The sequence below is a fragment of the Niabella drilacis genome (assembly GCF_900101395.1).
Classification (GTDB): Bacteria; Bacteroidota; Bacteroidia; order Chitinophagales; family Chitinophagaceae; genus Niabella; species Niabella drilacis.
The window spans coordinates 1-57,671 of record NZ_FMZO01000006.1 but is presented as its reverse complement, the minus strand read 5'-3'; the positions used below and the strand labels follow the sequence as shown (position 1 = coordinate 57,671).

At 47.6% G+C, this 57,671-nt stretch carries 47 protein-coding genes (1 of these 47 running past the window's edge); 26 read left to right on the top strand and 21 right to left on the bottom strand.

Going from position 1 to position 57,671, the window contains the following annotated elements; translation table 11 throughout:
• On the bottom strand, nucleotides 1-135 hold the beginning of the coding sequence (locus tag BLS44_RS12265) for a thioredoxin family protein (protein ID WP_143019754.1). Its footprint begins 387 nt before the window's first position; only the first 135 of its 522 coding nucleotides appear in the window; the start codon lies at nucleotides 133-135; the stop codon falls past the left edge of the window.
• A 2-nt stretch (nucleotides 136-137) separates the two neighbouring features.
• Nucleotides 138-2,441 (bottom strand): TonB-dependent receptor, encoded by a 2,304-nt coding sequence (locus BLS44_RS12260; RefSeq protein WP_090390380.1) that lies wholly within the window; start codon nucleotides 2,439-2,441, stop codon nucleotides 138-140.
• 91 nt (nucleotides 2,442-2,532) lie between these two features.
• On the opposite strand from BLS44_RS12260, the gene BLS44_RS12255 reads away from it, so the two are divergent.
• The gene (locus tag BLS44_RS12255; protein ID WP_090390379.1) at nucleotides 2,533-3,195 is read left to right on the top strand and encodes a metal-dependent transcriptional regulator; all 663 of its coding nucleotides are present in this window, start codon (nucleotides 2,533-2,535) and stop codon (nucleotides 3,193-3,195) included.
• Nucleotides 3,196-3,392: 197 nt separating this feature from the next.
• Here BLS44_RS12255 and BLS44_RS12250 read toward each other — a convergent pair whose 3' ends face one another.
• The 7 genes from BLS44_RS12250 to BLS44_RS12215 form a co-directional block, all read right to left on the bottom strand.
• The gene (locus BLS44_RS12250; RefSeq protein WP_090390378.1) at nucleotides 3,393-4,286 is read right to left on the bottom strand and encodes a TIGR01777 family oxidoreductase; all 894 of its coding nucleotides are present in this window, start codon (nucleotides 4,284-4,286) and stop codon (nucleotides 3,393-3,395) included.
• Nucleotides 4,287-4,355: 69 nt separating this feature from the next.
• Nucleotides 4,356-4,754 (bottom strand): hypothetical protein, encoded by a 399-nt coding sequence (locus BLS44_RS12245; RefSeq protein ID WP_090390377.1) that lies wholly within the window; start codon nucleotides 4,752-4,754, stop codon nucleotides 4,356-4,358.
• 13 nt (nucleotides 4,755-4,767) lie between these two features.
• On the bottom strand, nucleotides 4,768-5,124 hold the full coding sequence (locus BLS44_RS12240) for a hypothetical protein (RefSeq protein ID WP_090390376.1): 357 nt from the start codon (nucleotides 5,122-5,124) through the stop codon (nucleotides 4,768-4,770).
• A gap of 9 nt (nucleotides 5,125-5,133) precedes the next feature.
• Nucleotides 5,134-6,096 carry a hypothetical protein gene (locus BLS44_RS12235; protein ID WP_090390375.1) on the bottom strand — a complete coding sequence of 321 codons (963 nt, stop codon included), beginning with the start codon at nucleotides 6,094-6,096 and terminating at the stop codon, nucleotides 5,134-5,136.
• 64 nt (nucleotides 6,097-6,160) lie between these two features.
• Entirely contained in the window at nucleotides 6,161-6,667 is a 507-nt protein-coding gene (locus BLS44_RS12230; RefSeq protein ID WP_090390374.1) for a GbsR/MarR family transcriptional regulator, read from the bottom strand.
• Nucleotides 6,668-6,814: 147 nt separating this feature from the next.
• Nucleotides 6,815-8,212: a pyridoxal phosphate-dependent decarboxylase family protein gene (locus BLS44_RS12225; RefSeq protein ID WP_090390373.1), complete on the bottom strand. Its 1,398-nt coding sequence runs from the start codon at nucleotides 8,210-8,212 to the stop codon at nucleotides 6,815-6,817.
• 467 nt (nucleotides 8,213-8,679) lie between these two features.
• Nucleotides 8,680-9,915, bottom strand: a complete 1,236-nt coding sequence (locus BLS44_RS12215) for an MFS transporter (RefSeq protein WP_090390371.1) — start codon at nucleotides 9,913-9,915, stop codon at nucleotides 8,680-8,682.
• Between the two features lie 412 nt (nucleotides 9,916-10,327).
• Here BLS44_RS12215 and BLS44_RS12210 point away from each other — a divergent pair, with 412 nt between their 5' ends.
• On the top strand, nucleotides 10,328-10,819 hold the full coding sequence (locus tag BLS44_RS12210) for a hypothetical protein (RefSeq protein ID WP_090390370.1): 492 nt from the start codon (nucleotides 10,328-10,330) through the stop codon (nucleotides 10,817-10,819).
• Between the two features lie 37 nt (nucleotides 10,820-10,856).
• On the opposite strand, the gene secA is transcribed toward BLS44_RS12210, so the two are convergent.
• Together secA and BLS44_RS12195 are read right to left on the bottom strand one after the other, a co-directional pair.
• Nucleotides 10,857-14,180, bottom strand: coding sequence for a preprotein translocase subunit SecA (gene secA / locus BLS44_RS12205; protein WP_090390369.1), 3,324 nt, complete (start codon nucleotides 14,178-14,180; stop codon nucleotides 10,857-10,859).
• Nucleotides 14,181-14,841: 661 nt separating this feature from the next.
• Nucleotides 14,842-15,831, bottom strand: a complete 990-nt coding sequence (locus tag BLS44_RS12195) for a sugar phosphate nucleotidyltransferase (RefSeq protein WP_090390367.1) — start codon at nucleotides 15,829-15,831, stop codon at nucleotides 14,842-14,844.
• 155 nt (nucleotides 15,832-15,986) lie between these two features.
• Between BLS44_RS12195 and BLS44_RS12190 the strand changes: the two genes are divergently transcribed.
• The 3 genes from BLS44_RS12190 to BLS44_RS12180 all read left to right on the top strand — a co-directional run bounded on the left by BLS44_RS12190 (nucleotide 15,987) and on the right by BLS44_RS12180 (nucleotide 22,957).
• Nucleotides 15,987-17,258 (top strand): Na+/H+ antiporter, encoded by a 1,272-nt coding sequence (locus BLS44_RS12190; protein WP_090390603.1) that lies wholly within the window; start codon nucleotides 15,987-15,989, stop codon nucleotides 17,256-17,258.
• Nucleotides 17,259-17,951: 693 nt separating this feature from the next.
• The gene (locus BLS44_RS12185) at nucleotides 17,952-20,054 is read left to right on the top strand and encodes an RCC1 domain-containing protein (RefSeq protein ID WP_090390366.1); all 2,103 of its coding nucleotides are present in this window, start codon (nucleotides 17,952-17,954) and stop codon (nucleotides 20,052-20,054) included.
• 146 nt (nucleotides 20,055-20,200) lie between these two features.
• Nucleotides 20,201-22,957, top strand: a complete 2,757-nt coding sequence (locus tag BLS44_RS12180) for a choice-of-anchor D domain-containing protein (RefSeq protein WP_090390365.1) — start codon at nucleotides 20,201-20,203, stop codon at nucleotides 22,955-22,957.
• 283 nt (nucleotides 22,958-23,240) lie between these two features.
• On the opposite strand, the gene BLS44_RS12175 is transcribed toward BLS44_RS12180, so the two are convergent.
• Nucleotides 23,241-23,528 carry a hypothetical protein gene (locus tag BLS44_RS12175; protein WP_090390364.1) on the bottom strand — a complete coding sequence of 96 codons (288 nt, stop codon included), beginning with the start codon at nucleotides 23,526-23,528 and terminating at the stop codon, nucleotides 23,241-23,243.
• Between the two features lie 238 nt (nucleotides 23,529-23,766).
• Here BLS44_RS12175 and BLS44_RS12170 point away from each other — a divergent pair, with 238 nt between their 5' ends.
• Both BLS44_RS12170 and BLS44_RS12165 read left to right on the top strand, forming a co-directional pair.
• Entirely contained in the window at nucleotides 23,767-25,047 is a 1,281-nt protein-coding gene (locus BLS44_RS12170; RefSeq protein ID WP_090390363.1) for a serine hydroxymethyltransferase, read from the top strand.
• Between the two features lie 69 nt (nucleotides 25,048-25,116).
• Nucleotides 25,117-25,533, top strand: coding sequence for a DUF4293 domain-containing protein (locus BLS44_RS12165; RefSeq protein WP_090390362.1), 417 nt, complete (start codon nucleotides 25,117-25,119; stop codon nucleotides 25,531-25,533).
• A gap of 73 nt (nucleotides 25,534-25,606) precedes the next feature.
• On the opposite strand, the gene BLS44_RS12160 is transcribed toward BLS44_RS12165, so the two are convergent.
• The 3 genes from BLS44_RS12160 to BLS44_RS12150 form a co-directional block, all read right to left on the bottom strand.
• Nucleotides 25,607-26,374, bottom strand: coding sequence for a response regulator (locus tag BLS44_RS12160; RefSeq protein ID WP_090390361.1), 768 nt, complete (start codon nucleotides 26,372-26,374; stop codon nucleotides 25,607-25,609).
• Nucleotides 26,375-26,411: 37 nt separating this feature from the next.
• Nucleotides 26,412-28,853 (bottom strand): histidine kinase, encoded by a 2,442-nt coding sequence (locus BLS44_RS12155; RefSeq protein WP_090390360.1) that lies wholly within the window; start codon nucleotides 28,851-28,853, stop codon nucleotides 26,412-26,414.
• Between the two features lie 68 nt (nucleotides 28,854-28,921).
• The gene (locus BLS44_RS12150) at nucleotides 28,922-29,440 is read right to left on the bottom strand and encodes a hypothetical protein (protein WP_090390359.1); all 519 of its coding nucleotides are present in this window, start codon (nucleotides 29,438-29,440) and stop codon (nucleotides 28,922-28,924) included.
• 310 nt (nucleotides 29,441-29,750) lie between these two features.
• On the opposite strand from BLS44_RS12150, the gene BLS44_RS12140 reads away from it, so the two are divergent.
• From BLS44_RS12140 to BLS44_RS12105, 8 genes are all read left to right on the top strand, one after another.
• Nucleotides 29,751-30,224 (top strand): hypothetical protein, encoded by a 474-nt coding sequence (locus tag BLS44_RS12140; protein ID WP_090390357.1) that lies wholly within the window; start codon nucleotides 29,751-29,753, stop codon nucleotides 30,222-30,224.
• Nucleotides 30,225-30,350: 126 nt separating this feature from the next.
• A complete protein-coding gene (locus BLS44_RS12135) occupies nucleotides 30,351-30,572 on the top strand; it encodes a hypothetical protein (RefSeq protein WP_090390356.1) in 222 nt (73 codons plus the stop codon).
• A gap of 54 nt (nucleotides 30,573-30,626) precedes the next feature.
• Nucleotides 30,627-31,223 (top strand): carboxypeptidase-like regulatory domain-containing protein, encoded by a 597-nt coding sequence (locus tag BLS44_RS12130; RefSeq protein ID WP_090390355.1) that lies wholly within the window; start codon nucleotides 30,627-30,629, stop codon nucleotides 31,221-31,223.
• Between the two features lie 42 nt (nucleotides 31,224-31,265).
• Nucleotides 31,266-33,065, top strand: a complete 1,800-nt coding sequence (locus BLS44_RS12125) for an IPT/TIG domain-containing protein (protein ID WP_090390354.1) — start codon at nucleotides 31,266-31,268, stop codon at nucleotides 33,063-33,065.
• A 53-nt stretch (nucleotides 33,066-33,118) separates the two neighbouring features.
• Nucleotides 33,119-34,141, top strand: a complete 1,023-nt coding sequence (locus BLS44_RS12120; protein ID WP_176954404.1) for a M12 family metallopeptidase — start codon at nucleotides 33,119-33,121, stop codon at nucleotides 34,139-34,141.
• 9 nt (nucleotides 34,142-34,150) lie between these two features.
• The gene (locus tag BLS44_RS12115) at nucleotides 34,151-34,912 is read left to right on the top strand and encodes a neutral zinc metallopeptidase (protein ID WP_143019753.1); all 762 of its coding nucleotides are present in this window, start codon (nucleotides 34,151-34,153) and stop codon (nucleotides 34,910-34,912) included.
• Between the two features lie 15 nt (nucleotides 34,913-34,927).
• Nucleotides 34,928-35,647 (top strand): DUF4670 domain-containing protein, encoded by a 720-nt coding sequence (locus BLS44_RS12110; protein ID WP_090390351.1) that lies wholly within the window; start codon nucleotides 34,928-34,930, stop codon nucleotides 35,645-35,647.
• 90 nt (nucleotides 35,648-35,737) lie between these two features.
• The gene (locus BLS44_RS12105; protein WP_090390350.1) at nucleotides 35,738-35,986 is read left to right on the top strand and encodes a hypothetical protein; all 249 of its coding nucleotides are present in this window, start codon (nucleotides 35,738-35,740) and stop codon (nucleotides 35,984-35,986) included.
• Nucleotides 35,987-36,417: 431 nt separating this feature from the next.
• Here the strand turns inward: BLS44_RS12105 and BLS44_RS12095 are convergent, their stop codons facing one another.
• The 4 genes from BLS44_RS12095 to BLS44_RS12080 form a co-directional block, all read right to left on the bottom strand.
• Nucleotides 36,418-36,945, bottom strand: a complete 528-nt coding sequence (locus BLS44_RS12095) for a DUF6169 family protein (RefSeq protein ID WP_090390348.1) — start codon at nucleotides 36,943-36,945, stop codon at nucleotides 36,418-36,420.
• Complete coding sequence (locus tag BLS44_RS12090; RefSeq protein WP_090390347.1) at nucleotides 36,932-37,126, bottom strand: hypothetical protein; 195 nt, start codon at nucleotides 37,124-37,126, stop codon at nucleotides 36,932-36,934. The genes BLS44_RS12095 and BLS44_RS12090 overlap by 14 nt, the downstream gene beginning before the upstream one ends.
• 94 nt (nucleotides 37,127-37,220) lie before the next feature.
• A complete protein-coding gene (locus tag BLS44_RS12085; protein ID WP_176954403.1) occupies nucleotides 37,221-38,453 on the bottom strand; it encodes an S-adenosylmethionine:tRNA ribosyltransferase-isomerase in 1,233 nt (410 codons plus the stop codon).
• Nucleotides 38,454-38,544: 91 nt separating this feature from the next.
• A complete protein-coding gene (locus BLS44_RS12080; RefSeq protein WP_090390345.1) occupies nucleotides 38,545-40,989 on the bottom strand; it encodes a TonB-dependent receptor in 2,445 nt (814 codons plus the stop codon).
• 701 nt (nucleotides 40,990-41,690) lie between these two features.
• On the opposite strand from BLS44_RS12080, the gene BLS44_RS12065 reads away from it, so the two are divergent.
• The 3 genes from BLS44_RS12065 (at nucleotide 41,691) to BLS44_RS12055 (ending at nucleotide 43,028) form a co-directional block, all read left to right on the top strand.
• The gene (locus BLS44_RS12065; protein WP_090390342.1) at nucleotides 41,691-42,014 is read left to right on the top strand and encodes an MmcQ/YjbR family DNA-binding protein; all 324 of its coding nucleotides are present in this window, start codon (nucleotides 41,691-41,693) and stop codon (nucleotides 42,012-42,014) included.
• A 254-nt stretch (nucleotides 42,015-42,268) separates the two neighbouring features.
• A complete protein-coding gene (locus BLS44_RS12060; protein WP_090390341.1) occupies nucleotides 42,269-42,697 on the top strand; it encodes a pyrimidine dimer DNA glycosylase/endonuclease V in 429 nt (142 codons plus the stop codon).
• Nucleotides 42,698-42,818: 121 nt separating this feature from the next.
• Complete coding sequence (locus tag BLS44_RS12055) at nucleotides 42,819-43,028, top strand: tautomerase family protein (protein ID WP_090390340.1); 210 nt, start codon at nucleotides 42,819-42,821, stop codon at nucleotides 43,026-43,028.
• 49 nt (nucleotides 43,029-43,077) lie between these two features.
• Here the strand turns inward: BLS44_RS12055 and abc-f are convergent, their stop codons facing one another.
• Nucleotides 43,078-44,676, bottom strand: coding sequence for a ribosomal protection-like ABC-F family protein (gene abc-f / locus BLS44_RS12050; RefSeq protein WP_090390339.1), 1,599 nt, complete (start codon nucleotides 44,674-44,676; stop codon nucleotides 43,078-43,080).
• A 738-nt stretch (nucleotides 44,677-45,414) separates the two neighbouring features.
• On the opposite strand from abc-f, the gene BLS44_RS12045 reads away from it, so the two are divergent.
• From BLS44_RS12045 to BLS44_RS12030, 4 genes are all read left to right on the top strand, one after another.
• Nucleotides 45,415-46,665 (top strand): dicarboxylate/amino acid:cation symporter, encoded by a 1,251-nt coding sequence (locus tag BLS44_RS12045; RefSeq protein ID WP_090390338.1) that lies wholly within the window; start codon nucleotides 45,415-45,417, stop codon nucleotides 46,663-46,665.
• 194 nt (nucleotides 46,666-46,859) lie between these two features.
• Entirely contained in the window at nucleotides 46,860-47,888 is a 1,029-nt protein-coding gene (locus tag BLS44_RS12040) for a S66 peptidase family protein (RefSeq protein ID WP_090390337.1), read from the top strand.
• Between the two features lie 8 nt (nucleotides 47,889-47,896).
• On the top strand, nucleotides 47,897-48,811 hold the full coding sequence (locus BLS44_RS12035) for a S66 peptidase family protein (protein WP_090390336.1): 915 nt from the start codon (nucleotides 47,897-47,899) through the stop codon (nucleotides 48,809-48,811).
• A 148-nt stretch (nucleotides 48,812-48,959) separates the two neighbouring features.
• Nucleotides 48,960-49,898 (top strand): hydrogen peroxide-inducible genes activator, encoded by a 939-nt coding sequence (locus tag BLS44_RS12030; protein WP_090390335.1) that lies wholly within the window; start codon nucleotides 48,960-48,962, stop codon nucleotides 49,896-49,898.
• 559 nt (nucleotides 49,899-50,457) lie between these two features.
• Here BLS44_RS12030 and BLS44_RS12020 read toward each other — a convergent pair.
• Nucleotides 50,458-52,437 (bottom strand): KUP/HAK/KT family potassium transporter, encoded by a 1,980-nt coding sequence (locus BLS44_RS12020; RefSeq protein WP_449578686.1) that lies wholly within the window; start codon nucleotides 52,435-52,437, stop codon nucleotides 50,458-50,460.
• A gap of 180 nt (nucleotides 52,438-52,617) precedes the next feature.
• Here BLS44_RS12020 and BLS44_RS12015 point away from each other — a divergent pair, with 180 nt between their 5' ends.
• The 4 genes from BLS44_RS12015 (at nucleotide 52,618) to BLS44_RS12000 (ending at nucleotide 57,218) form a co-directional block, all read left to right on the top strand.
• Nucleotides 52,618-54,195, top strand: a complete 1,578-nt coding sequence (locus BLS44_RS12015) for a hypothetical protein (protein WP_090390333.1) — start codon at nucleotides 52,618-52,620, stop codon at nucleotides 54,193-54,195.
• A gap of 89 nt (nucleotides 54,196-54,284) precedes the next feature.
• On the top strand, nucleotides 54,285-55,265 hold the full coding sequence (locus tag BLS44_RS12010) for a hypothetical protein (RefSeq protein ID WP_245729194.1): 981 nt from the start codon (nucleotides 54,285-54,287) through the stop codon (nucleotides 55,263-55,265).
• A gap of 698 nt (nucleotides 55,266-55,963) precedes the next feature.
• Nucleotides 55,964-56,677 (top strand): phosphoribosylformylglycinamidine synthase subunit PurQ, encoded by a 714-nt coding sequence (gene purQ / locus BLS44_RS12005; protein WP_090390331.1) that lies wholly within the window; start codon nucleotides 55,964-55,966, stop codon nucleotides 56,675-56,677.
• 88 nt (nucleotides 56,678-56,765) lie between these two features.
• Entirely contained in the window at nucleotides 56,766-57,218 is a 453-nt protein-coding gene (locus BLS44_RS12000) for a protein-disulfide reductase DsbD domain-containing protein (protein WP_090390330.1), read from the top strand.
• The last annotated feature ends 453 nt before the right edge of the window (nucleotides 57,219-57,671 follow it).

Below are 57,671 nucleotides of genomic sequence, written 5' to 3'. Positions count from 1 at the left end.
CAGCGCCGGTTTGGGGTGTTGACGTATGAGGCTATCAGCTGTTTCCGGTTGTATAACGCGCAATTGCGCGCCTGCCTGTGCTGACATAAACAGCAACAGGATGCAAACGGGGCTTATAGATCGTTGCCGGTGCATGGTTATTGGTTGCTGGTGCGATGGTCAATACGCCAGCGGACGCCGAGGAAGCCGCGGATGCCCTGGTTGGGCGCATATACATAAGTAGGATCAAAGGTGAGCCCATAAGGATTATCCGGGGTAACCAGGGCCCTGCCGCTGTCATCAAACCGTACCTGCTTGTCAAAGGGATCATTGGCCCGCGCTATTAAAAATGGAACGCTTCTGTCCGGCGTAAAGTTGAGCAGGTTCTTAACGCCGCCATAGACCTCAATCCCCAACCCCATTTTTTTGGAGAGCTGAAGGTTTTGTATGCTCCACCACGGTGAAAAGGATGCACGCGGGTCGGTGGCACTTAACAGGGGTAATCGCATGGGGCCGTACACATTGCCGGTATATTCGATACTGCATCCCCATTTGCGCAGCTGGTAGCCCAGGTTCCACACGCCGGTAAATTTTTCTGTAAACAGCTGGCGTGTTTTGATAGAACCTTCGATGCTATAGACGTCCATATATGTTGCACCGGCCAAAACTTTCAGCCCGGAGAGCAGCGCCAGGTCTATATTCAGCGAAACACCCCGGGAAACTGCATGCCCGTTGAGGTTCTGGTAAAGGATCTGGTTGGGATTGTTGTCATAATCGGCGATGATCTTGTTGATAAAATACGTGTAGAATGCGGTGGCGTCCAGGCCGATGAACCGGCTTCGGGACGTGATGATCCTTTTTACAAAATTGATATTGCCGTTCCAGGATGTTTCCGGTTTCAGTGCTTCTTTAAAAACCACGTCCCGTGCACCGGTGAGTGCGGCATGGTCTTCCGTAAAAACCTGTGCCACGCGGTAACCGTTGCCGATGCCGAGCCGTAAAGTGTTGTTCCTGTTGAGCGAATTCCACTTGTAGTTCAGGCGGGGTGTTATAATACCGCCGTGTATAGAGTGATGGTCATATCGCAGACCTGCCAGCAGTTTGCTTCTTTTCCCAAGCAGTAGTTCGTCCTGGATAAACAGGCCGGGGAGCCAGGTGCCTTCGGGCCGGTTCCGTTCCATGCCGTTTTGATAGCGGGTGGTAGCCGGGGTGTTGTCGTCATAGTAGGTATAACGGAGCGTTGCCCCGGTTGTGAGGTCCTGCCGGTGCAGGGTTTTATTCCAGGTGAGCTGGAGGAAACCAATGTATTGCCGGGCATTAAAGGGAATGTTGCCGTAGGCGCTGTTCTGGTAATGCCCGTTGGCGCTGAACCAGAGCAGTATTTTTTCTGGGAGCGGCAGCTCATAGGTTCCAAAGAGTTCCCAGCGCCGTGTGTCAATGCTTTCGCCATAGATGCTGTCGCCCCCCCGGAAGGTCTTGTTCCAGTTCATTTCCCCGCCCCAACGGTCTTCCTGTACGTAACGGGTGGCCATGGAAAGAAGGCGCTGATGACGGCGGCTGACCTCCCATTTGGAGAAGGCCGAAAACCGGTTTTGCAGCGTTACGTCGGTAAACCCGTCGCGGTTGCGGTCTGCCGGAGTACTGTAGTTAAAGTAGTTAACGCCCGCCATACCGCGCGTGTTCTTACCGGCGCTAAAGCTGGATGCAATATCCGCATTGAGCTCCTGCCAGGAAGTGGCAAAAACATCCGCCGCCAGCGCCGGTGTATTGCCGGGCTTATGGGTGATGATATTGACCAGGCCTCCAACGGCTTCGCTTCCATAAAGTGTGGAGGCCGGACCTTTCACGATCTCCACGCGCTCGATCAGTGACTGCGGGATCCCGCTTAAGCCGTAAACGGTCGAAAGGCCGCTTACAATAGGCATCCCGTCGATGAGGACAAGGGTATAAGGTCCTTCCAGGCCATTGATATGGATGTCGCCGGTATTGCAGATATTACAATTCAGCTGCGGGCGTACGCCATTGATGTTTTGCAGGGCATCAAAGAGCGAAGGCGTGGGGTTGGCCCTGAAATATGCGGAGGTATATACTTCCACCGGAACGGGGCTATCCTGGCGGGAGACGGTTTTTAATGTACCGGATACCACTACTTCCGAAACATCGGCTGCGGCACGTTCGAGGTGAATTATGAATGCTGTATCACTGCGGAGTTCAAAAATGAGGTCCTTTTGCTGAAACCCTGCAGCGGAAATGGTCAGGGTCTGCTTCCCGGAAGGCAGATCTGGTAACCGGAAATACCCGTTGGTGTCTGAAAGAACCAATGCTGCCGGCGTGGATGCCCGGACGGTTGCATGTGCAACAGCATGTCCTTCGTAAAAAACGGTTCCGGTTGCCGTAAACCGCGTCTGCGCCGTCAATACACCCGATAGAAATGTTTGCAGCGCCAGGAAAAAAAATCTCATATTGTACTTACTTTTTATTTTCTGTGCGCTAAATTAATAAAGTTAGGTTAGTCTAACTTTATTTTTTCGGTTTTTTTGGTAAATTTGACGGATGTTGTCTAATACTGAAGAAAACTACCTCAAGGCGCTGCTGTATCTCACCGCAGATGAAACCGGGAAAAAGGAGGCGGGAACGAATGACCTGGCGGTGCATCTGGGATTGAAGCCGGCAACCGTCAATGATATGTTGAAGCGGTTAAAGGAAAAGGCGTATGTCAGCTATAAGAAATACGGGAAGATCAGCCTTACGCGAACGGGCCGGGAGATAGCCGTATTTGTGATGCGTAAGCACCGTTTATGGGAAACGTTTTTATGCGAGGTGCTGGAGTTTAGCTGGGATGAGGTGCATGAAGTAGCGGAGCAGCTGGAGCACATCCAGTCGGATAAGCTTACCGAACGGCTGGACCGGTTTCTGAATTACCCGGACTATGATCCGCATGGCGACCCGATCCCGAAGCCTAATGGCAGGATGCCGCCCCGTGCAACGACACTGCTGTCTTCTGTTGCCCTGTACCAATCATGCACCGTGGCCGCAGTAAAGGATACTTCTCCTGTTTTTTTACAGTACCTGGAGCAGTTGTCAATTGGGATCGGCACAAAGATCAAAGTACTGGAAAAGATCTCTTTTGATAGCTCCATGATCCTTCAGGTAGGGAAGGGCAGGATTACCGTTTCTGAAAAGTTTGCTAATAGCCTGCTGGTGGATGGGCAATAGGCAAGGAACTGTTGCATGGAGCGGAACGTATTTCCTGATCTATGTTTGTTCCGGGTTTTCGCGTTCGTCCATCGGGGCCTGTCAGATCGGTTCCTGTCCAATGCTCAATTGGGATGAGGGGGTGGGGTAGCGCTCAACACTCCGCTGCGTACAACCGGAAACCAAGGGCTCAAATCTCATATCCGGATTCTCAGATCTCAATCCCCTGCAAAGATCTCATCCAGTGCTTCACTGATGGTGGGGTATTGAAATATAAAACCTGCCGCCTGCAGCTTTCGGGGAATCACCCAGCGGCTTTTAAGAACGAGCTCTGTTTCTGTCCCGATCAGGTTTGCTCCCAGTTGCAACAGCCATTCCGGGGCAGGGAAGTAGACAAGGGGCCGGATCCTTTTTCGCAGCACCTGCATGAACTGCTCGTTGAGGACCGGGAATGGAGCGGCTGTATTATAAACACCTTCGAGTGTCGCGTGCTCCATTACAAAGCGGGTAATGCGGAACACATCCTCTATATGGATCCAGCTGAATACCTGCCTGCCGCTGCCCTGCGGACCTCCCAGTCCGAAGCGGACAAGGTTGATGTAGGGCTGCATTACCCCGCCGCCTCTTCCCAGTACGATGGCGGTCCGTAATGCTACTTTGCGCGTGCGGGGCGTTGGCCGCTCAAAGAATGCCTGCTCCCAGGCTTTTGCCACGTTAACGGAGAAGCCGGTGCCGATCTCGCCCCGGTCTTCATCCATGGCCTGGTCCTGCGCATGGCGGTAAATAGTGGCCGTGCTGGAGTTGATCCACAGTTTGGGTGGAATACTGCATTGCTCTATAACCGATTGAAGCCGCCTGGTGGTTTGTATCCGGGATTGAAGGATCTCCTGTTTATTGGCTTCCGTGTAGCGGCAATCGACGGACCTGCCGGCCAGGTTGATGAGCACTTCGGCACCTTCAAGTGCCATGCGTATTTTTTCTTCTTCGGCCCAGGTGATACCGGAGGCGTTCCGGGAGATCACCTGCACTGCATCGCTTTCCTCCCGGAAACGTTTTACAAGGTACTGGCCGATGAACCCCGTGCCGCCGGCTATGATTATTTTTTGTTTCATGGGTGTCTTTTATGAATTGAAAATGATCAATCCTGTCTGTTCTTTGGCTGCTTGCAGTTACCCCCTGGCCTATGCACCGGGTGCGTGAGGCTGCACGTTAAATTGGGCGCTGATCCTTTTCTGGCGGGCAACCTTTTTGCCTTTGAAGAACAGGTAAAGGTTGAAGAAAAGCATGATGCCCAGGTAAATGCTAAACCCTCCGATCTTTACACTCAGGGCCTCAATGGCCGCCTGGGTAGTTGTAAGATGGCGGGTGATCTCCAGGATATAAAGCCCGAAACCGAGGTTGAGTAAATAGAAACCGATCTTAAAAAGGGTATTGGTTGCAACGGCTATTTCATCGCGTCCGTTAAAGATATCTTTCATATAGACCAGGCTGTTGCGAAACAGGCTGTGCGCCACATAAAGAGTAAGCAGGATCACTACGGGCAAATAAACCAGGTAGGCTATTACAATCAGATCTTTCATGATGAAATGTTTTTTATGATGAATAATAATGTATCCGTTTTGAAAGGAAGTAAATAAGCGCCATGTTGAAATAGTGGGTTACCGCCAGGATGCCCACCAGCATTCCCGTTTTGCCGGCTATTGAGGCGATCAGGGCCTGCGCGGAAGTTACGGCTTGCCAGTTGCTGAACTGTATAATGGCATAACCGGTATTGAACAGGTAATAAGCGATGAGGATAATATTGTTGGTAGCGTCTGCCTGCCCCGCCTGGTACCGGAAAAGCCGCAGGATAAATATCCTTCCATTTTTATGAAACGACCGGCCTACCCAGTAAATGATGTAGATGGTAATGACCGCATAGATAGTATAGGCAAGGATATTGTAGGCCATGACTGTGTTTTATTGATTTTCGGATCTTAGTTTTTCAATCTGCAGAATATTATTTTGTATATCTTTCATGATCCACTTAGCCCACCAGCCGGCGTAAAAATTGAAGTTGGTGGTTAGCTGAAAGCGGCTGTAAAGGTGCAGCCTGCAGGTGGTGCTATTTAAACGCTCGAGTTCATACGTTCCGTTAAGCACATCAAAATATTTTCCGCCTATTACAACGTGCTCATCCATAGTAGTGGATGGGATTTCGTAAGGGTAGGCTTTAATGGAGAATACCATTTTCTTTTTATCAGTGTATTCAGATACCGTTTCATGAAACACGAGCCCGTTGGTGAACCGGGCTTCTCTTGAAGCACCAACGCCTTCATAGTTGAGGATTGCTTCTACCGGTCTTGGAAGTCCCAGCAGCTTTGTAAGCCATCCTTTATCCTGCTCCTCTTTTATCTTGTATACACTCGTTACATTGCCCCATATTTTTTCGGCCGGCGCCTGTATATCAATATAGGTGATGGCTTCGTAAGTTGCGGGTGTCACGCTGATCATATTTTCGACAGGTGCCATAAGAAAAGGGAAAAACGTAAGTGCCGGTATATACATTTTATTGGCCTTCTTTTTTAGCTTGAAATAGCCGCCGATCAGGCCGCCAACGGAGGCAGCTAAAAGAAAGAGGGGGAGGATCATCAGCCAGCAGGCCCAGCCTTCCAGCCTGGTTAAAAGGGTTATAAGGAAGAAGGAAAAAATGGGCACCCAGGGCGCAAAGAACCGGTAACGGAATCTTCTTACTTTGTCCTCTCCGGAAAAATATACCGTCAGGATACCGGTTATTGTGGGAAGGCAGAAAAGAAAACTGACAGACATAACGCTGAACAGGTCGCTCCATTCTTTTATCCCGAAGAACATTCTTAAAACAAGCGCGTAAAGCGTGGGGATGCCTACAATGATCAATGTCTTTTTTAGTCTGGCTCTTTTCATAACAAAAAGTTGGGTCAATGTTGCGATCAATGTTTTTTAATGCTGCAGCTGTTGGTTGCCCTTTTTACATAACCAGTTTCAGCAGTTTTAACAGCAGCTCTCCCCTGGTAGAACCGGCTACCCGCTCTACCAGGGTGCTGAGCTGATCTGTAAAGGTTTGTATATCATGAATGGTCTGGTGCAGGGCTTTCCCCTCGGCAGATTTATCTTTTTTGGTTGCCGCTTCCAGTTCCGTCAACACGCTGAGCACGGGATCTATTTCCTTTTGCTTGCGCATCAGGGCTATTTTCAGCGCCCATTTCCAGATGTCCTTTTCTGCTACAAAATATTCCTTGCGGTCACCCGCGATCACCTTCTTATAAATAATGCCATAATCCAGCAGCTGACGAAGGCTCATATTGGCATTGCCGCGGGATATAGTGAGCGTTTCCATAATGGCATCGGTGGAAAGCGGGTTGTCTGAAACGAGCAATAAAGCCTGTACCTGCGCCACAGATTTATTGATGCCCCACTCTGTACCCAGGGCGCCCCAGGTGTCGATGAATTTTTGTTTGGATGCTTGCAGTTCCATATTAGTTGTATTGTGGATACAAAGATAATTAAGCTTATTGAATTTTCAAAAAATATTGAAAATTCAATAAGCTATGATTGAGGAGCTATGTCTTGCTGATGCGAACATTTGTTGAACGATACGGCAGGACGGCAGCAGTGCCTGTTCTCAGAGCAGGCTGCCCATCAGCTCCTGTACCAGCTCCACATCCTTTTCCGTGGTCCTGAAATTTACAAAAGCGGCTCTTATACCGGGTTGCCCTTTGTAATGGGTTGGGCTCATGAATATTTTCCCGGTCTTGTTCAATGCAGCAAGAAATGAGGTTACTTTTTTTGCATCATCGGAAGGAGCAGAGAAGGAAAAGCAAACCGTATTCAATCGTACGGGGGCCAGCAGGCTCAGTTCCGGTCTTGATCGGATAAAAGCGCCAAAGTTTTGTGCCTGCCGGATGTTGTTTTCCACTATGTGCCGGTATCCCCGGCGTCCGTATGCATGTAAGGTAAACCAGACCGGGAGGGCTTTTAAGCGTCTTGAGTTTTCGGGTAGCAGGTTCAGGTAGTTGAAATGCTCCAGCGGATCGCCAAGGTAGGGCGCATTCGAATTTTGAAAAGTGGTTACCTGGAGCATCCGGTGCTGTTCTTTCACAAAAAAGACGGCATTTTCGTAAGGTACATTCAGCCATTTATGACAATCGACGGTGATACTGTCTGCCTGTTCCCAATCCTTCAGCAACTGTTTATGGGTATCTGAAAGAATGGCGAAACCGCCAAAGGCGGCATCAATATGCCACCAGAAATGATACTGCTTTCGCAACGCTGCAATGGCGCTGAAGTCGTCAAAGTCAACGGTGTTGACGGTGCCGGCACTTGAGATAAGGATAAAGGGCGCCCCGTTCAGTTGCCGGATCTGAGCCTCCAGGTCATGAAGGTCGATCGCCTCGCGGTTGCCTTCCATCGTTTTTACCTGCAGGATATTGCTGCTGCCCATACCCAACAGCGCCAGCGATTTTATCGAGGACGAATGCGGGGTTGCCGTGAGGATGTTCATTTTTTGCGTGATGCCCTCTTTTGCAATATCGTTCCCGAGCTGCTGCCCCAGCCATTGTCTTGCTACGGCCAGGCAGGTGAAATTCGACATCGTGGCACCGGTTACAAAGCCTCCCAGGAAAGCATCCGGAAGCTCGAGCAGCTCCCGTAACAGCCCAACCGTTTCCAGTTCAATGGCCGCTGATATATCTCCATCGCCCTTTGCGGATTGTGTATTCTGATCATATATTGTAGTCAGCCAGTCGCCCGCTATGGATGCAGGAGTAGTTCCCCCGGTTACAAAACCCCAGTAGCGCGGACCGGAAGCCGCAACCATAGCCGGCTCCCAGCGGTCGTTGAATTTCCTGAGGGTCTCGATGGTTCCGATGCCCTCATACGGCATATGGGCGGGCGCTGCCGGTTCAATGATGGTTGATGCAGGACGTTCGCCTATGTTCTTCAGGTAATCCGATCCCTGCCTGCTGATCAGCTGAAATATTTTTTCCAGGGAAGAAAGATCTTCCTGTAGTTGCCCGTTCATGTATTTACGGTTAATAGTGGATGGTAAACGAGGTGCATAACATTTTTTGTATTCCTTTTTAACGCAAAGGGCGATGGAAACCTGCAATGCCTGTAGTCAGGAGCTGCTGCGGGCCTGGTGGCGCCCTGGTATTCTCCGTGGTTGAAATTTAACCGCGGGAACAGCTTGTCATAAAAATGCCACACACCCTGTAAATATAAGATAAAACCATTTTATATATTTTGTGGTCCCTTAAATGATCACCTGCAATAAAGAATATCGACCCGCCGATGATTTCAGGCGCCGTACCAGGTATGCTATTTTGACGATTGCTGTTTTTATCCGGGTTATTCCGGGGAGGGGTCTTGCTGTGGCCTGCATTTATCTGGCAATAGAGCCGGGGCGTATTTTTCCTGGCTTATTCCATTATGCCGGGGATCAGGCAAAGCGATAGCCCGGCACTTTAAGCATATGTAGCCCCGGGGCGGTTATCCTGCGGTTTCCGTTGCCCCGTCCTGCTGCTCCTTAAACAGCAGCAGGAAGATCAGCATGCATCCTATAGCCATGGCGGCGGGGGATAGCCAAATATAACGCCAATAGACGGTGCCTTCATATGCTTTAAGTGCATCAGAAACAAATCCCGCAACCCAAAAGCCGATCAGCATGCCGATCCCGTACATGGCCACGGTTACCAGGCCCTGGGCGGAAGACCGGTATTGTTTGCCTGCAATGGTATCCGTATAGATCTGTCCTACCACAAACATAAAATCGTAGCAAACCCCATGCAAAAGGATACCTAAGATCAGCATAAAGGCCAGGTCCTGCCCGTTGCCATAAGCAAACAACAGGTAGCGCAGGGCCCAGGCTCCGATACCGATCAGCATCATTTTTTTATACCCGAGCCGTGCAAAGAGAACGGGGACCAGCAGCAGGCACAGGATCTCTGAGAGCTGTCCCAGTGCCATTTTGGCTGTGGGATTGGGCAACCCGGTTGCTACCAGGAAGGGGTTGGCATGCTGGTAATAAAATGAAATGGGAATACAAATAATGATCGCGGTAATAAAGAATACCAGGAAACTTTTTTGTTTTAACAGCTTCAGGGCCTGTAATCCCAGGGCGTCGCCCCAGTAAAATGGCTGATCCTTCTTTAAGGGAGGGGTGGCAGGGAGCAGGAAGCAGAGGAGACCCAGTGCCAGGGAGCAGGCAGCTCCCAGCAGGAACGTATTTTGCAATGCTCCGGAGGCTACTGCTTCCTTTGTATCCCAGTGGAACACATAACTGATAGAAAAGCCGGCTATCATCCACCCGGCCGTGCCAAACAGCCGTATGAGCGGGTATTGTTTTTTGGGATTGCTGAGATTTCTGAAAGAAACGGAGCTGGTGAGGGCCAGGGTCGACATGTATGCAATAAAATAGAGCAGCACATAGGGGTAGATGGCGGCAACGTTCTCCGCCCGGTACATCATCAGCAGCAAACCGGCTCCTATGAGATGCAGTACACCCATCACCCGCTCGGCGTTAAAGAAACGGTCTGCTATAAAGCCGATAAGGAACGGAGCTGCAACCGCGCCCAGGGATTGGGTGGAAAAAATACTGGAAACTTCCAGCGGGGAGGCTCCCAGGTTGCTCTTTAGGTAGGTTCCGAGGGTAACAAACCAGGAGCCTTTCATAAAAAACTCAAGGAACATCATCAGGGACAATTGGAGGTGCAGCGATCGTTTCATATAATAGTAACCATTCAATGTTTAAAGCCTGAAAATAAGGTTGTTTTTTTAGTTTACAAAGTAAGAAGCAGCTGCAAATACAGGAATGGCAGGCTGCAGCGCTATTTACCGGCCATTTGACCTCGATCAATCCATCAATGGCTGGCGGCACATAACCGGATAAGATCAAATAGGTGGGGTAACAGGCATACGGTTGTATGAAAAGCTGTTTTATCCTTCTGTTTGCCGGGAGATCTGCATCTGCTAATAATTTAGCCCTCGCTGGTTGAAACCTGTATCCCGGCGGGCGGATCGGGAATTAACGAAAAACGCAATGGAGCGTTGCATGAAGAAGATCATTTTGAGCGGGCCTGGCCGGCGAATCCGGAAAAAAGGGTAACTTCAAATGATCTTGTTATAAATCAGAACAACAATGAAAATATGGCTCTTTCTGGTCGCAACTTTACTGATCGGCCGGATGCTGCAGGCGCAATCGAAAATCGCTCCTGAAGATTTGGACAGCTTAAATTATTTTATTGCCTCAGTAGTGGCTGATGCTGAACTGCCTCACTCGTATTTGGGAAATATATACGCAGTGGCTATCGATAGGGAGGGAACGCAGATTGTACCCCGTCTCCTTCAATTCAGTGAAAACAAGATGGATACTCTTGAAATAAAACCGTCAAAATACCTGGATCGGCTAAAATCAATCCTCGCAAATACCAGCACCGGGAAGCAGACAACGCTCATCGCTCCTTTTATCTTTCTGGAGAACCCCAAAAAAGGAGTGAATGACAATATCCTGGTATACGATGTTGTTTTAAACAGGCTGTTTCAGCATTTGTTTAGAATTACCAATGATAAAGGTGGATGCATCCTGTTGCCCGTTCAATTCAGCACCAGTACATGGATAACGGTCTCATAAAAACAATCCCCCGCTGTTGAGGCGGGGGATCGGGGGGTTATTCGTTTCTGCCGTGGCAGTTTTTGAATTTTTTTCCGCTGCCGCAGGGACAGGGATCATTGCGGCCTACTTTGGGGCCTACGCGGATAGGCTCCTGCTTTACCGGTGGCTGCGAGGGATCAAAGTAATCCTTTTCATTAGCCCCGTAGTCGTCTCCTGCCGCATCGATCTCATCTTTGTTCACCCGCATCTTGCTCAGGTCGGTGCGCTCCTCACGGCCTTCCTTATAGCTGGGCGCTTCTTCCTGTGCAGGAAGGTTGGCCTGCGTAAGGAAGGAGATGATATCCTTGTTGAGGCTGGTGGTCATATTGTTGAACAGCTGGAAGGCTTCCACCTTGTAGATCACCAGCGGATCTTTCTGCTCCAGGTAGGCGGTTTGCACGCTTTGTTTCAGATCATCCATTGCCCGGAGATGCTCTTTCCAGGCATCGTCGATCACTGCCAGGGTAATGGATTTTTCCATGCTGGATACCAGTTCGCGGCCATCAGTGGTAATGGTCTTATCCAGTGGGGTCAGCACATTGATGGCTTTGCGGCCATCCATAAAGGGTACCACTACGTTTTCGATATGTGCGCCCTGGGTATCGCGGATGTTCTGGAATACCGGTACTGCCTGCCTTTGGATGGTTTTGGTATGTTCCGTGTAGCGGGCCAGCGCCTCCGCATATAGTTTGTCTGCAAGCTTGTTGGCATCGGTGTTGTGAAATTCCTCCTCGCTGATGGAGGTATCCATCCCGAAGTTTACGATGCTTGCGAGCTTAAAGCCTTCAAAATCTTCCTGCTCTTTAAACGAGGTGCACAGGCTTTCTGCTACGATGGAGAACGCATTGTCGATATCAAGTGACAGCCGTTCGCCGAACAAAGCGTGATTTCTTTTTTCATAAACTGCATTCCGCTGCTTGTTCATTACATCATCGTACTCCAGCAGCCGTTTGCGGATACCAAAGTTGTTTTCTTCTACTTTTTTCTGTGCGCGCTGGATGCTGTTGCTGATCATGCTATGCTGGATCACATCGCCCTCCTTGTAACCCATTTTATCCATCATGCTGGCAATCCGCTCGCTACCAAACATCCGCATGAGGTCATCTTCCAGTGATACATAGAACAGGGAACTTCCGGGGTCGCCCTGGCGGCCGGCACGGCCTCTCAGCTGACGGTCTACCCGGCGGCTTTCGTGGCGTTCGGTACCAATGATGGCTAACCCGCCGGCGTCTTTTACCCCGGGCCCGAGCTTGATATCTGTACCCCGGCCGGCCATGTTGGTTGCAATGGTTACTGCACCCGGCAGACCGGCTTCGGCTACGATCTCTGCTTCACGCGCATGCTGTTTGGCGTTCAGAACATTGTGCGGTATCTTCTTTTGCTGCAGCATACGGCTGAGCAATTCACTGATCTCTACAGAAGTGGTACCCACCAATACGGGGCGGCCCGCTCCGCGCAGCTGCTCGATTTCGTCAATAACCGCTTTATATTTTTCGCGCTTGGTCTTATAAACCATGTCCTGGAGGTCTTTCCGCACAATCGGAACATTGGTGGGGATGGTTACCACATCCAGCTTATAAATGCTCCATAATTCACCTGCTTCAGTTTCTGCAGTACCCGTCATCCCCGCCAGTTTATGATACATCCGGAAGAAGTTCTGCAGGGTAATGGTGGCATAGGTTTGGGTAGCGGCTTCAATTTTTACATTCTCTTTTGCCTCCAGCGCCTGGTGCAGACCATCGGAATACCGGCGGCCTTCCATGATACGCCCGGTTTGCTCATCTACAATTTTAATAGCACCATCTACCACCACGTACTCGTCGTCTTTCTGAAAGAGGGCATAGGCTTTTAACAACTGCTGTACCGAATGGATACGGTCTGCCTTCTGGGAGTAATCATTCAGCAGTACTTCCTTCTGCTTTAATTTATCTTCTGCAGGGGCATCGCTTTTTTCCACATCGGCCAGGGCCACGCCAATATCCGGCAACACAAAGAAGTCCGCATCTTCACCCACTTTGGTGATCATGCCCAGTCCTTTTTCGGTAAGATCAACCGAGTTGGTCTTTTCGTCGATCTTAAAGAGCAGGTCTTCATCCACGATCTTCATATTACGCTCCTGCTCCTGCAGATAATAGTTTTCCGCTTTCTGCATTTTTACTTTTACCCCGGGCTCGCTCAAAAATTTGATGAGCGGGCTGTATTTGGGTAACCCGCGGAAAGCGCGGTACAGGTAAAGTCCCCCGGTTTTGGGATCATCCTCGCCTTTTTCAAAAAGACGTTTGGCCTCATTTAAGCTGTTCCGTACAATACGTTCCTGCTCCTGGTACAGCTGTTGTACCCGGGGCTTGTGAACATGGTATTGCTGTTCGTCTCCCTTATCTACCGGGCCGCTGATGATCAGTGGTGTACGGGCATCATCGATCAATACGCTGTCCACCTCATCCACCATTGCATAGTGGTGTTTGCGTTGTACCATTTCTGATGCATTATGCACCATATTGTCGCGCAGGTAGTCAAAACCAAATTCATTATTGGTACCATAGGTAATATCCGCCAGGTAAGCATTGCGGCGGGCTTCTGAGTTGGGCTGATGTTTGTCAATGCAGTCCACACGCAGTCCCAGCCATTCGAAAACAGGTCCGTTCCATTCCTGGTCACGACGGGCCAGGTAATCATTTACGGTAACCACGTGCACTCCTTCGCCGGCCAGGGCATTCAGGTAGGCAGGCAGGGTAGATACCAGGGTCTTTCCTTCCCCGGTGGCCATTTCGGCAATTTTGCCGGAATGTAATACGGCCCCGCCGATCAGCTGTACATCATAGTGTACCATGTTCCAGGTGATGGTTGCACCCGCTGCGGTCCAGCTGTTTTTATAAATGGCATCGTCGCCGTCAATAGTAATATATTCGGCTGTGCGAGCCAGCTGCCGGTCCAGGTCTGAAGCTTTGGAAACCAGTTCCGTATTTTCCGTAAAACGGCGGGCGGTTTCTTTTACCACGGCAAATGCTTCCGGGAGGATTTCCTCCAGCACTTTTTCAATCTCTTTATCACGATCTTTTTTCAGGTCATCGATCTGCTTGTAAATGGCGTCTTTCTGCAGGAGCTCTTCATGGGGCAGGTCGTTGGCCTGTTCGTTAAGCGCTGTTATCCTGGTGTCGATCTCGCCCAGCCGTTCCTGGATGCGCCGGCGGAATTCATGGGTCTTGTTACGCAGTTCGTCATTGCTAAGTGATTGGTACTGAGCAAAATTTTTGTTGATCTGTTCAATAGCAGGAGCAAGCTTCTTTACATCTTTTTCAGATTTACTGCCACCAAACATTTTAGATAGAAAACCAAACATATGTTCTCGTAATATTTATTTAAAAGTAGTCCCGCCTCAAAAACAATGCTATATCCTTTTTGAGCCATTTTGGCAGCCTTCCCGGATGGCGGGAGGAGCGGGGAGCAAAGATACGGAAGTTTGGGGTTTGCTGTTTAACGTTTGACGTTCAATGTTTAACGTCCGCTGCCGGCGGGCAGGTCAGATTCCGTCTCTGTGGCTGAATGCTGAACGCTGAATGCTGAACGCAGGTTTAAGGTTGAATGTTCCCGGTTAAAATTGGTTTCCTGCCCGATGATCTGCCGACCATTGCCGCCTTTTCATATTTCCTTCACCTCCTCCTATTCCTTCTCCCGATGGCTATCGTCTGTGCGTCAGGTTCACGTTGGCCCGCTGGGGATTGTGGGTAACCGGTACAGGGTGGGTACCGTTTCTATATATAATTGACCGTCAAACCGCTGTTTTCCCCGGGCTGCTGTCATCATAAACCCGTAAGGGGTTTTATTTGATGAATGGTGCCTGAAACGCATGGTGAATGATCCGGATCCTGGTTGAACCACGGCCGGGGTTCCATGCAAATTGATCGCCCATAAACCGACGGCTATCCGGGCATAACCCCATCCGGGGTTTGACCACTTACCTTGATGCACATGCGAAGCTTCGGAATTCACATTTTTCAAATTCATCCCAGGTCAATACTCGTATTATCCCCGATATTCAAACTGCGGGTTTCGCCTTTAACGCTGGAATCGGAACCGATGACGGAGTGCTCCAGTACGATATCAAACAGGTTGGAAAAAGCCCCCACGATGGAGTTGCGGACAATTGACTGGTCCAGGAATGTGTTTTCTCCCAGCGTTACATTGGGGCCGACAATGGAATTACGGATCACACACCCGTTGCCAATGCTTACCGGTGGTACAATCACGGTGTTCTCAAACTGGGAAGGATCGGCGGTTGCTTTATATTTTCTCAGGAGCGTGGCATTGGAGCGCAGCAGGGTTTCTTTATTGCCTGCATCAAACCAGTTGTCTACCTTAAAAGCTTCGAATTGTACACCGTTCCCGATCATGCAATGCAGCGCGTCGGTGATATTGAACTCGCCATGGGTCAGCAGTCCTTTGCGGATGTTGGAAGCCAGGCATTCGAACAGCAGCTCGCTTTCCCGGATCTTGTAGATCCCTACCATGGCCATATTGGATTTGGGAATATGTGGTTTTTCCACCACGGATTCAATAAATCCTTTGTTGTCGATTTCTGCCACACCAAAATCGCGGGGATTATCCACCTTGCGGATGCCGATCATCGAATGGGGACTGTTCAGTACGGCAGCAACGTCATATTCACAGATCGTATCCCCCAGGGAAATAAAGACTTCATCGCCCTCAACAATGTTCCGGGTGAGGTTTACTGCATGGCCGATACCGCGGCGTTCCTGCTGACTGACATAATGTGCCTGGATATCCGGATGGTGCTCTTTAACATAATCGGAAATCTTGTCACCCAGGAACCCTACGATAAAGACGAATTCTTCGATACCCGCATCTTTCAGCTGGTCAATGATAAAACTCAGTACGGTTTTACCCGCCAGCGGGATCAATGCTTTGGGCTGCGTGTAACTCTGTGGTCGTAATTTTGTACCGGCTCCTGCTACAGGAATGATCGCCTTCATGTATAAATCGTCGTTCGTTTAATGATAGTTAAGCTGAAAAAACGGGGCTGCCCTGTTCTTTTTGGTGGGTGAAGTTAAGCAATCATAGGGGTTTTCCGGTATTTTTATATTCCGGGAAACAGATGCTCCGGGGAAAAGGAAATAAATTTTATTATATGGCCAATTATACGATCATACTGGTCTTACTGGGGCTGATGGTGCTGCTGAATGTAGTAGCCGAGAAGATCCGGATCGCTCCGCCCATCGTCCTGATCATTGCAGGGATCGCCATCGGGTTTATCCCCTCTATGCCCGTACCGGAGATGGACCCTGAGGTGATCTTTTTATTATTTCTGCCTCCTTTATTATATGATGCGGCATTCAATATCCATTTTAAAGATTTCAGGGAGAATATGGGCACGATCAGTGCGCTGGCCATCGGTCTGGTTTTTCTGACCACGGCCGGCGTTGCCGTATTATCCTATTACCTGGTACCCGGCATGACCTGGCCGCTGGCCTTTGTGCTGGGGGCTATCCTGGCGGCAACCGATGCGGTGGCAGCCATCAGTATTACCCGGAACCTGGGATTGCCGCGGCATACTGTTACCATACTGGAGGGCGAGAGCCTGATTAATGATGCCTCGGCACTGGTAGCCTACCGTTTTGCCGTTGCTGCCGTGATGGGCTCCGCCTTTGTGTGGTGGAAGGCTTCACTGACGTTCATCCTGCTGATGGCCGGCGGTTTCCTGGTAGGCCTGGTGCTGGGAAAATTACTGGCCGTCGTATTGCGTTATGTGCGCAAAAGCACAATGGCCGTACTGGGCTTTACCCTGCTGGCGCCCTTTACGGCGTACCTGGTAGCGGAGGAAACCGGGGTTTCCGGTGTTATAGCCGTGGTGGTCCTGGGTTTTGGTGTTTCAATGTTAAGTGAACGCCAGTTTTCAGCATCATTGCGCCTGCAATCCAAAACGATCTGGGATGTGGTGGTGTACCTGCTCAACGGGCTGATCTTTATTTTTATTGGCCTGGAGTTCCCGGTAGTGATCCGCGCTATCGACCCCTCCCGGTTCCTGCCTTATATCGGCTATGCATTCCTGATCACGATGGTGACCATTCTTATCCGTATGATGCGGGTTTTTGCCCAGCGGAGACGGCTGGAGAAGGGATTCCGCAACTCCAGGATGCAAAACTCGCGGCGTGCCATCAGGGAATCGGCCCTGTTAAGCTTCCAGGAAAGTGTCATCATCAGCTGGTCCGGTATGCGGGGGATTGTTTCCCTGGCTATTGCCCTGGGGCTGCCCCCGCGCTTAGAGGACGGAAGCCCCTTCCCGATGCGGAATGATATCATTTTTATTGCTACCGTAGTTGTGATCATCACGATCCTTGGCCAGGGGCTGTTGTTGCCGGGGATTGTGAAGCGGGTAACGGGGAAAGACAATGGGCAATAATCAATAGCCCTGCCACTTCTTAACCTTGTGCGGTAACAGTGGAGCAGGTAACGGGGATATTGCCGATTGTCCGCATCAATATGAAAAGAGAACAGAGAAATATCCGACATTACCGGTATTTCCTACCAAACGGTAAAGATCGACCACCGAAACCTGCTCGTAACCGGAATGTGAGAGCATGGCGGAACTGATGTTTTTCTGTAATTGTATGGATCATCGCTTTGTGCTGATACCTGTTTCAGGAAGGGCTATTTTCCATCGCTATAGCACCGTTTCGGAGAAGCATATTCCCTGCTGTCTAAAAAATCGGGCATCGGGTTAAGACGTATCGTTTTATGGAGCGATGCTGTTCTTTGTTTCGGGTATTTACTCCCAGGAAATAAAGAAGCACATTCCTTGAAGATAAAAGACCGTTGCAACAAAATGATGCCTTGCAACTTCATCTTTATGCAGCCACTATAAAGATCCATCACTGTAACCGCCAATGCAGGCATATTGTTGGGCAAATGCTTTACCCTATATTCTTTGATCCTTTCGTTTTACCCACTTGTGGGTATTGTTTAAAATTGGGGTCAGCTTCATCTTTGCATGAGGTGTTTTCACGATTGGCTGCAGGGTGATATCACCGGTTGCGCGAAGCAATAGGCAAGCCATATTTGTTCTCCGTCGGCAAAAAATATTAAAAAAGAACGAATGAAAAAGGATCTTCTCCTACTCGCTCTCCTGTTGTTCCTGGCGACCAATAAAGGTATTGCCCAGTGCGATGGTTTTGTTGGCATTTCGGCTGGCTATAGTCACACATTGGGTATTAAAGCCGATGGTACCCTTTGGGCATGGGGAGTCAATTTTTCCGGACAATTAGGCGATGGTACCAGTACAAATAGGAATACACCGGCGCAAATTGGTTCCGGTACCTGGAAAAGCATTGCTGCCGGTGGTGATCATAGTTTAGGCATTAAGGCTGATGGAACACTATGGGCATGGGGAGCGAATTATTCCAGACAGTTAGGTGATGGATCCAATACGAATAGGAATGCACCGGTGCAGATTGGTTCCGGTACCTGGAGAGCCGTAGCTGCCGGTGTGTCCCATAGTTTAGGTATTAAGGCTGATGGAACCTTGTGGGCCTGGGGAGGTAACGGTAACGGGCAGTTGGGTGATGGGTCGAATACTGACAGAAGCGTGCCGGTGCAAATTGGCTTCGATACCTGGAAAGCCGTCGCTGCCGGTGCTTACCATAGTTTAGGTATTAAAGCGGACGGGGCCCTTTGGACATGGGGCGGTAACGGATGGGGCGAATTAGGTGATGGCTCCTATACTGCAAGGAATACGCCGTTGCGGATTGGCGGCGACAGCTGGAAAGCTATCGACGCCGGGTATCTGTTCAGTATAGCCATTAAGGCCGATGGAACATTGTGGACCTGGGGGGATAATGGCCAGGGAAAATTAGGGGACGGCGGCTCTAATATCAAAAGGAATACACCTGGGCAAATTGGCATCGCCACCTGGGATGCCATTGCTGCCGGGCGTGAGTACAGCATGGGCATCAGATCGGATGGAACACTGTGGGCCTGGGGAGATAATGATTTCGGCGAGTTGGGTAATGGTACCAATACCGACAGGAATACACCTGCGCAAATAGGCTCCGATACCTGGAAGGTTATCACAGCCGGATATCACCACAGTTTAGGAATCAAGGCTGATGGCGCGTTATGGGCATGGGGTGTGAATGGGTTAGGAGAATTAGGAAATGGTACTAATACCACCAGGAATACCCCTGGTTTAGTATATGCCCCGGCATACAATAATGCACTTGCCGTCAATGGCAGCAGCCATACCATTGCCACAGGGTTTCAATACGCCATTTTTAGCAGCAATTGCAACCGTATAGCGGCCCTGCAAATGAGCCAGGGCAATGCTGACCCCGTAACCGCCAAAGTATGGGTGGCAGCCGTTCAGCCGGCGCAATATGTAAAGCGCCATTATGAAATTGCGGTAGCTGAAGATGCCGCAACCGTCAACAGCCGGGTTACCCTTTATTTTACCAACCAGGAATTTAAAGATTTTAACAATCAAGGTCCCGTACTGCTGCTGCCTGATGCGGATGATCCTGCTACCATTGCTGCAAGAAAAGCCCACCTGCTGATTGAAAAAAGAAGTGGCATTAGCCGTGATGGCAGCGGCCTGCCTGCCACTTATACCGGAACAATAGTGACCGTTAATCCCAATGATGCGGATATCGTGTGGAACAGCATGGGTAACTTTTGGGAAGTGAGTTTTAATGCGACCGGCTTTAGCGGTTTTTTTGTAAAAACCCTGTCTTCAGTATTGCCGGTTCATTTCGGAGCTATTTCGGCGGTATTTAAAAATAATCAATTGCAGGTCAGTTGGAGTACGCTTACCGAAACCAATAATAGTTATTTTCAAATAGAAGTATCCAGAGACGGGGAAACGTTTGTTCCAATAGCGATGGTCAACAGCAAGGCTGCAAATGGTAGTTCTGGTAGCCCTATTGATTACCATTTCAATACGGATATGCCCCGGGCGGGTACCGTACTGACCCTATCCGCTTTTGTTTTCGGTATCCTTTTCTGGTCGGTTTTCGGTAATCGTAAAACGATTCCAGGAGCAGCTTTGTTGCTGTGCCTGATAAGTATGATTGGCGTTACAGCTTGCCAAAAAAGCAATGATATGATGGAAACAGGAAGCAATGAATCGGTATTTATCCGTATCAGGCAGGTAAATAAAGACGGAAGTTTTGAATATAGCAAAACAGTAAAGCTTGTAGTAGCGTAAATATGAAATGTGGAGGGAGACGGATGCGTCGTTATAGCGCTCCAGCTCTGCAGCGATGGACCGAACATCTGTTGGGCTCGCTGTGCCGTTGGTGTTTTTCCCTGCACATAAGCTGATTCTTGGAAAGTTAAAGAAAACAACAAACTATGAGAAAATTTAGAATAGCCTTTTTTGCATTGATTTTAATATCCTCTGCTTTATACTGTACCAAAAGCAAAGATGAAGAGAAGCAAACAAAAATGATTGCAGTTAGTGGCGATTTGAGTTTTGGCGTCATTGATGTTAATACAACCGCATCCAGGACTGTTACTATTAAAAATACCGGAACCGGACCGGTCGATATAAGCAGTATTACGCTACCCCAGGGATTTTCTGTAGATTGGCCGGGAGGAACCATCGAAGCCGGAAGTTCAAAAAAGGTGAACGTTCAGTTCGCTCCCAAGCAAGCCCGGTCTTACACGGGAGAAATGATCATAAAATCAGAGGCTAGTACGACTTTCAACAAAATTCAGGTATCGGGTGAGGGAAAAGGGGAAGCTGTACTAAGTATATCTCCGGCTTCATTGAGTTATGGAGATGTAGCGGTGGATAGTTTTGCTACAAGAATACTGATCATATCCAATACCGGAAATTTGCCCCTAACCATTAATAGCATCACCGCTGCCGATATGGCGTTTACAGTTTTGTTTATTCCAACCATCGCAGCTAACAGTTCCCAGGAAATATCTGTGAAATTTTCTCCGTTGGCCGTTCGCCCTTATACAGGCACCCTATCTGTCAGCACGAACGGAGGTGACGCCAGCATTTCGCTTTCGGGAGCTGGGATTCCGGTTCCCGCCCCGGTATTGAAGGTGTCGCCCTCCTCGTTAAGCTTTGGAAATATAGCTGTGGGCAGTTTTAACACAAAAACGTTTACAGTATCTAATACCGGCAATGCGCCATTAATGATTAATAGCATCACCACACCCAACGCAGTGTTTGCTCTTAATTTTGGTACTACAGTTGCGGCCAACAGTTCCCAGGAAATAGTCGTGAAATTTTCGCCGGCAGCCATTCAGTCTTATTCGGGTTCCTTGTCAATCAGCACGAATGGGGGTAACGCCAACATTTCGCTGGAAGGGGCCGGAATTGCTGCCCCCGCCCCGGTATTGAAGGTATCACCCTCCTCGTTAAGCTTCGGAAATATAGCCGTGGGTAGTTTTAACACAAAAACGTTTACAGTATCTAATACCGGCAATGCGCCATTAATGATTAATAGCATCACCACACCCAACGCAGTGTTTGCTCTTAATTTTGGTACTACAGTTGCGGCCAACAGTTCCCAGGAAATAGTCGTGAAATTTTCGCCGACAGCCATTCAGTCTTATTCGGGTTCCTTGTCAATCAGCACGAACGGGGGGAACGCCAACATTTCGCTGGAAGGAGCCGGAATTGCTGCCCCCGTCCCGGTATTAAGTATATCGCCACTTTCATTGAATTTTGGAGCGGTAACGGTGGGGGTATATACTACACTGGAGTTTACCATATCGAACACGGGCAATGCGCCGCTGACCATTACAGGCTTTACTACATCGGATAATAGCCTGTTTTCTATATCGAACTATCCGGTAACAACCCCGGCCGGAGGATCACAGAAGGTTACGGCAATATTTATGCCCAAGGCGGCACAATCCTACTCCGGGTATTATATCATATATACGAATGGAGGTAGCGCTACTATTACATTGTCTGGTACAGGGGTAACAGGCAACAATAAAATTGCTCTTTTAAACAGTGCTGATGATCCCGATAGTCGTCTGGTTGAATATGTGGTGCCGGCATCGCAATACCAGGGACTTATCAATTCCTCGACTTTCCAAATGGAAATTCAACTTATAACGAAACTTATTTATGAAAAGGTCAACGATGATTTTGATTTCATTTTCTATGTACTCGATAAGCCCGAGAGTTCTGGTGTCGTGAACCAATTAGGTTTTTACGGCATAAACATTTCGATAACCAATAATGTACAGGGAATAGGAAAGGGCATTTATTCCAATAGCTCATCCTGGGGCTCTGCGGGAAAACTAAAATCTGTAATGTTCTTCCCGATCTACGATGCCATACATCGTGGACCAGCTTTGCATGAGCTCTGTCATAATTGGGCAGCTTATCTTTGCCCTACTTACGCGCCCGATGGTTCCCGCTACGATGGGCACTGGGGTGTAAGCAATGCCGATGGTCAGCTGGGCGGATTCAAATACGTGCGCACAGTTGAGCAGAATAGCGGTGGCGTTGCCGGCAAAACGAAATATCAGGCGAGTTTTTCTCCTGCAACAAACCCTGATGGCTCGTTCACGAGCGGGTTTGGGGTAAATGCTAATGGTGGAAATTATCCTGTTTATTCGGATATCGAATTATATGCAATGGGTATGAAGTCGGCACAGGACTTACGCAACAGTAATTTCAGGTTGAACATTTATACAGGGTGCAGTTATGATAATACATTTGGAGCGGGATATTTCTGGTCAACAGGGATAACATCTTATACAATCGATGACCTCATAGCGGCAAAAGGCCAAAGAGTTCCCGATGCATCGTCTTCTCAAAAAAATTTTAAGGTATTAACAGTTGTATTGACGGCAGAATCAGAAACGGTGCATCATTACACAGATATTGTAAAGGGCATATCATGGTTGTCGGGTGCAGCGAATGATAATAGTTACCCGGGATGGGCAATCAGCAATTTTAGAAAAGCAACAGGTGGGGTAGGTTCTCTTCTGACAACGGGTGTAAAAAACAGCTGGAAAACACCGACCCAGTCGGTGGTAAAAAAGGTATCACTTCGGTCATCGCCAATCCCCGCAAAGACAATTCAGGTTGACAAAATTGACAAAAAGCTTTTATACAATTTCCGGCATTGATTAAAAAAGTGAACAATCCCACCTCGCGCAGGTCTCCTGACCTGTGCGGAAGTGTTATAATTAACGGGTATCAAAGATGTTTTTATCCATTTCCCGGCCGGGCAGTGAGGGCACTGCCCACGGCGCAGGTCAAGGTTTGTGTATTCACAAACCATTTAAGAGAACAGTCATTTTAATAAAATAGATACCGGTCTATTATTATTTGCTTTCCTGCCCGTCTCCACGTGACAGTGTTACTTGTTTCCCGGTCGGTATCTGCAAGATCCTACATAATGTCAGGCCCTTAATTCGTCCAGGTAAAATTCATCTTCGGTACGTTCATAGACCGGTCAATGACCCGGATCTCCAGTTCCAGGATCGATCTCAGGGCTTTAAAGTCTATTTTGGAAGCATCGTCCCCGGTTTTGTGATAGTCCGGGTGGCCGCCTGTATAAAAAAAAGGATCGGGATCTTCTTTTTGTAGAACGAGGTCTGGTCCGAGCCGCCATTCCCATCTTTGCCTGTATGAAATTTTATACCGGGGGATCCCTTTAAAAATTTCAGGAAAAGAAGGGCTGGTGCCGTACCACAACCGGATGCTCTACAAAATACCTTGAGCCTACGAGCCCTAATCCCTCGGCGCTAAAAGCAATAAAAGAAGCTGGAAGCACTCCTTGGTCCTGGTTTTCCGGAGACGCTAAACAGAGATCATGCCTGCCTGGGCCATTATTGATCTTGCTGCCACGCATTTTTGCGGGTCGGGATCGGCCCTTTCCAACTTTTCAACCTATAAACTTTTCAACATCCTTCCCGCCCCTTAACTTTGCGCCATGCAACAGGATAATACAGTATTTGACCTTATTAATAAGGAATTAGACCGCCAGCGCAATGGCATTGAACTGATCGCTTCAGAAAATTTTGCTTCCCTGCCCGTTATTAAGGCCATGGGAACCGTACTAACCAATAAATATGCAGAGGGCTATCCCGGCAAACGCTATTATGGTGGTTGTGAGATCGTGGATGAAATCGAAACGCTTGCGATCGACCGGCTAAAAAAGGTATTTAACCTGGGCTGGGCCAATGTGCAGCCGCATAGCGGGGCGCAGGCCAATGCCGCTGTATTCTTTGCGGCCCTCAATCCCGGCGATAAGATCATGGGACTGAACCTGAGCATGGGCGGTCACCTGACCCATGGCAGCCCGGTAAACTTCAGCGGAAAACACTACCAGGTGATTTCCTATGGAGTGGTAAAGGAAACCGGACTGGTAGATTATGAAGACCTGGAGGCAAAAGCCCTCGCAGAAAAGCCGAAGATGATCATTTGCGGCGCATCTGCTTACAGCCGCGACTGGGATTATGCCCGCATTCGCGCGGTTGCCGACAAAGTAGGGGCGCTGGTAATGGCCGATATCGCGCATCCGGCGGGCTTGATCGCTGCCGGACTCCTGAACGATCCGTTTGAGCATTGTCATATCGTAACCAGCACCACGCACAAAACCCTGCGCGGTCCCCGTGGCGGGATCATCATGCTGCGGAATGATTTTGAAAATCCCTGGGGACATAAAGACCCTAAAGGAAATACGCGTACCATGAGCCAACTGCTGGACCTGGCCGTTTTCCCGGGTATGCAGGGCGGGCCGCTGGAACATATTATTGCCGCAAAAGCAGTGGCCTTTGGAGAGATCTTATCCGATGACTGGAAGACCTACGGCAAACAGATCATCGCCAATGCCCAGGCAATGGCGAAAGCCTTTGTAGATAAGGGTTATAAGCTGATCAGTGATGGTACGGACAACCACCTGATGCTGATCGATCTGCGCAATAAAAACCTGACCGGTAAAAAAGCACAGGAAACGCTGGACAAAGCGCATATCACCTTAAACAAGAATGCGGTGCCGTTTGATGATAAATCTCCGTTCGTAACTTCCGGTATCCGTGTAGGGGTTCCGGCTGTAACCACGCGGGGAATGAAGGAGGCCGACGTAACGCAGGTAGCAGAACTGATCGACAAGGTGCTGATGAATGCGGACGACGAAAACGTGATCGCATCAGTAAAAGAAGAAGTGAAAGCATTTATGCAACAGTTCCCGCTGTACCCGGAGCTATCTTAATTTATTGTTTGTGGTTGATGGTTTGATGGTAACCTCAAACTTTAACCTCCAAACCTTAAACTGTATAAAATGATCCAAAGAAAACAAACACTATGGTTATTATTGTCCGTGATCTGTGCCGGACTTACGTTTAAATTTCCTTTTTATAACGGTACGGTAAACGGCACCGAAGGTGTCGCCGGTGCGGATATGAATGCGGCAAGCAATATCTGGCTCACCCTGCTGACGGGTGCTGTTGCAGCACTGGGATTGATCACGATTTTCCTGTATAAGAACCGGAAGCAGCAACTGCAGCTGACCTTCCTGGGGCTGATCGCTTCAGTAGGATTGATTGCATTGTATGCCAGCTATATCAGAGAATTTCATACCGGCGGAATAGCCATTACGGCGATCCTGAGCTTACTGGTAGTAGTGGGCTTCTTTTTTGCATTAAAGGGTATCCGCAGGGATCAGAAACTGATCCGGGACCTGAACAGGCTGCGATAAAATACATCCGGTAAAATAAACGGGGCGCCTGGGTAAGGCGCCCTTTTTTATATGCCCTGTTTTCCGGGGTCGTTCACTCCGGTTCTGCCATCCATTTTTCAAAAGCAGAAAGTTTGTTCTTTACCACTTCAATTTTCTGGCTAAAACAATTCAGTCGTACGTAGGGGCATTTATAGGACCGGATATGGTTTTTAATAACGATATGCTCCTTACTGTTGGTAATGAAATAATGGATGCCATGGCTTTGTAACAGCCCGCTGATCTCCTGCCACGAAATTTTTACATAGATGCCGGTGTTGTTCGTAAAATACAGAACCTTATAATAAGAATTTTCAGGATCCTGCTGTACGCAAACCATATCCTCCAGCAGGACATGGTGCCGGTTTTTGAAAATATCTGTCAGCCAGATGGTGGCCTTTTTTTTCGTTAAGCTGCCCGCTTTTGATACGGCTTCCTGCAGGTATTGCGGCAGGTTTAGTCTCAGGTTCTCCCATAAGGGTTTTACCAGGTATTTATCGATCCGGTAGTTGTTAATAATTTCCTGCGGAATTTCGGGGTTTTCGCTCTGGTAGCCGGTGTTGAAAATAATGTAAGGGTCGTACTGCTGCAGGTTGGTAACATGGCAAAGCACTTCGTAGGCGCTTCCCCCTTTTAATGCCCAGTCCAGGAAAATGAGCAGGGGCCGGCGGGCTTCAATCATTTTTTTTGCGTCTTCAACATGGTGGGCAAAACCGCTGCATTCCCAGTTTGTAAAATCATTCATGCGTTCCTTAATACCATAACAAACTTTAAGACTGTCTTCAATAATCAGGTAGGTTAAGGAGGAGGGCGTTGCTTGCATTGCGTTTATTTTTAATGGGTGTCTTAAATCGTAAACGTTAATATTTATACTGGTATTTTAAAGGGATCCTGATCCTTACCGTTGTTCCGCCCACGGCTGCATCCGATTCGTAATGGATCTCTATTTTATCCCGGTTAAACCGGTTGAGTATTTCAAGGATGCTGTTGATATTCCTGGTTCCGCTTCCATGTTTTTTATAACTGCTGATGGCCATGGATCTTTGCATACCGATGCCGTTGTCTGTAATAGTAAAATACAGGTTGTTTGCATCGGCATTTATTTCGAGCAAAAGATTGTATGGTGGCGCTTGTTTATTGCGGAGTCCATGCAGCAGCGCATTTTCAACATTTATTTCAAGGATCCCCAACGGAAGATCAAACGCTTTGTATGTTTCAAGCAACTCTTTGTTGATATAGGTTACCTCCAGGTCGGGCAGGTAAATGATGCGGTGGATCTGGATGACATTCTCAACAAGCGTCCATTCATTTTTGAGCGGGTGGTATACTTTTTTCTGAAGCGTATAGTTAAAGATCAGGTTAATGCTTTCCCCCAGCCGGCTGATCAGGCTTTCGGCCCCGGGTTTGTCCTTAAGGTCGGCGCCAATGGCATTTAAAGCATTTAAAATAAAATGGGGACGGAACTGGCTGCTTAACGATACCACGTTGAGGTGGCTGATCTCTTTTGCCTGTAATGCCTTTTTGCGCAATGCGTTGAGCCAGAGAAGAAATGGCGCCAGGAATAAAAAGGAGATGATTACCCAAAACCAGGATTGCTGCCAGATGTATTGGTGGATGGAAAAACGGTACCGGTAAGTGCTGGTACTGCCGTCCTGTTCAAAAACCTCCGCATAAAATGTATAAGTGCCGCTGTTTAAATTCTGATAAGAGAACCGGCTTTGCATTCCAGGCTCACTGTAAACAGGGCGGTCGCCCTGCCGCACCATTGCTGTGCGCGTATAACGCGGCAAACCATCCGGGCTCAGGTATTCAAAGAGCAGGTCAAAACTACTCAATCCGGCATTCAGTTGCAAGGCCTTTGAGGGATTGAGTGCTATGCGGGTACTGTCGTGCGCTAAAAAACCTGAAAGGCTTACCTTATATTGAGGCAGCTGCAGCCAGGTGCTGATGTCCCACTGGTACAGCATATCGCTGGTGCTGAACCATAAGGATCCATCTGTTTTGGAGACCAGCATCGTATTTTGTTCGGTAAAGCTGGTAAAAGCCGTTTCCTGCGGGTTAAGGTACCGGAGCACCGTTTTCTTTTTTTGATAAAAACTGTCCAGGTTCAGCAGGCAGATCCTGTTATAGCAACCCAGCACCAGCCAGTTTTTATAAATGGCCATTGCGGTAATGCGTTTTACCGTATTCAGCAGGGGGTGGCTTACCTGGTGAATGTTTTGCGGGGTGGCGGGTTTGTTATAATCATTGTAATACCAAAGCCCGTGATCATCGCTGCCCATCCATACAGTTCCCTTTTTATCGGTGAGGCTGCTGACAAAGCCGATGGGTGTTTCGTCATTGCTGGTATGGTAGGTGGCGCCCTTTTGTACCGCCGGATCGTAAACGGCAAATCCTTTATACGGGTGGCCCATCCACAGGCGCCCCAGTGTATCTTCCGTAATGGATCTTATTCCAAGCGGAGGATTGATCCCGACGGTGGAGTCCAGCCGTTTCCAGTGAATGAACGCTTTTTGCAGTTCCCCGGCAGCACAATAGAAAACCGGGTAGCCCGGGGCGGCAGACGCAAAGTACAGGTTCCCGTTCCTGGGGGCAAGATAGAGGTAGTATCCCGTAGTAGAAAGAGCGGGGTGCAGCTTGCGCATATTGCCCTGCTGGTCGTATTGTAAAAGACCTCCATTTATATATTCACCAACAAAGTACATTTTCCCGTTGTGGTTCAGGGATGCATTCATAAAAGGGTAGGGCTGCTTTTTTAATGCTACCACGGGCTGTTCCGGTTTTGCCGGATTAATGATGCTGAGTTGGCTTTGATAATTACCGGCCCATATACGCCCGGCATCGTCCTGCCCCAGGGCAAAAATATTCCTGGCGTTATCATGATCATAGATATGCGGGTATTTTTTTATATAGGGAAACACCCGCAGGGGTTTATTGGCGGTTAGTACGGTCAGGTATGGATAGGCAGGATTTACCTTTGTGGCATTCAGCTTGTCTTTTGCTTCAAATACTATTGTGGCGGGGAGTATATGACTGCTGTCAACGACTAAATGTTCATAAAGCCCCCTCCCATATGAAAATATATACTGGGTGTTGAAATCTGTATTGGTAAAATAGTTGCGAAAATATTCCGGTGTGAGGGGGCGCCGCCTGCCGGTACGAGCGGCAATAAAATCTGAAAAAGACTTTTTCAATGCCCGGTTCTCCCTTAGGCTTCCATTGTACAAAAGCGGGAAACCCAAGGAATATTCAGGGAGTGAAAGTGTGCCAAGATCGTGCAACTGGTGCTGCACGAAATCCATTCCATAAAATTTGCGGCTGCCGCCCGGCTGGGAAAAAGAGATAACCAGGTGGTCGTTTTTAAAAAAAACTACGTTCGGGTCTGTGAGTGGAATAGCGGGGGTAATGGCGTATCACCAATGGCCAGCCATTGATACTCTTTAAATTCATATAATACCAGTGATGTTTCTGTGGTTTTCAGGGCAAAAAGCCGGTCACTGCGGGGGTAATCGTATACGGGAATCAGTTTGTCTTTATGTTCAACTACTTTCCAGAGCGTATCATTTTTTATGATGAAGATCTTCATCGGATCTTCATAGATCCATAATTCATTGCCCGGCCGTATTTGTAACACGGTTTCGTTCGTAATATTGGTAAAGCCGGGTAATGATTTTATAAAGTTATTACCGGTAATATGCAGGTTGCCAAAAAAATCTGTGGCATATATTTTACCGGAAGCCTGGTATTCAAAAGTGTGTGTATAGTTAAAGCCAGGGAAGCCATCCGCTTCGGTAAGGGTGTAGGTGTTGGCAACAACGGCCGGTAACTGCTTTTGCCCGTAGGCATGGTATAAAAATACCAGCAGCAGTATCGTTAGTCCCGGTCTCATTATTCAAAAATACAAAGCTTTTGATAAGCAATTTTCCGTTTGGTGCGTGTTTTTTTCCGCTTGGTGAAAACAAATAAGGATCGGTGCGCTGTGTTTATTATTTTGAAGGCACAAAGACCAACTGTGTTTTATGAGCGGGTAGATTCCGGGTTATTACAAAAGCCTGCCACAACCGGTTGGCTGGCCCTGTGCGATTTTTTGAGCGTGTATACCAGCCACAGCGGCAATCTTTGCAACGGTCCCGGAAGCGTATTTTAAAACAATCGGGGAAGCCGAAAATCGAAGAGAGTAGGCGAAACATGAATTGAATATGAGAAAGAAAATCATTGCCGCCTTATGGGTGCTTACCGGTTGCTTTTTGCTGCAAAGCTGTAAAAAAGATAAAGCTGAAGATAAACCAGCAACGCCGCCACCTGCTACATCAAAATGGCAGGTAAACAGTTCTGGTTATACGGCCACATCCACTATATGGGTAAGTAAGGATGTAAGTATGGGTGTCCCGGGGTTAATGGCAAAGGATGCCGCCTCAAAGGCACAAATTGTAGTAGGGTTTAAAACAAAGCCCACCACTTCAGGCCAATACCCGGTATTTGTAGGCAATTATGCCAACGATTTGCAAAGCACACAGGCGGGTATAGAAATTTTTGATGGCGTCGGTACCTGGTACCATGCCAACAAGGGCACGGTATCCGTAACCGTAACAAACGGCAAACTGAAAATCGATTTGTCGAATGTATCCGATTACCAAAATACAAAACTAACAGGAAGTTTGGTGGAGCAGTAACGGGCACCCTGTTTTATGTAATGCAGGGCTTCATGATTAACAAAATATAACCGCTTCTCAAAATATGAAAAACATTGTAATGTGACTTCAAATTAATTTTTTTTTAGAGCAGTAATAAGAATAATTATGGAAAAGAAGATTTCAATCAAAACATCAGGTAGCAGCTATTGGAATACCTACAGAATTTGGGAATCATCAGGCAAATTTATATGCGAGGAATATGAGGATGGTTTTTTTGGTGGTCGGTATAATAAAATTGGTGAAACCCGAAGCTTTGAAGATGCCATTACTTACTGCCGGGCCTATGCTTCCAAGTATGGGGCCATTCAAAAAGTAGAGTTTAGATAACAATAGTTCTTACCTGAAGGTCATATTGTAAAGTTGTTCTAAAATGATACAAGCATGAATATTTTAAAATATGTGGGTTGTGTTTTTTTCATGGCCGTTTGGGGCTGTGCTAAAGAAAACAAAGAGTTGCCTACGCAATTGCAATTGAAAGTTGCCGATAAAAATGGAGACCTGGTATCCGGTGCCAGGGTATATTTATATAATACGGAGTCGGATTGGGTAAATGGAACGAACTATGCATATAGTTTTTACACAGACTCAAAAGGAGAGGCGCTGCTGGTAAATCTTGATGCAAAACGCTACTACATTTATGTGGTTTATAATTGTCTTCAAAATAAAGTAGTAACCAATACGGATTATACGATAGCGGTTTCTCCCAATACCACTACACTAAAGAATATCCAGTTGTATGGTGCCGGAGGTATGTCATTCAGGAATAATTACACCACAGTCACCATACAATATAGTGTGTCTAAAAATAATTCTTTGATAGCTTCTTATAACGTAGCACCATTGGGACAAACTCCCGTATTTATTTTTGAGGATGGATTTTATGATGTGTCTGTCAAGAATTTAGCAAATGGGGTTGTTACAAATTTTATAAAGACATATCTCAACTGCGGAGGAAGCATTCCCTTTAGCTTCCCATAGTGAACTGCAGGAGTTATCCGGAAGCATTAATCGTAACCTTATATGCATAAATATACTTTTTGTTTTCTTTTGCTATCGATGCTCCTTTTCGATTGTAAAAAAGAAGCGGCCTCTAATACCAAGGAACTGCCTTCAAACCCGATCAAGCCATCAGTACCATCCACACCCTCTATACTAACAGTAACTCCCTTGCAGGGGAAACTGGGGGATACCATTGTGATTAACGGTAGTAACTTTAGTGATACAATGACTAGAAATAAACTAACCATGCGCGGAATAGAAGCCAGCATTATAGAGGCAACTGTTAGTACATTAAAAGCCATAGTTCCGGATATGGTTTCTAATGGCCCTGTTAAAGTTTCTGTTAATGGAAAAGAAGCGGTTGGCCCTGACTTTACTTTTTTAGTTTTACCCAAAATTGAAAGCCTTCTACCTGCTACAGGACAACAGGGAGATACGATAACGATAATGGGCGCCTATTTTGGTGCGGACACATCCGCAAATAAGGTGACAATGAATGGCGTTGATGCAAAAGTAGTAAGCGGCAATGCCAATACGTTGAGGGTATTGGTTCCCGATATGCGAACACCCGGAGCGGTACAGGTAAAAACTGCTGTTGGTCTTTCAAATAACGCTTCTTTTAGCTTTTTTGTTCCTCCGGCACCTGTTATTAACAGTATAGCTCCGTTAACCATTACGCAGGGCGACACGATAACTATTAGCGGAGCAAATTTTAATCCCACTGCAGCGGGTAATACGCTTACTATTAACGGCAGTAGCATGAAAATAGTAAAAGCAGCCCCAACGTTTTTGCAATATGTGTTTGAGTACCCAGCCCTGCATGGGAATGTTTCTTTCAATTTTCAATTAGCTACAAATGGGGGAACGGTTGCCCGGAATGATAATTTTAAAGTGTATGATGTTTATGTTATGGGAAATGATTTAAATCGATTTGATATATGGAATGCTAAATATTGGAAAAATGGCCAACAGATTATGCTTTCTGATGAAAAAAAGGGTAGTTGGGCGAAGAGTATTGCGGTTCTTAATAGTGATGTTTACGTAGGAGGAGCGTATACTCCGCAGGCCCCACTACTACCTCCCGGTTTTACCAGAGATATCGCACAATATTGGAAAAATGGAATAGCATATGCGTTGATAACAGATACGACTTCGTATATCAATAATGTATCGAACCAGGGCCAAGTTGGATTTCATGGCATGTTTGCCGAAAACAATAATCTTCACATACTCTATATGGAGGTATTTCAAAATGGTCAATATTCTTATCATGTCAACTATTGGAAAAATGGTATAGTTAAAGTATTGCAAGGCTCAGGCTGCGATGGTATTTATGTTTCCGGTAATGATATTTATAGGCTTGACCGGGATGGGTACTGGAAAAATGAGATTTATTATCCTGTCGGAGATGGAGCAGAAGCTCTTTCGGCAATGTGTGTTTCGGGTAATGATATATATATAAGTGCTGTAAAAACGATAGCTTCTTTTCATCAAATTGTTAGATACTACAAAAATGGGGTATTAGAAAGAACGCTGACAGATGGGACATCAAGTGCAAACGCAAGATGTATTTATGTTTCGGGGAATGACGTATATGTTGGTGGTTGGGATGGTGACCCGGCTGTATACTGGAAAAACGGGATAAAATATATACTCAATACCTGGGGCTCTGTAAATGATATAAAAATGATAGATGGTAACCTGTATATGTGTGGAAGCGAAGGTGGATCAGCCAAGTACTGGAAAAACGGCGTTGGAAAAACCTTACCCGCAATAGCAGGCGCAAGTCAATCACTCGCCGGGGAAATTTTTCTTTATTAATAGTGGTGCCTGCTTGTCTCACTTTATCAGAACTGCCAAAAATGTATTATGCTATGAGAAAATTTGTAATTGCAACTATCGGTATTCTTTATAGCATTTCCTGTTATGCACAGGGTGTTGAGCGCATTAATATGCGGCGCAGTGCGCAATGGCCAAAGGATTATGTAACCGGAAAAACTATGATTGAAGTAACTTTTGAAAACCCTGATGGTTATGAGTATGAAATTGGACTAATAAGAAATGCAATAAACGAAACCTGGGCTAAATATGCCAATATTGAGTTTACAAATTGGGAGAGGGCCTCTTATAGACAAAAAGGCATTCGTATCAGAGTTATAAACAGAGCAGATATGTCTGACGAAGCATGGCCGCATACTAATGGGTTAGGTACGCAGTTGGACGGACTTGAAAACGGGATGATTTTAAATTTTATATGGCCGGGTTATCCATCGAATATTTCCCGGAACGACGCCATACGTTTTACAGCAGTACACGAGTTTGGTCACGCCCTTGGGTTGGCTCATGAGCAAAACAGGCCTGATTATAAAAGAAATTGTAATTGCAATGTAGCAATTGAAGAAACTAAATTCAAAGGTGATGGCGGTGACGGCGATTATTATGTTACTCCTTGTGATGAGAATTCCGTAATGAATTACTGTAATCGCAATTGGAACAACTGGGGGCGTTTAAGTTATTATGATGTTTTGGGAATTCAAACTATTTATGGCAAAAATCCTGCTTTGACGCCATCCGCTGACCAGCAACAAAATGTAACAATAGTGGATGACTTAGGAACGGGACAAACCTGGGAAAATATGTATGTTGTATTGGGTAGCGATCAGCGCACTTTGCATGTGGATAGTAATAATTCAAGGGATGCCATTCAGTTTTTTAATAAAAAAAGAAGTGTATATTACAAAGTCTGGTGCAGCACCTATTACGGCAGCAGGCTGATGCAGGGTTATGGAGATGGGTTTATTACAGTTCCGGAAAACCGGAGTTCTGCATTTGAAGTTTTATTAGTTGGCGAACCTGTAAACGGCAAAGCAACTTTAGTATTACAACAAATTAATTAAGACTTTTTAATGAATAGAGGTAAAATATTTTTTGTAATGCTATTGTCTAATGTGCATACGCTCTATAGTCAGGGCTGCATTTCTTATTCAAGAAAAGTGAATGATGTTTCAAATCCAAAACCATTACTAACGACCTCGGGAAATCGTACTATTAACAACGTCTGCTATACAGAACTTACAAATATCAATTGGATGCTGCGGATAAAGCCCAGGCTCTATTTTGCAAATGATGGTGATAATGGGCCACATTATAATCCTGATAATGGAAATATTGTACTTGATACCAACTTCTTGAATGATATCATACGGGTTTATGGATTGGCACCCGAAAAAGCTGGTTTTATATATGGGAGCGTAATACCATTTTTGATAGCTCACGAAGCGGCTCATGCAAAAACTCATTCAATGGGCTGGAATTTTAACAGGGATCGTGCCGTAAAAGCGAATGAGCTGTTTGCTGATTTTTGTGCAGGAATGTATGCTTGTTTACAACGAATGCTGGTCAATGTTCAATCGGATACAAGATATTACGGGGCTAACGATATTTCTTCAATAATAGATCTCTTTCAATCATTGGGCGATGATAGTTTTACTGATCCTCAGCATCACGCAACTGCAAACGAAAGAAAAACGGCTGTAACAGCCGGGTACAATTATTTGTCAGATTATATTTTCCGGTACCAATGTTATTACAGAACTAATGCAATACCGCCGGTTGACAATGCCGATGTTTATTCTAATGCAAACAAAATGCTTGATGGTCTATTTTAAATAAAAAAATTTGCTATGAGTTTTAAAACCGAAACATGCGCCCAATGTGGCAATTTATTTTCTTATGATGATTCTCTTTTTGGACGGAAACCGGAATGGGGAGGGGGAATGTTGGGCGGATATCTTTGCTCCAATTGCGCTAATCAGCGCAAGCAGGAGCAGCAACTGAAAGCGTTTAGGGAAGATGACAGGAAAAGGCAGGAAATGGATAATATCATTAGAGAAAATGAGGAAGACGACCGCTATCAGCGAGAGCAAAGAGAACAAAGAAGAAACCAGGAGCTGCAAAGGCAGGCAGAATATGAATCTGCTAATCCGGGGGAATATGAATGTCCTAACTGTTTGTACATTACGTTGAAGAGGAATGCATCGCGGTGTCCCAAGTGTCATGGTACTGTGAGCAGCAGTTATTGGTACACTATAAATAAACGGGAAGCTGAGGCGCAGGAGCAAGCAAGGCTGGAAGCCGATGAATGGGAAAGAGCAAGGCCTCAAAGGGAAGCGGCAGAAAGGGCGTTAAAGAAAACTAAAGCCAAAAGGAAAGCTACTATTATCATTTGCTCAATTATTGGCCCCTTCCTTATTGCAGGGATTATAGCTGTTTTTTCGGGATATTCTTTTTCACGGGGAATTGAAAAATTAGTCGAAATAATTACTATGATTATTTTCCTACCTATTGCTATTGGGTTTCTGTTTCTGATTTATAAAATTTGGGCTTTTTTTGCGGGTGATTAGATCGTTAAATTTTTTATTCGATATCGGTCTGTTGTGATAGTTGAGAAAAATAAATAAGCAGCAACAAACCACCGTAAAACAACTGTTTATATGAGAAAGCCTTTCACTATTTTAAAATTATTACCAGCTTTCATCCTGCTGCTGGCCAGCGGATGTCATAAAAATGATACCGGGGCAGGGGACACACCAACAACCGCCAAACCCGTTATCAATTCCTTTACGGTATCAGCTGTAACCATGAGTTCTGCTACATTCAACTTCTCCGCCTCTGGATATACTTCTCTAAGTATTAGCATTGACGGCGGAGCTGCTGTGAATGTTTCAGGGACATCAGAATAATTGTGAAGGGGCTTTTAATGATAACTGTTCCATATCTCATGGGTTAATTAATCTTGGCATTAATGGCTATGATTTTACTAATAAGACTATTACGCTTCAGGTTCAAAAATGTGATGGAACAGCTTTTACATCTTCCGGAACGCTATATATTACCCACGGTTACAGTTCCTGTTCAAATATACCAACCATGGGGAGTGTTTCATTTTCAGCTGGCCAAAAAATTGCAAATATTACGATTCCGGAGCCAGGTATGTATGGAAATAAATATTATTATGGTTTGATCCAGCAAGCCGCAGGGTATTCCATAACGCCACCTGTTACTATATCCTTTTGACTTCGGAATCTTTTTCCAATGACAGGCGGAACGGGATCATTGCATGCTTCGATAATGATGGCAGAGGGAACCGGTAATACCAGGTTTTATTTTTTGCCTACCAATCCCCGTCATTTAAAATATTGTCCAGGTAGTCGTTATCCGGTTTCGTATAAATACCGGTAAGTATCTCGTAGGCTTCAATAAAATCATTGAGCAATGGGTTTTCCCGGTTGATGAGCATCGCATTCAAAATGGTTGTTTCCCCGGCGCGGATCATTCCTTTAAGATGTACAACTGAGCCGTCATTAAAGCGCCTGAACCAATTGGTAAACGTATAAAAACGCGCTTTTTCCCTGTTGTCGCTATAGTCACAGATATAGATTACCGCATTCTCGTTTTTACTTAAAAATGTTTTGAGGATGTTGGTCACTGTTACAGCAATACCCGGATCAGGGGGTACCCTGGTTAGGCCTTCAGGCTTAAACACCAGGTCGAGATTAAAGCCGAAAACCTTAGGGGCTAATTCGGGATATTCAGAAAAAGCAGCAGAAAAATCATAAAAATAACAATGGTATTCGTATTTGTAAGCAGTAACAAATGTGTAGTAGTCTGGTTTGTACGTTATATAATTATACGGTTGCAAATCTAAAACCTGCTTCTCTGAGTTCATCAAATGATAAACCATGTTCTCTTGCTGCGGTAATATATTTGCTCATTTCGAGGGCAACAAGTAATTTCTCTTTACCTTTTGCTTCCTGGGATTTTTTGGTAAAGTATTCAATTGTACGCTGCTGAAATGGTGCTTTTTCTAAAGATGTTTGCATTGTTTCAAATTTGATATAGCAAGTTACAACATTAAAATAAGTTCAGCAATAAATTCTTAAATAAGGATATAACCTGTTGTTATTCAGTTTCTGTCTACCCCCGCCACAACAAACTCCCATCCCCATAACTCAAAAAACGGAAATCGTTCGCCAGCGCATAGTCATAAACCTTCCGCCAGTCATCTCCAATAAAGGCTGCCACCAGCAGCAGCAGGGTAGAAGAGGGCTGGTGAAAATTGGTCACCAATGCATCGGCAATTTTAAAGGGATAACCCGGTGCAATAATGATCTGTGTTTTGGCAACGAGGGTACCGGAATGTTTTTCAGAAAGGTGTGCGGCCAGCGCCTCTAAGGCGTCCGTAACAGTATATTGTTGCAGGCTTTCCTCGTAAGGGTCCCACTGATCAACATGAGGCAGTTCACTGCTAAAGCAATCCGGATCCTGCAGCAGCTTTGCCCCCAGCCAGTACAGGGATTCCAGGGTGCGCAGAGAAGTAGTGCCAACGGCTATAAGCGGATGCCCCTGGTGGCCGGCGATCTTCCGGATCAGCCCGGGAGTTACAACAATGAACTCGGCATGCATTTCATGATCGTTCATTATGGCTGCTTTTACCGGTTTAAAGGTGCCTGCACCTACATGCAGGGTCACAAAATCAGTTTGAATATTTTTTGCATGTAATTTTTTCAGAACGTCTTCTGTGAAATGCAGGCCGGCGGTGGGCGCTGCTACAGACCCGTCATGCGCGGCATACACTGTCTGGTATCGCTCCTCATCCGCTTTATCTGCAATCCTCTTTATATAGGGCGGTAGCGGGATCTGCCCCGTGGCATGCAGGATCTCCGCAAAACTCAGGAATGCCGGTGTCCAGCTTAGTTCGATCAGGAAACTGTCACTGCGTTTTTCTATAAACCGTGCCTCAAGAACAGTTTCCCCTTTAGGACCGGCAATAGAGCGGGTAAGCACCTGTCCGCTTTTCCATTTTGAGGCCCCGCCAATGAGGCAGCACCACAACACTTTGCCCTGTTGTGCCATGGCGGTGGTAATATCCGCATAGCTTTCATGGGGCTCCAGGCAAAAGACCTCGATCTGGCCGCCGGTTGGTTTTTTAAACAGGATCCGGGCTTCTACTACCTTCGTGTTGTTAAAAACAGCCAGTGAATGCTCCGGGATGTATTGATCGATGTGCCGGTACGTACCGGTAGTTATAGTGCCTGCCTGGTAAACAAGCAGCCGGGAAGCGTCTCTCTGTGTTAACGGGAAGAATGCGATCTTTGCTTCGGGGAGCTCGTACGTAAAATCAGCAATATTCAGGTCCTTCGGATGCAAAATGAAACGGGTTTTAAAAATAAAGTGCAAGTTAGCTTATTTTTTGGGCCAGACCTGCCGCGTTGCTAAAACCTCCCGGGGCTGCACACCGCTAAAACTCTTTTTCGCCCATCTCGCTTTGAGGCAGATTGAGCTTCCTGTTGCGGCGGGAGAGATTGAAACCTACGGATAGCTGGAACTGGTCGGGCTCATAAATATAGTTGGTGGTGGTATAAAAATCTGTTCCATATGTGGTAATGCGCTGGCGGTTCGACTCCTTCATGCCGGCGTCGATATTCAGCCATTGCAGCTGGAAGTACCATCGTTTATCCTTTGTTGTTTTTTTAGCGGTAAAATGAGGCGTCAGAAAACGGCTGTCTTCACCCTGGGCGGTTATGCGTTCCGAGAGGTAATTGATGCTTAATTGCAGCAGCCAGTTGGCCGGAAGCGTGAACTGCTGACTGGTATTGATCGTGTATACCCAGCTGCTGTTGGAAACCGGTATCGTTCCGTTAAAAATTTCACCCGCAATTTTATATTTGTAAACGTTGCCTCCCAATACACATTGCCACCAGGGAGCCAGGTGCACACTGAGGTTGGTTTCCATACCTGTTTGAAAAGCCTTGCCCGCATTGGTAAATACCCGGTTGAGGATCGAATCGTTGTATACCTTATTGACCCGCTGTATGGGATTTTGGATCCGCTGATGATAGAGGGTCAGGAAGAACGAACCGCCTCCGAGCTTTTGCTCCCATCCCATTTCATAGGTACCCGTGAGCTCCGGCAACAGGCGTGGATCGCCCTGCTCCAGGGTTTCCGAGTGCTCCCGCTCCGGAAAAGGATTGAGCTCGTAATTATTGGTACGCTTGATCCTGCGGTTGTAGCCGGCCTTAAGCACGGAAAAATCCGTAAGCGCATAACGGAACTGTGCAGACGGAAAGAAATTATTGAGGGTAAGCTGCTGTTGTGCCTGGTCTTTTGAAAAACTCAGATCCCGTTCAGAATATTCCAGTCGTGCCCCCAGGTTATAGTTCAGTTTGCGGGCCAGTCCATTTAGTTGCAGGTATCCTGCGTGGATGCGGTTGCGGGTCTTTACACGGCTGGTAAACTCAGGATCGATCGTATAGTCCGGAGTCCCCTGGACCTTTGTGTAATAGGTAAAGTTCCCGTCCTGCAGATCATAACGGAACTGGTAACCGCCCAGCAAGGTAAGCTGTGTGCCCAGTTTTTGGGTGTAGTCTGCTTTTACGCGAAAGGCATTCAGCGGATTGCTGTTGGGGTTGTGCGTAAATTGTATGGTATCCGTAGTATTGGGGTAGTACAGGTTCCGGTTATAGGTATTGCCCGAAAGGCCGGCATGTTCATAAAGGGCACCCAGGGCAACGGAGGATGTTTTGCTGAACTTATGGGTATAGTCCAGGTTTGCCAGGCTGAACAACCCTTCTTTTTCCTGGGTGTTGGCGTTGTAATAGGTGAAAGGGGCCAATACTTCTCCGGTCCGGGTATCCTGCCGGTAATTATTGTACAGGAGGTCGGCTTCTCTTGACTGGAATTTTTTGCCCAGGTAGAACCCGGCACTGATGAGGTTGCGGGTATCCGCCTGGTAGCTGGCCGCCAGTCTTCCCCCGTAGTTGTAGCGTTTAAAACTACGCTCACCGTTGGAAGGGAATGCAGTTTTGATGCCATCCCGGATCGTATAAACGTCGCCCTCGCGATATCCTGCAATGTCATTCCGCAGGTAGTTCAGTCCACCGCTGATATCCCATTTGTTTTTGCGGTACCCGGCGCTGATATCGGCTCCGAACCGTTGTGGATGATGGGCGTTGTCAAAATCATTCACAGGCGGCATTCCGTACATTACGCCCGATTGCAGCATCCATCCATCCTCAACTCCGGTTTTGGTAATGATATTGATGGTGCCGGCCTTTCCATCGGCATCGTAAGCAGCCGAAGGGCTGGTAATGATCTCAATATTCTCAATGGCAGCAGCCGGTAACTGGCTTAGCACCGTGGCCGGGTCTCCCTGTGTAGGTTTGCCGTTAAGGAGTACCAGGAAGCTGGAAGAACCTCTGAAACTGATGGTACCCAATGCATTTACGGAAACCGAGGGCAGGTTCCGGACCAGGTCCGCTCCCGTTCCGGAGGAGGCGTTACCGAACTGTGCGGCATTATAAACCTGCCGGTCTACCTTAAAAGATACCGGGGGCTTTCTGCCCTGCACCACGATCGCTTCCAGAGACGTGGCAACGGGTTGCAGATAGATCGTATCCATATTGCGGACCGGCGAAGCAGGCAGCTCCAGTTTTCTCGTTTGGTAGCCCTTGTGGGATACCTGCAAGAAGGAGGGTGCTCCGGACGGTATCCGGATGGTGAAGCGACCATCCTTTTGAGAAGCAATGGCGGCGCCCGCCTGGTTGTTTTGATAAGAAATAACAGAAGCCGCCTCCAGTGGTGCATGCGTAGCGCTGTCTGCCACGATACCGGAAAGAGGATGCTGTTGCGCGGTTGCCTGAATATAAAAGCCAAGTGCCAGCAGCAGCCCGGAATATTTTTTCATTTTAAGAGAACGTATTTAGTGGTACGGGTCGGTAAGAGCGGTAAATATAATAAAAAGCCGGTACTGAAGCGGGATGAGCAATGCATAAAAAAGACGAAGCGTGCAGCTGGCATAGACCTGCATCGGGAAAGCTGCATAGAGCAGCGGAACCATTCTCGGACCGTTTCCTGCGGGCCGTCCCGCTGATCGGTTTCTGCAAATCCGCTGGGTGATCAGGGCATCGGCGGCAATTAAATGATACCGCAGGGCAAACGCATCCAAATTGGGTGAAAAGAGCACACCAGGAGCATTTTCAGGTACTGTAAGTGCCGCGTGTTTATAGCAAGGTATTAAAGAAAAAAGCCGGCTCCTGTAGGAGCCGTGTAAAATTTCGGGCCCAACAAACACGCGGCTCCTACAGGAGCCGGGTTGATAAAACAGCAGATTACTATAAACACGCTGCTCCTCCGGAGCTGAACAATGCTGAAATCAGATGCGTTTGCCCTGCATGTACCGCAGGCTTGAAAAAAGTTTTGTATATTCAACATACGGGTATCGGAACCGGCGTATGCTTGAGATAATGCCGCTGGCATCATCGGGACAACGTACAGCGGTGTTTCGGTATTCCGGGTTAGAACCGCCCGTAAGTAATGCATTGCCGGTAGCAGGCCGGCGCTGCAGGGCTAAAGTCCGCAAGGGCGATATAAATCATAGAAGATACAATGATCACAAAGAATGCATTTACAGCTCTTGCCCTTTCTTTTCCGGGAACCGAGGCCCGGCCACATTTTGAACGAATGGGGTTTAAAGTTACCGGCAGGCGTATGTTTGCAACCTACCTTGATAAAGATCATACCGCTAATATCTTTTTAAGCCCCGGGGAGCAGGCCGTTTTTTGCAGGATGGATCCCACCAATATTTATCCCGTTCCCAATAAATGGGGCGAAAAAGGCGCCACCACCTTTGCGCTCAGTTCCGTTGCGGTACAACTGGTTACAGAAGCCCTGCTGTCTGCCTATAATGAAATTGTGAAAAAGAAAAAATAGAGTGCCGGCGTAAGGCGGGGATTTCATTAAAAATCAGACGGATATAAAAAAGGCCTGCCCTGAAAAGAGCTGGCCGTTGCTAACCTATGAAAAACACTGGGGTAAAGGTACGAAAATTTTCATATATAAATAATATTTTTATTAAGAAATAAAATAATTTTTTTGCCCTTTACTGTTCCGGCCGCCCGACCCTGTTTTTATTATTCCCGGGGGATTTCCGATCTTTATATATGGTTCATTGCAACAATTAAAAGATGAGGCTCTGGTCGCTACATCCGAAGTACCTGGATGCCAGGGGGCTTGTTGCCCTCTGGCGGGAGACCCTGCTTGCCAAACATGTTCTGGAAGGCAGAACGGCCGGGTATAGGAATCATCCGCAGCTTAACCGGTTTAAAGGTCTGCAAAGACCAGTAGCGGCGATCAATGCCTATCTGACCACAGTATATGAAGAAGCATTGCGCAGAGGATACCGGTTTGACCAGACGAAGATCGGGAGGGCATCTTCAGCAATCCGGATAAAGGTACAGGAGGGGCAGCTGAACTATGAATTTCAGCACCTGCTGAAAAAACTAATGACCCGTGACCCGGAAAAATTCACGCAGCTTCAAAGTACTGCAGATATTGAAGCAAACCGGTTATTTGACGTTATTGCTGGTGGTATTGAAGCCTGGGAGGTCGTTTAGCGGCCCGGGATGTTGCAGGTAACCTGCTGTAGTGGCAGGGACAACTGTTGCTTATAAATAATACCGGTAACCAGAACGGCACGCGCCCGGTATACCGGCATTGCAATAAATCATCTTTATTATGCCATATATCAATTTACAGGTAACCCGGGGTATTACCCGGGATCAAAAGGAACAGATCGTACAACAGTTTACCGGAACACTGGTGAATGTCCTTGGCAAAAAGCCGGAGCATATTCATATTGTGATCCAGGAGATCGACGCGGAGAACTGGGGATTTTCAGGAATGTTGACGGATGACTACCGGAAAAAGACGGATAGTTCCGGATAGCCCGCAGGGACTACCGGGTATGGAAAAACGGAAATGTAATTCAACCGAATCACCCGGATGCTTTCAGCCGGATCGTTTTCCCGATATGGATCTGTTCCAGGAAATAAGGGTCATGTGATACCACGATCAGCGTACCCTTGTATTCATTAACGGCGGCTGTGAGGATCCCGATGTTCTGCAGGTCCAGGTTATTGGTCGGCTCGTCTAAAATGATGATATCCGGTGCATGGTTGCCAATGGTGAGGCAACAGAGCATCAGGCGCATGCGCTCCCCTCCGCTCAAGGTACCGCAGGGCTTGTTCCAGTATTCCGGTGTAAACAGGAACCGGTTCAGCCGGATCTTTACTTCGTGTTCCTGCAGGGCAGTTGTATTGAATTGTAGGGCCTGTTCGTAAACGCTCAGCGTATTATTGATAAGGGAGTAATCCTGGTCGATATAAACCGCTTGACTTTCGGCCCGGTAAAGGGTGCCGGTTCGGGGAGCGCGTGTCCCTGTTATGAGCTGGAGCAGGGTGCTTTTACCGGAACCGTTCAGTCCCTGAAGGGCGATCCGTTCTCCGCTGAGGATCTGGAACGAAAGGGGCTTGCTCCACAGGGGCTGTGTGCTGTATCCATAGTTGATCGCCGCGGCGGTAACCAGCACTTTGCCTTTGTGCAAGGAAGAATGTTCCCATCCCATTTTCATTTTATCTGCGTCCGGTAACGCGGAGCGCAGCTCCCGGAGTTCCTGTGAGATACTTCCTGTTTTTTCGGCATGTGCGTTGCTGATTCTGGCGGTACTGCGTTCTGCGTTGTTTCGGAGCGTATTCATCATAATGCGGGCAACACCGGCTTTCTCCTGTTTGGCTTTTCCGCGTGCATCCAGCTTTTGCTGGCGTTCCAGTGTCTCCCGCTCTTTTTCGCGGGCTTTCCGGAGCGCTTTTTCCCTGTTTTGGATGTCCTGGTTCAGAGATTCCTGTGCCATTTTTTTTTGCGCTGTATAAAAATCGTAATTACCACCGTAAACCGTGATGCCCCGTTTGTCCAGCTCAAAAACCGTGTTTAACAGATTCAGCAATACCCGGTCGTGGCTTACAACGATGAGGGTTGCCTGTGTGGATTGTATAAAACGATATAACAATTGCCGGCCCCCTGCATCCAGGTGGTTGCTGGGCTCATCTAAAAGAATGAACCCGGGCTGGTGAATGCTCATCCCGGCCAGGAATACTTTTGTCTTCTGACCACCGCTCAGGGTTTGCATGGGTTGCGACAGGTCGAGATCCTCCAGTTCCCAGTATTGCAGCGCCTCGGTACACCGCTCTTCAATGGTCCAGTCATCATCAAGTGCTGTGAAGTTTTCTTCTGATGTATGACCGCTGAGTATGGCTTTCAGCGCATTCCTTTTGCTTTCAACACCCAGTGCCCGGGCAATAGTAAAATGGTTGTATTGCCCAAATGCCTGGGGTACATAGTAGGGGTGTGGATCTGGATCAATATGCCCGGCCGAAGGCCGCAGCTGGCCTGCGATCACCCGGAGCAGGGTTGATTTTCCGGCTCCATTGTTGCCGATCAGCGCTGCTTTATCATGGCGGTTGACCGTAAGATGAAGATTACTGAAGAGGGGCTCTTTATCGGGATGGGTATAAGACAGGTTCTGAAGTGTCAGCATGTTTCTTTCTTTAAGGATTGGATAAAATAACAGCCTGGTCGGGCCTTGTTCCTGTTGTCTTAAAAGAAAGAGTTGATTACATGTGCTTATGAAATAAGATTGCGTTGAGGTGCAAAGGTACGGATTTTACCTGGTTGTAGCAAACAGGCTCTGTCTCAGGGGGGCGCATTCCAAATTGTAATGTCATGCTGCTTCGATAGCGATCGGATGTTCGTCGGATTAATTTTTGCCGGTAGGGGATTGCCGGTAACCATGGCATAGGATTGGTACTGCTTCTGTTAATGTCGTTTCCTTAAGCATCCGGGATCCAGAGGTCCTGTTTTATGAAAGGGACATTCGATGAACCCTGCGTGAAATGCGTGGTTCATGATCAAGATCCCTGGTTGAACCCCAACGGGGTTCAATGCAAACCGATCGTAAACGAGCCGGCGGTAACACCGCCGCCAATACAGCCATAACCCCATTCGGGGTTAGCTGTTTAGCTTGACGCACATGCGATAGCTAACGGGGTTATTGTATGTGCATCCTGAAGATGTCATCCCGGACCATGTATTCCTGAATTTATTTCAGGGTCTGTTCCTGTCTCATCTTGTATGCCTATCGTCGTTCAATAGACCCGGAAACAAGTGATGTGTTACATCGCGTTTATAGGAATGCGACCATTTGGACAGCATCCCGGCAAAGGGCCCCTGCAGATAGTGCGTGATTTTACCTATATTTATAAGTACAGATCGCATTATGGCAAAGTTTTCAGGCAAACAATTGTGGCGCAGCTATTCCGGTATCATTTTGCTGCTGGCGGGGATGGTTGCAGGGGGGATAACCGGTGTTTTCTTTCCCAAAATAGTTCCTGTTTTGAAGCCGGTGGGTGATATCTTCCTGAACCTGCTTTTTGTTACGGTGGTGCCCCTGGTTTTTTTTGCCATTGCCGTATCTGTTGCGGCCATTGAGCAAAAGAACCGGCTGGGGCGGATATTGGCGGCAATGGCCATAACGTTCCTGGCCTTTGTGCTCCTGGCAGCAGTTTTTACCATCTTGATGGCCTGGCTGTTTCCCCCGGCGATACCGATGGCAGACCAGGGGGCCGCAGCTATGGTTCCGGAGGGCGATCACCGGAACTGGGGAGAGCGCCTGGTGGCATTTTTTACGGTAGGAGAATTTTACCAGTTGCTGTCGCGGCAGAATATGCTGGCATTGCTGGTATTTGCCTTGCTGCTCGGGACAGCGGTGCGCCGGTCGGGGCCAAAAGCAAAACCCTTTCTCGATTGGTTGGTGGCCGGCAATGAGGTAATGAAGAACCTGCTGCTGCTGATCATGAAAGGAGCGCCGGTAGGACTGGGTGCATATATTGCTTACCAGGCTGCCGACCTGGGACCACAGTTGTTTGGGTTTTATGCAAAGCCGATGGCATTATATTATGGAACCGGCATCCTGTACTTTTTTATCTTTTTTACATTATATGCTTTTGTTGCCAATGGCCGTAAAGGGATACGCCTGTTCTGGAAAAATAATATGGTGCCGTCTCTTACGGCTGTAAGCACCTGCAGCAGCCTCGCTACCATGCCGGCAAACCTGGTTGCTGCTGACCGTATCGGTATCCCCGCGTCCGTTGCCAATGTTGTGATCCCGCTGGGCACCACGTTACATAAAAACGGATCGTCCATTTCAGCGATTGTCAAGATCTACGTGGTATTCCAGATGCTGGGGTGGAATTTTTTTGATCCGCAGCATCTTATCCTCGCCCTGGGGATCACGGTGCTGTGCAGTATGGTAGAAGGCGGGATCCCGAACGGGGGATACATCGGTGAGTTGTTGATGATTGCTGCCTATCGTCTGCCTGCGGAGACTGTGCCCGCGGTAATGATCATCGGCACCCTGGTAGATCCGCTGGCCACCGTTCTGAATGCAACCGGTAATACCGTTGCTGCAATGGTAGTGACCCGGCTCACAGGCGCAAAATTTCAGGTTAAGGCTGGATTAGAGGTTTGATATGGGAACCTTTTACTTTTGACAGATCAGTTGCGGGGCGAGACGTGAAATGTTGTTGGTTGGGTGATGGATTGATGCAGGCTTCGTTTTGCTTCTTACAGGGTGCCATGCGGGGCTCATGTTACATTTCAATGAATTCGGGTATTTGGAATTTAGTGCTTATAATATAGATTCCCGATCCTATCTTAGCAGCTATGAATCGGAAAACCTTTGTGCAATCTTCATTAACGCTGCTGGCGGCGGCGGGTATGCCGGCGGCCATGGTCAACGCCGGCGTTACGGGAACCGATAATAAGGGCATCATCCCTCCCTATCTGAAACCCGGCGATATGATCGGCATTACGGCCCCCGCAGGATTTATCATGCGGGAGGGGATCCTGCCCGCAGCTACACTGATGCAGCAATGGGGCTTTAAGGTACGGCTGGGCTATACCATCGGTAAGCGGGATTTTACATTTGGGGGCACCGATGCAGAACGCAGGGAGGACCTGCAGAAGATGCTCGACGACCCGGAGATAAAAGCCATTATGTGTGCCCGCGGGGGCTACGGGTCCGTAAGGATCGTGGATGAGCTGAACTGGGACCGGTTTAAAGCCCGTCCGAAATGGATCATCGGGTTCAGCGATATTACGGTACTGCATGCCCATATTAACCGGAATTTCGGGATTGCTTCTATTCATTCCAAAATGTGCAACAGCTTCCCGGATATCTGGGAAACGGCAGATCCGTTGCAGAAAGATACGATCGAATCGATCCGGAGGGCGCTGACGGGTGAAAAAATGAGCTATACAGCGGAAGCGTTTAATAAATTAAACAGACCGGGAACGGCCATGGCTCCGCTGGTGGGCGGTAATCTTAAAACGATCGAGACCCTTGCCGGATCTGCGTCGGATATCAATACTTATGGCCGGATCCTGTTTGTGGAAGATACGGGCGAATACCTGTACAGTATTGACCGTATGTTCTGGAACCTGAAGCGTACGGGCAAGTTATCAGGATTGGCAGGGCTGATCGTTGGCGGAATGAAGATCAAACAGGATCCGCTGGATGAGCAGTTCGGCAAAAATATCTATGATATCGTGCTGGAGAAAGTAAAAGCGTATAACTACCCTGTTTGTTTCGATTTTCCGGTGGGGCACCAGATCAATAATTATGCATTGCGCTGTGGCGTTGAGCACCGGTTATCGGTCACTGCAGACGGAGCCACCTTAACCAGTATATAAAGTATCATATGAAGCGTATAATATTACCTCCTTCTTTGAAAAAAGGCGACACGATCGGGATCGTGTGTCCTGCAGGCTATATGGATGCGGCTAAAGCGGCAACATGTATACGTGTGCTGCAACAGTGGGGGTTTGTCGTAAAGACAGGGCAAACACTGGGTGGACCCTCTGCCAGCTATTTTTCGGGAACGGATGAGGAACGACTGCTGGACCTGCAGCAGATGCTGGACGACGATGGTGTGCAGGCCGTGCTTTGCGGCCGCGGCGGCTATGGTATGGGACGGATCATTGATGGGATCAATTTCAGGAAATTCCGGAAAAGGCCCAAATGGGTGATCGGATACAGCGATATCACTATTTTTCACAATCATATTGTTCGCAATTTCGGTATTGCAGGGCTGCATGCTCCCATGGCCGCAGCATTTAACGACAATGGCTACCGGAACCGGTATGTACAGTCGTTGCGCCAGGCGCTTAGCGGCATGAAGGCCTGCTACAGAGTACCCGGTTCGGGGTACAACCGGGCCGGTACGGCAACCGGGCAGCTTGCAGGAGGAAATCTTTCGCTGCTGGTCAATGCCATCGGCACCCGGTCAGATATGTCAACCAAAGGAAAGATCCTGTTTATTGAAGATATCGGCGAACAGAAATACAGTATCGACCGCATGCTGTACCAGATGAAACGCAGTGGAAAGCTAAGCCAGCTGGCGGGCCTTATCTTCGGCCGCTTTACCGATCTGCAGGACACCACACGCCCTTTTGGAGAGGATCTCAAAGACCTGCTTTGGGATAAAGTGAAGGAATATGGTTACCCCGTTTGCTTTGATTTTCCGGTTAGCCATGATAAGGAAAATTACGCGTTGAAAGTAGGAGGAAGTTACCGCCTTGCTATTGATAAAAGGGTAGTGCTGGAAGAGATCTGATCCCTTATTGGTATCACCGGAACACAAAGGGGGATCTTTGCAGGGGCATTTTCAGTGAACGGCCAAGGCGGGGCCGGCGTTTCCGTACTTTTGTCGTATATAGTTAGAATCAATCATTTGTTTATCTTTATAGATAAAACAGATAATTATGACCTTGCAGCAGTTGGAATACATCATTGCCGTGGATGTGCACCGGAACTTTATAAAAGCTGCGGATTCCTGTTATATTACCCAGCCCACATTGAGTATGCAGATACAGAAGCTGGAGGAAGAGCTGGGGGTGAAGATCTTTGACCGAAGCAAACTGCCGGTGGTGCCCACGTCTACAGGGCAGGGCATACTGGAGCATGCACGGCGCGTGCTGCACGCGCGTAATGAGCTGAACCGGTTTATTGAAGACCAGAAGGGAAAGATCTCCGGTCAGTTGCGCATCGGGATCATTCCTACGCTGGCGCCCTACCTGCTTCCCATCTTTGTTCCTGCTTTTATAAAAAAATACCCGGATATTAAGCTGATCATTCATGAGCTGATGACCGAGCTGATCGTTTCTTATCTGAAAGATGAAAAAATTGATGCCGGGATCCTGGTAACCCCGCTGAGCGAGCCCGGCATTACGGAACACGTATTGTTTTACGAAGAACTGATGGTATTTACCTCTAAGAAGAACCGGGCGTATGAAAAACAGTATATCCTGCCCCGGGATATCGATACCAGCAAACTCTGGCTGCTGGAGGAGGGCCATTGTTTCCGCTCGCAGATCCTTTCCATCTGCGAATTGCAGCAGCAGAGTAAAGAACATTCCGGTCTGGAATATGAAGCCGGCAGCCTGGAAACCCTGAAGCGTATGGTGGAGATCAGCGATGGTGTAACGATCGTGCCGGAGCTGGTGACCCTGCAGATGCCCAAAAGCCAGCAACAGCTGATCCGGCATTTTAAAAAGCCCGTTCCCGTAAGGGAAGTAAGCCTGGCCGTGCACCGCGATTTTCTGAAGGAAAAGCTGGTAAAAGCACTGCGTGATGAGATCCTCCTGGCCGTGCCGGAGCAGCTGAAGAAAAAGCCTTCGCCTAATGTGATCCCGATCGGATGAGGCAGGAGTAATTTGAAAATTTGGAAATGAGAGAATGAGTCAATGGGCAATAATGCACAGATCTTCGGGTATGAAAAATCTGACCTGGAACCTGAAGCCGGCAACAGCTTTGATCCTTCAGTTTTCAGCGATCAGCCTTCAGTCGATTGCGCCGGGATAGGAGCGTTGCCCGCTTGCATCAAGTATAAAACGGCACCTAACACGGAACCTGAAACATGCCGTTAACGTTCAGCATCCTGAAAATCGTTTTGTATGTCGGAAAAAAATCCTGGTTCCCCGGTCTCCCTGTCCTCCCAGTTGAAGTGAATGGTGAATAGGCAACGGCAATAGATTATCGAGTGCAAAACGGAATCTAACCTGGAACTTTGAACATTAAGAGCCTGTTTAAAATTTATTCAATGGCTTTATTATGGCTGTTTTGGGCTGCAACTACGTTAAATTTTTCGCCATAGTGGCCTACTATGCCTGCAAAATTTTCCTTGTTTCGCTCCAAAATAGCTTCATAATAAGTTCCATCAATAAAATTTAAACAGGCTCTAAACCTGGAACAAAAAAATTGTTACTCCGGATCCTGGATCCTGTTCAGCTTAACGCTCGTAAGGGGCGCTACAATCAGCGGGAACTTTTCCACCGTTACATTGGAAAGATCCAGCCCGAATCCTTTTTCCTCGGAAAGACTGATCTGCTTGATCAGGAAATGCAGCTTCATGATGATCTTTTCCATAAAGGGCAGATCATTATCCGGGCTGAGGTATTTTTCCATTACCATAAACTGGAAATCGCCTACCGTATTACTGCTGGCCAAACTTTCATAGCGGCTGATAATGTTCACCTCATTATTCACGACCAGGTCTTCCACCACCTTTTTGAACATGATATTGATACGGGGCTGTATGCGGAATCCCAGCCGGAAATCGATGCGGATGATATCATTGGGGATAATGTGCTCCACTTTGTATTCAGCGGTATAAGGGTCATCCAGGGTGTCTACGTGTACAAACCAGTAAATATCGGCCCGTTTGGGTTTTTTATTCAGGATTGAGTAGATGATCTTATGCTCGATCTCTTTTGGATTGTCGGCACTGGTCAGATAGATCAGGTGCGTGGCATATTTGGCGATGGAGCGGTCGGCGCTGAGCTCCTGCATTTTGGGGATGTAGTGTTCCATACGCACGAACTCCACATAACGGTTCTTGATCTTCCTGGCGCGGTACCAGACATACATCACCATAAACATCAGGCCGCCGATCATCACCGTAATATAACCGCCATGCACAAATTTGGCAAGCAGGGCTATAAGATAGGCGATCTCGATGATGAGGTAGCCTGCAATGAAGATATACACCCAAAGCGGTTTAATCCTTTTCAGTACCAGGTAATTGGCAAAAAGAATGGTAGTGGTGAGCATGGTAACAATAATGGCCAGACCATAAGCCGCTTCCATGCGGGACGATTGCTGGAAGTAAAGCACTACCCCTACACAGCCCACAAACATCAGTGAGTTAATAGCGGGGATAAACAGCTGCCCCTTGGCCTCAGACGGGTAGCGGATCTTGACCTTGGGCCACAGGTTTAAGCGCATGGCTTCGCTGATAAGCGTATAGGCTCCGGAGATCATAGCCTGGCTGGCAATGATGGCTGCCGTGGTGGCAATGATAACACCGGGCACAATAAACCATTCCGGCATCAGGTTAAAAAAGGCGTTAATCCCCAGTGTTTTTTTAACAGATTCTGTGATCGTAAGCCCGCTGTGGTGCGACAACAGGTACGCTCCCTGTCCAAAATAGTTGAGCAGCAGGCAGCATTTTACATATATCCAGGACACCCGGATGTTTTCGCGGCCGCAATGCCCCAGGTCGCTGTAAAGCGCCTCCGCACCCGTGGTACAGAGAAAAACCGCTCCCAGCAGCCAGAACCCGTGCGGGTACCGGATCAGGAAATCAATGGCATAATGCGGGCTCAGGGCACGGAATATAGAAACATCATCAAAAAGATGGATGACGCCAAAAATGGCCAGCATCGTGAACCAGAGGAACATCACCGGCCCAAAGATCTTACCGATGGAAGCCGTGCCAAATTGCTGCAAGAAAAAGAAAGCGCAAAGGATACAAAGAACAATAATGACAACAGTGTTGGTAGACATATGCCGGAGCGAGGGCAGGATGGATAAACCTTCAACGGCAGAGGTGATGGTCATAGGTGGGGTAATAATCCCGTCGGCGATCATGGCCGCACCACCGATCATGGCGGGGATGACCAGCCATTTTCGTCGCCGCCGCACCAGGGCAAACAGGGCAAAAGTACCGCCCTCCCCCCGGTTGTCGGCTCTTAAAATAAGCACTACGTATTTTATCGTGGTCTGCAGCGTAAGGGTCCAGATGATGCAGGAGAGGGACCCTATAACCAGCAGCTCGTTCACCTCCCGGTTCCCGATAATGGCGTTAAACACATACAATGGAGACGTGCCTATATCCCCGTAAATAATCCCTAAGGCAACCAGCAGGCCGGCGGCCGTCATTTTGTTTGTAGAAGCTTTCACTTGCTATGAGTCCTTTTTATTCTGCGATAAAGCAGCAAAGTTTAGATAAAGATTAATAAACAAAAAACTTATTTTATTACCGCCTTTCACTATATTTTTCCCCCTGTAACAGGCTTTGTTAAAAGCCCGCAGGGTATGAAAAGAAAGCTGTAACTTTATAATTGAATATTAAAAAGATTTATGAAAAAGTTGATTTTTAGTCTGTTACTGCTCTGTTTCAGCCTTATAAACGTTGCAAATGCACAAACTATTGTGTATGCCGAAGCAAATAAGGCAGATGTGCAACGGATGAATTTTGAAATCCTGGGAAAACTGGCCAACAACTATCTCATCTATAAAGAAGTTAAAGGAAAGCATCAGATCAATGTTTTTAACGAAAGTATGCAGTTACTGGAATCTGTTCCGGTTACCATGCTCCCCAAAAAGGGTGACCTGCTGGATCTGACCTTTTACCCCTTCCATAATTATGCCTACCTGCTTTACCAGTTTCAGCAGGGGAGTACGGTTTACTGTAATGCTGTAAGGATTGAAGCCAACGGAAAGATCCTGGGGGAGCCGGTTACGCTGGATACTACGATCATTGCTTATAAGGCAGACCGGAAGATCAATAGCTCTGTAAAAAGCAGCGACGGCAGCAAGATCCTGTTATTTAAGATCAATAAAAAGGACCCGGCACATCATGTTTTCAAAACCCGGCTTTTTGACGGCGAGCTGAACCTGGTCAAAGAAAGCCGTTATACCCTTCCGATGGTAAAGGGCGGCGATTTCCTGAATGGCTACAGCCTGGCAGATAACGGGGATTTTGCCTTTATTAAGTATAACCGGCTTAGTAGCGGCAACATACAGGATGCCGCGCTGATTGTGAAACCGGAGAACAGCGATATTTATAAAGAATACCCGCTCTCAATCAACGATCTTTTCCTCGACGATATCAAACTGAAGGTGGATGAAGGCAATAACCGCTATTTAATGACCTCTTTTTATGCCACGCAAAAAAGAGGAAATATTGCCGGTATTTATAACTATGCCCTGAGCCTTGATCAGCGCGGGAAATTATTTGAGACGGTTACGCCCTTCAATGATGAGCTGAAGAAAAAGATGGGCGGGAAAGGCGGAAGTAAAACCGCCTTTAATGACCTGTTCATAAACAGCATTGTCATACACCGGAATGGTGGTTTTTCTGTTGGGGCAGAAGCGCTTTATACAACCAATGCCGGCGGTATGTGGGACCGGTGGAACTACTGGGGCGGTCCTTATGGATTTTATGGCTCCTATGGTTTTTACGGAGGCTGGGGCGGCTGGGGCCCGTGGGGCGGAGGATACTGGTCGCCGTATTACTATTATTCCCCCTTCTTCTACAGGAGCTACTGGTGGGGGCCCGGTTACGGCTATGGCGGGTACGCACGGTATCACGCCGGTAATATCGGGGTATTCTCTTTTGACAGGGAAGGCAACCGGACAACGGAAAATATCATTTTCAAGAACCAATCGGAAATGGAAACGGATGGTACCATTTCGTACCAGGTATTGCTGAAAGGGGACCAGATGCATTTTGTGCTGAACCGTGCCGGGAAAATTTCAGACCTGGATGATGTAATCATTACAGAAGACGGGCAGATGACCGAAGCAGAGCCGGTAGAAGCAAAGGATAAATATGTAGATTTTATGCCGCGGTATGGGAAACAGGTGGGACCCAACAGCATGATCATTCCCTACTTATATAAAAAGAGCATTTCTTTTGCAAAAGTAGCGTTCTAAGCCCTCGTAAAGCGGTAGTATTTCACGGATTATGACTGACTGTTATTGTGATTGGAGTTTTTAAACAAAAGAACCCGGGAAATCTTATTATGATTTTCATTCTGGGGCTGGTGCTCAAACTGCCCTGGCTGCTGCTGCCCGCTGCGGAAAACGGGGCTGTAGTGATCCGCCCGCAGGACGGGTTTCTCTATGACCGGCTGCTTCTGTTCCTGAAGCCTGTTGTGGCTGTTTTCCCGTCTTTTTATACCGTTTTGGCTTTTTTGCTGCTGTTCTGGCAGGCTTACCTGCTTACGAATTTTATCAATAACCAGCGGTTGGTGAATAAGGCTAATTACCTGCCGGGGATGGCGCTAATGCTGGTATCTTCATTTATACCGGAATTTAATTACTTATCGGCTCCGCTTATTGTATCCTTCCTGTTCCTCCTGTCTTTTATCTTTATTTTCAGGGCACATAGTCATCCCAATGCTAAAGGACTGATCTTTAATTGTGGCCTGGTACTGGGAGCCACCACCATGTTCTTTCAGCCGGCCGCGTTTTTTATTATCTGGGGATTGCTGGCCCTGGGCCTGTTACGACCTTTCCGTATCAATGAATGGCTGCTGTTGCTGGTCGGTTTTTTTACCCCCTATTATTTTTATTTGATCTACCTGTTTTTGTCGGATCAGTGGGCCACCGTGTATACCATGCTTGAGCCGTTTTCGGTAGGTATTAACCTGGGCAAACAGCCGCTCTGGTTTGCCGGGGCATTGTTCCTGACCATCCTGCCGCTGCTGGCAGGTGTTTATTCCATTCATGCACTTTCGTCAAAAATGCTGATACAGGTACGAAAGGGCTGGATGCTGTTTCTGATCTATTTTGTGGTGGCCGTTGGTATTGCCTTTGTGAACCCGGGCGCGGGGTTCACCAACTGGGTGCTGGTGCTGGTGCCCTGTGCGGCGGTACATGGTTTTGGATACCTGAACAGTGAAGTGCGGCTATACCCGGTGATTTCATTTTGGCTGACGGTAGGTTATATAATAGCTATTGAGATTGCAGGTTATGGCGGACGACCGGTGTTCCAGGTTTAAGGCGGGATGCTCACCCGAAACTTCGCATATGCGTCAGGGTAAGCGGCAAAATCCTGAATGGGGTTATGCCCGGATAGCCGGCGGTGTAACCGCCGGTTTATGGGCGATTTATTTGCATTGAGCCCCGGCCGGGGTTCAACCAGGCTCCGGATCATGAACCCTGCGTTTCACGCGTGGTTCATTACATACAACCCCTTAAGGGTTTATCATGGCAGCAGCCGGGAGAAACAGCGGTTTGGCGGTCAATTATAGGTAGAAAGGGTACCAATCTTTTGCCATGGTTATCCGCAATCTCATGTTCATGCTGGCCAAAATTAACCTGACGCAGATGCGAAACTTCGGGGCCCGGTTCTGGATGCTCGATTTTGACCAGGACAAACGCATCTGATTTCAGCATTGCTCAGCTCCGGAGGAGCATTGTATTTATAGCAAATGTGTTGTTTTAATTGGTCTGGCTCCAAAGGAGCCTCGTGTTTGTCGAGCCCTGACAATGTTACGCGGCTCCTGTAGGAGCCGGGGTTTGCTCTTTAACCCCTTGCTATAAACCAGGGACGCTTACAGTGCCTGATTGTGTTCCCGTTCCCGCTCTTTTCACCCAATTCAGATGCATTTGCCCTGCGATTCTGATCACCGGAAGCTGAAATAACCGTAGCTTTGGCTATCTTTGCAGTCTGGTTGAACCATAAAACGATATTTACATGAAGTTTGGAGTAGTTATATTCCCCGGTTCCAATTGCGACCGGGATATGTTGGATGCTTTACAGTATGATCTGAACCAGGAAGTAGTGCCGCTTTGGCATAAAAGCGAGGACATCAGCTCGTTTACCACGGAGGATTGCATCGTATTACCGGGCGGTTTTTCTTATGGCGACTACCTGCGGTGCGGGGCCATTGCCCGTTTTAGCCCGGTGATGAAACAGGTGATCGCATTTGCAAATGACGGGGGAAAAGTATATGGGGTCTGCAATGGATTCCAGATCCTGTGCGAGTCGGGCCTGCTGCCCGGTGCTTTATTGCGTAACGAACGGCAACAGTATATCTGCAAGAATATCTACATTAAACCCGGGGGATTTTATAGAGAGCAGCTGTTGGAAGATGCCGGGCGCTTCCAGGAGGTATATAAAATACCTATTGCACATGGAGAAGGCCGGTACTATGCCGATCCGGAAACCCTGGCGCAGCTGAAGGCCAACGGGCAGATCATCTTCCGCTACTGTGATGAAGCAGGCAATGAAACACCGGAAAGCAATCCCAATGGCGCTACCGACCATATTGCGGGGATCAGCAATGCGCAGCGGAACGTATTCGGGATGATGCCGCATCCCGAGCGGGCCTGCAGTGCTGTTCTGGGCAACGAAGATGGCAAAAAGATCCTGACTTCTTTATTGATGGCCGGGCAACTGGTTTCCTGAATAGCGCGTCCTTTATAAGAGGGTATTTTAGGTTTTTGTAAAGAAACCGGATGGTATCTTTGCATTTATAAGATCAAAAACAAAAGAAATGAAACGGATTCTATTGGGAGTATTGGCAATATGGGCTTTTGGAACTGCAATGGCACAAACAGACCCCGCCAGCTGGAAGTTTTCAGCAAAAAAAATAAGTGAAAAAGTATACGAGGTGCAGATGGTAGCAACTCTGAAGGGCGGTTGGCATCTTTATTCCCAAACACAGCCCAAAGATGCTATTGCCTATCCAACAAAGGTGGACTTTACCAATAATCCGCTGATTGTGCGCACCGGCGGCGTAAAGGAAGTGGGGAAAATGGAAAAATTTCATGATGCCAGCACCAAATCCACTACGCATCAGTATTCCAATACCGTAACTTTTGTACAGCGGGTAACCCTGAAGGCTGCGGCCAAAACATCCGTTTCCGGAACCGTGGAATACCAGACCTGTGATGATAAAAAATGCCTGCCTCCCAAGACCCTGCCTTTTAATATTCCATTGGGATAAACAGGAGCAACAACTATTTGAAAGGCCATCTTCAACAGATGGCTTTTATATTTTAGAGGGATTGCTGTACCATCACGAAGTCGCCTTTATCTGTCATGAAAGCCTGGAGCCTCTGGGCTTTTCTGATTAAAGCAACTGAAGCACAGGGCAGGGGCGCAGGACAAACGCATCTGATTTCAGCATTGCTCAGCTCCGGAGGAGCAGTGTGTTTATAGCAAATGTGTCGTTTTAATCAATCCGGCTCCTGCAGGAGCCGGGGTTTCCTCTTTAATACCTTGCTATAAACACGAGGCACTTACAGTGCCGGAAAATGCTTCTGGAGCGCTCTTTTCACCCAATTTATAATGAACCGGGATCAATTTTATTAAAATGCGTAATTACTAGTGGTTTGTGAGGACACCAATGCTATTAAAATAAGGCGTATAATCACCTTATGGGGAAAAACGCCTTATT

Coding starts and splice junctions, on each gene's coding strand:
- BLS44_RS12125 (WP_090390354.1), top strand. CDS start 31,266: ATGCATAAATATACTTTTTGTTTTCTTTTGCTATCGATGCTCCTTTTC.
- BLS44_RS12090 (WP_090390347.1), bottom strand. CDS start 37,126: ATGCAAACATCTTTAGAAAAAGCACCATTTCAGCAGCGTACAATTGAA.
- BLS44_RS12135 (WP_090390356.1), top strand. CDS start 30,351: ATGGAAAAGAAGATTTCAATCAAAACATCAGGTAGCAGCTATTGGAAT.
- BLS44_RS12040 (WP_090390337.1), top strand. CDS start 46,860: ATGAATCGGAAAACCTTTGTGCAATCTTCATTAACGCTGCTGGCGGCG.
- BLS44_RS12255 (WP_090390379.1), top strand. CDS start 2,533: ATGTTGTCTAATACTGAAGAAAACTACCTCAAGGCGCTGCTGTATCTC.
- BLS44_RS12250 (WP_090390378.1), bottom strand. CDS start 4,286: ATGAAACAAAAAATAATCATAGCCGGCGGCACGGGGTTCATCGGCCAG.
- BLS44_RS12010 (WP_245729194.1), top strand. CDS start 54,285: ATGATTTTCATTCTGGGGCTGGTGCTCAAACTGCCCTGGCTGCTGCTG.
- BLS44_RS12185 (WP_090390366.1), top strand. CDS start 17,952: ATGAAAAAGGATCTTCTCCTACTCGCTCTCCTGTTGTTCCTGGCGACC.
- BLS44_RS12035 (WP_090390336.1), top strand. CDS start 47,897: ATGAAGCGTATAATATTACCTCCTTCTTTGAAAAAAGGCGACACGATC.
- BLS44_RS12150 (WP_090390359.1), bottom strand. CDS start 29,440: ATGAGACCGGGACTAACGATACTGCTGCTGGTATTTTTATACCATGCC.
- purQ (WP_090390331.1), top strand. CDS start 55,964: ATGAAGTTTGGAGTAGTTATATTCCCCGGTTCCAATTGCGACCGGGAT.
- BLS44_RS12160 (WP_090390361.1), bottom strand. CDS start 26,374: ATGCAAGCAACGCCCTCCTCCTTAACCTACCTGATTATTGAAGACAGT.
- secA (WP_090390369.1), bottom strand. CDS start 14,180: ATGTTTGGTTTTCTATCTAAAATGTTTGGTGGCAGTAAATCTGAAAAA.
- BLS44_RS12210 (WP_090390370.1), top strand. CDS start 10,328: ATGAAAATATGGCTCTTTCTGGTCGCAACTTTACTGATCGGCCGGATG.
- BLS44_RS12260 (WP_090390380.1), bottom strand. CDS start 2,441: ATGAGATTTTTTTTCCTGGCGCTGCAAACATTTCTATCGGGTGTATTG.
- BLS44_RS12065 (WP_090390342.1), top strand. CDS start 41,691: ATGATCACAAAGAATGCATTTACAGCTCTTGCCCTTTCTTTTCCGGGA.
- BLS44_RS12060 (WP_090390341.1), top strand. CDS start 42,269: ATGAGGCTCTGGTCGCTACATCCGAAGTACCTGGATGCCAGGGGGCTT.
- BLS44_RS12195 (WP_090390367.1), bottom strand. CDS start 15,831: ATGAAGGCGATCATTCCTGTAGCAGGAGCCGGTACAAAATTACGACCA.
- BLS44_RS12105 (WP_090390350.1), top strand. CDS start 35,738: ATGAGAAAGCCTTTCACTATTTTAAAATTATTACCAGCTTTCATCCTG.
- BLS44_RS12225 (WP_090390373.1), bottom strand. CDS start 8,212: ATGAACGGGCAACTACAGGAAGATCTTTCTTCCCTGGAAAAAATATTT.
- BLS44_RS12230 (WP_090390374.1), bottom strand. CDS start 6,667: ATGGAACTGCAAGCATCCAAACAAAAATTCATCGACACCTGGGGCGCC.
- BLS44_RS12240 (WP_090390376.1), bottom strand. CDS start 5,124: ATGGCCTACAATATCCTTGCCTATACTATCTATGCGGTCATTACCATC.
- BLS44_RS12165 (WP_090390362.1), top strand. CDS start 25,117: ATGATCCAAAGAAAACAAACACTATGGTTATTATTGTCCGTGATCTGT.
- BLS44_RS12155 (WP_090390360.1), bottom strand. CDS start 28,853: ATGGATTTCGTGCAGCACCAGTTGCACGATCTTGGCACACTTTCACTC.
- BLS44_RS12130 (WP_090390355.1), top strand. CDS start 30,627: ATGAATATTTTAAAATATGTGGGTTGTGTTTTTTTCATGGCCGTTTGG.
- BLS44_RS12140 (WP_090390357.1), top strand. CDS start 29,751: ATGAGAAAGAAAATCATTGCCGCCTTATGGGTGCTTACCGGTTGCTTT.
- BLS44_RS12055 (WP_090390340.1), top strand. CDS start 42,819: ATGCCATATATCAATTTACAGGTAACCCGGGGTATTACCCGGGATCAA.
- BLS44_RS12215 (WP_090390371.1), bottom strand. CDS start 9,915: ATGAAACGATCGCTGCACCTCCAATTGTCCCTGATGATGTTCCTTGAG.
- BLS44_RS12235 (WP_090390375.1), bottom strand. CDS start 6,096: ATGAAAAGAGCCAGACTAAAAAAGACATTGATCATTGTAGGCATCCCC.
- BLS44_RS12120 (WP_176954404.1), top strand. CDS start 33,119: ATGAGAAAATTTGTAATTGCAACTATCGGTATTCTTTATAGCATTTCC.
- BLS44_RS12080 (WP_090390345.1), bottom strand. CDS start 40,989: ATGAAAAAATATTCCGGGCTGCTGCTGGCACTTGGCTTTTATATTCAG.
- abc-f (WP_090390339.1), bottom strand. CDS start 44,676: ATGCTGACACTTCAGAACCTGTCTTATACCCATCCCGATAAAGAGCCC.
- BLS44_RS12000 (WP_090390330.1), top strand. CDS start 56,766: ATGAAACGGATTCTATTGGGAGTATTGGCAATATGGGCTTTTGGAACT.
- BLS44_RS12110 (WP_090390351.1), top strand. CDS start 34,928: ATGAGTTTTAAAACCGAAACATGCGCCCAATGTGGCAATTTATTTTCT.
- BLS44_RS12045 (WP_090390338.1), top strand. CDS start 45,415: ATGGCAAAGTTTTCAGGCAAACAATTGTGGCGCAGCTATTCCGGTATC.
- BLS44_RS12190 (WP_090390603.1), top strand. CDS start 15,987: ATGGCCAATTATACGATCATACTGGTCTTACTGGGGCTGATGGTGCTG.
- BLS44_RS12245 (WP_090390377.1), bottom strand. CDS start 4,754: ATGAAAGATCTGATTGTAATAGCCTACCTGGTTTATTTGCCCGTAGTG.
- BLS44_RS12030 (WP_090390335.1), top strand. CDS start 48,960: ATGACCTTGCAGCAGTTGGAATACATCATTGCCGTGGATGTGCACCGG.
- BLS44_RS12170 (WP_090390363.1), top strand. CDS start 23,767: ATGCAACAGGATAATACAGTATTTGACCTTATTAATAAGGAATTAGAC.
- BLS44_RS12180 (WP_090390365.1), top strand. CDS start 20,201: ATGAGAAAATTTAGAATAGCCTTTTTTGCATTGATTTTAATATCCTCT.
- BLS44_RS12015 (WP_090390333.1), top strand. CDS start 52,618: ATGAAAAAGTTGATTTTTAGTCTGTTACTGCTCTGTTTCAGCCTTATA.
- BLS44_RS12115 (WP_143019753.1), top strand. CDS start 34,151: ATGAATAGAGGTAAAATATTTTTTGTAATGCTATTGTCTAATGTGCAT.